Annotated in this window: 47 protein-coding genes and 1 pseudogene (2 of these 48 running past the window's edge); 23 read left to right on the top strand and 25 right to left on the bottom strand. The window is 57.6% G+C overall.

Annotated elements, in window-relative coordinates; all coding sequences use genetic code 11:
* A protein-coding gene (gene nrdD, locus FA92_RS00795; RefSeq protein ID WP_033781672.1) for an anaerobic ribonucleoside-triphosphate reductase crosses the window boundary here: on the bottom strand, positions 1-93 show its start. It extends 2,046 nt beyond the left edge of the window; 93 of the gene's 2,139 nt are visible here — the first part of the coding sequence; it begins with the start codon at positions 91-93; its stop codon lies beyond the left edge, outside the window.
* 187 nt (positions 94-280) lie between these two features.
* On the opposite strand from nrdD, the gene FA92_RS22385 reads away from it, so the two are divergent.
* On the top strand, positions 281-454 hold the full coding sequence (locus FA92_RS22385) for a hypothetical protein (RefSeq protein WP_156105654.1): 174 nt from the start codon (positions 281-283) through the stop codon (positions 452-454).
* A gap of 33 nt (positions 455-487) precedes the next feature.
* On the opposite strand, the gene galR is transcribed toward FA92_RS22385, so the two are convergent.
* The gene (galR, locus tag FA92_RS00800; RefSeq protein WP_033781673.1) at positions 488-1,489 is read right to left on the bottom strand and encodes an HTH-type transcriptional regulator GalR; all 1,002 of its coding nucleotides are present in this window, start codon (positions 1,487-1,489) and stop codon (positions 488-490) included.
* Positions 1,490-1,680: 191 nt separating this feature from the next.
* On the opposite strand from galR, the pseudogene FA92_RS00805 reads away from it, so the two are divergent.
* The 8 genes and pseudogenes from FA92_RS00805 (at position 1,681) to lplT (ending at position 18,745) form a co-directional block, all read left to right on the top strand.
* Positions 1,681-3,953, top strand: a pseudogene (locus FA92_RS00805) (molybdopterin guanine dinucleotide-containing S/N-oxide reductase).
* A gap of 278 nt (positions 3,954-4,231) precedes the next feature.
* A complete protein-coding gene (locus tag FA92_RS00810) occupies positions 4,232-5,971 on the top strand; it encodes a penicillin-binding transpeptidase domain-containing protein (protein WP_033781675.1) in 1,740 nt (579 codons plus the stop codon).
* A gap of 426 nt (positions 5,972-6,397) precedes the next feature.
* The gene (locus tag FA92_RS00815; RefSeq protein ID WP_033781677.1) at positions 6,398-7,606 is read left to right on the top strand and encodes an efflux RND transporter periplasmic adaptor subunit; all 1,209 of its coding nucleotides are present in this window, start codon (positions 6,398-6,400) and stop codon (positions 7,604-7,606) included.
* On the top strand, positions 7,603-10,830 hold the full coding sequence (locus tag FA92_RS00820) for an efflux RND transporter permease subunit (protein WP_033781678.1): 3,228 nt from the start codon (positions 7,603-7,605) through the stop codon (positions 10,828-10,830). The genes FA92_RS00815 and FA92_RS00820 overlap by 4 nt, the downstream gene beginning before the upstream one ends.
* The gene (locus FA92_RS00825) at positions 10,827-13,928 is read left to right on the top strand and encodes an efflux RND transporter permease subunit (RefSeq protein WP_033781680.1); all 3,102 of its coding nucleotides are present in this window, start codon (positions 10,827-10,829) and stop codon (positions 13,926-13,928) included. The genes FA92_RS00820 and FA92_RS00825 overlap by 4 nt, the downstream gene beginning before the upstream one ends.
* Before the next feature lie 3 nt (positions 13,929-13,931).
* Positions 13,932-15,317 (top strand): efflux transporter outer membrane subunit, encoded by a 1,386-nt coding sequence (locus FA92_RS00830; RefSeq protein WP_033781682.1) that lies wholly within the window; start codon positions 13,932-13,934, stop codon positions 15,315-15,317.
* Positions 15,318-15,407: 90 nt separating this feature from the next.
* Positions 15,408-17,558 (top strand): bifunctional acyl-ACP--phospholipid O-acyltransferase/long-chain-fatty-acid--ACP ligase, encoded by a 2,151-nt coding sequence (gene aas / locus FA92_RS00835; protein WP_033781684.1) that lies wholly within the window; start codon positions 15,408-15,410, stop codon positions 17,556-17,558.
* The gene (gene lplT, locus FA92_RS00840) at positions 17,555-18,745 is read left to right on the top strand and encodes a lysophospholipid transporter LplT (protein ID WP_033781685.1); all 1,191 of its coding nucleotides are present in this window, start codon (positions 17,555-17,557) and stop codon (positions 18,743-18,745) included. Before aas ends, lplT begins: the two co-directional genes overlap by 4 nt.
* Before the next feature lie 49 nt (positions 18,746-18,794).
* On the opposite strand, the gene ridA is transcribed toward lplT, so the two are convergent.
* The 4 genes from ridA to argF form a co-directional block, all read right to left on the bottom strand.
* Positions 18,795-19,181, bottom strand: coding sequence for a 2-iminobutanoate/2-iminopropanoate deaminase (gene ridA / locus FA92_RS00845; RefSeq protein WP_013359937.1), 387 nt, complete (start codon positions 19,179-19,181; stop codon positions 18,795-18,797).
* 72 nt (positions 19,182-19,253) lie between these two features.
* Positions 19,254-19,718, bottom strand: coding sequence for an aspartate carbamoyltransferase regulatory subunit (gene pyrI / locus FA92_RS00850; RefSeq protein WP_010251684.1), 465 nt, complete (start codon positions 19,716-19,718; stop codon positions 19,254-19,256).
* Positions 19,719-19,729: 11 nt separating this feature from the next.
* Complete coding sequence (gene pyrB, locus FA92_RS00855; protein WP_033781687.1) at positions 19,730-20,665, bottom strand: aspartate carbamoyltransferase; 936 nt, start codon at positions 20,663-20,665, stop codon at positions 19,730-19,732.
* A 317-nt stretch (positions 20,666-20,982) separates the two neighbouring features.
* The gene (gene argF / locus FA92_RS00860; RefSeq protein ID WP_033781689.1) at positions 20,983-21,990 is read right to left on the bottom strand and encodes an ornithine carbamoyltransferase; all 1,008 of its coding nucleotides are present in this window, start codon (positions 21,988-21,990) and stop codon (positions 20,983-20,985) included.
* A 160-nt stretch (positions 21,991-22,150) separates the two neighbouring features.
* Here argF and rraB point away from each other — a divergent pair, with 160 nt between their 5' ends.
* Together rraB and miaE are read left to right on the top strand one after the other, a co-directional pair.
* Complete coding sequence (gene rraB, locus FA92_RS00865; RefSeq protein WP_013359940.1) at positions 22,151-22,573, top strand: ribonuclease E inhibitor RraB; 423 nt, start codon at positions 22,151-22,153, stop codon at positions 22,571-22,573.
* A 54-nt stretch (positions 22,574-22,627) separates the two neighbouring features.
* The gene (gene miaE, locus FA92_RS00870) at positions 22,628-23,389 is read left to right on the top strand and encodes a tRNA isopentenyl-2-thiomethyl-A-37 hydroxylase MiaE (RefSeq protein WP_033781691.1); all 762 of its coding nucleotides are present in this window, start codon (positions 22,628-22,630) and stop codon (positions 23,387-23,389) included.
* A 304-nt stretch (positions 23,390-23,693) separates the two neighbouring features.
* Here miaE and FA92_RS23535 read toward each other — a convergent pair whose 3' ends face one another.
* The gene (locus FA92_RS23535) at positions 23,694-23,861 is read right to left on the bottom strand and encodes a hypothetical protein (RefSeq protein WP_239780508.1); all 168 of its coding nucleotides are present in this window, start codon (positions 23,859-23,861) and stop codon (positions 23,694-23,696) included.
* Between the two features lie 85 nt (positions 23,862-23,946).
* On the opposite strand from FA92_RS23535, the gene FA92_RS00875 reads away from it, so the two are divergent.
* Both FA92_RS00875 and FA92_RS00880 read left to right on the top strand, forming a co-directional pair.
* Complete coding sequence (locus FA92_RS00875; RefSeq protein WP_239780509.1) at positions 23,947-25,095, top strand: OprD family porin; 1,149 nt, start codon at positions 23,947-23,949, stop codon at positions 25,093-25,095.
* A gap of 13 nt (positions 25,096-25,108) precedes the next feature.
* A complete protein-coding gene (locus tag FA92_RS00880) occupies positions 25,109-25,897 on the top strand; it encodes a histidine phosphatase family protein (RefSeq protein ID WP_033781696.1) in 789 nt (262 codons plus the stop codon).
* Here the strand turns inward: FA92_RS00880 and FA92_RS00885 are convergent.
* The 4 genes from FA92_RS00885 to pepA all read right to left on the bottom strand — a co-directional run bounded on the left by FA92_RS00885 (position 25,892) and on the right by pepA (position 31,377).
* Positions 25,892-26,404 (bottom strand): GNAT family N-acetyltransferase, encoded by a 513-nt coding sequence (locus tag FA92_RS00885; RefSeq protein WP_156105656.1) that lies wholly within the window; start codon positions 26,402-26,404, stop codon positions 25,892-25,894. The genes FA92_RS00880 and FA92_RS00885 overlap by 6 nt on opposite strands.
* A 76-nt stretch (positions 26,405-26,480) precedes the next feature.
* Positions 26,481-29,336 (bottom strand): valine--tRNA ligase, encoded by a 2,856-nt coding sequence (locus tag FA92_RS00890; protein WP_033781700.1) that lies wholly within the window; start codon positions 29,334-29,336, stop codon positions 26,481-26,483.
* Positions 29,337-29,341: 5 nt separating this feature from the next.
* On the bottom strand, positions 29,342-29,800 hold the full coding sequence (locus FA92_RS00895) for a DNA polymerase III subunit chi (RefSeq protein WP_008925453.1): 459 nt from the start codon (positions 29,798-29,800) through the stop codon (positions 29,342-29,344).
* A gap of 65 nt (positions 29,801-29,865) precedes the next feature.
* Positions 29,866-31,377 (bottom strand): leucyl aminopeptidase, encoded by a 1,512-nt coding sequence (gene pepA / locus FA92_RS00900; protein WP_009092357.1) that lies wholly within the window; start codon positions 31,375-31,377, stop codon positions 29,866-29,868.
* 268 nt (positions 31,378-31,645) lie between these two features.
* Here pepA and lptF point away from each other — a divergent pair, with 268 nt between their 5' ends.
* Both lptF and lptG read left to right on the top strand, forming a co-directional pair.
* Positions 31,646-32,746: an LPS export ABC transporter permease LptF gene (gene lptF, locus FA92_RS00905; RefSeq protein WP_033731353.1), complete on the top strand. Its 1,101-nt coding sequence runs from the start codon at positions 31,646-31,648 to the stop codon at positions 32,744-32,746.
* A complete protein-coding gene (lptG, locus tag FA92_RS00910; protein ID WP_033781702.1) occupies positions 32,746-33,822 on the top strand; it encodes an LPS export ABC transporter permease LptG in 1,077 nt (358 codons plus the stop codon). Before lptF ends, lptG begins: the two co-directional genes overlap by 1 nt.
* A 92-nt stretch (positions 33,823-33,914) precedes the next feature.
* On the opposite strand, the gene FA92_RS00915 is transcribed toward lptG, so the two are convergent.
* The 6 genes from FA92_RS00915 to FA92_RS00940 form a co-directional block, all read right to left on the bottom strand.
* Entirely contained in the window at positions 33,915-35,024 is a 1,110-nt protein-coding gene (locus tag FA92_RS00915; protein ID WP_033784484.1) for a M20 family metallopeptidase, read from the bottom strand.
* Entirely contained in the window at positions 35,024-35,779 is a 756-nt protein-coding gene (locus FA92_RS00920) for a glutamine amidotransferase (RefSeq protein ID WP_033781704.1), read from the bottom strand. Before FA92_RS00920 ends, FA92_RS00915 begins: the two co-directional genes overlap by 1 nt.
* Positions 35,780-35,791: 12 nt before the next feature.
* Entirely contained in the window at positions 35,792-36,871 is a 1,080-nt protein-coding gene (locus FA92_RS00925) for a phosphotriesterase-related protein (protein WP_033781706.1), read from the bottom strand.
* Positions 36,872-36,874: 3 nt separating this feature from the next.
* Positions 36,875-37,876, bottom strand: coding sequence for an ABC transporter permease (locus tag FA92_RS00930; protein ID WP_197061477.1), 1,002 nt, complete (start codon positions 37,874-37,876; stop codon positions 36,875-36,877).
* 22 nt (positions 37,877-37,898) lie between these two features.
* A complete protein-coding gene (locus FA92_RS00935) occupies positions 37,899-38,645 on the bottom strand; it encodes an ATP-binding cassette domain-containing protein (protein ID WP_162470140.1) in 747 nt (248 codons plus the stop codon).
* Between the two features lie 376 nt (positions 38,646-39,021).
* Complete coding sequence (locus FA92_RS00940; RefSeq protein WP_033781712.1) at positions 39,022-40,044, bottom strand: LacI family DNA-binding transcriptional regulator; 1,023 nt, start codon at positions 40,042-40,044, stop codon at positions 39,022-39,024.
* 324 nt (positions 40,045-40,368) lie between these two features.
* On the opposite strand from FA92_RS00940, the gene FA92_RS00945 reads away from it, so the two are divergent.
* Positions 40,369-41,319, top strand: a complete 951-nt coding sequence (locus tag FA92_RS00945; protein WP_033781715.1) for a substrate-binding domain-containing protein — start codon at positions 40,369-40,371, stop codon at positions 41,317-41,319.
* Here FA92_RS00945 and FA92_RS00950 read toward each other — a convergent pair.
* On the bottom strand, positions 41,312-42,193 hold the full coding sequence (locus FA92_RS00950; protein ID WP_033781717.1) for a ribokinase: 882 nt from the start codon (positions 42,191-42,193) through the stop codon (positions 41,312-41,314). The genes FA92_RS00945 and FA92_RS00950 overlap by 8 nt on opposite strands.
* A gap of 28 nt (positions 42,194-42,221) precedes the next feature.
* Between FA92_RS00950 and FA92_RS00955 the strand changes: the two genes are divergently transcribed.
* A complete protein-coding gene (locus tag FA92_RS00955; protein WP_033781718.1) occupies positions 42,222-43,067 on the top strand; it encodes a BtpA/SgcQ family protein in 846 nt (281 codons plus the stop codon).
* A 315-nt stretch (positions 43,068-43,382) separates the two neighbouring features.
* Here the strand turns inward: FA92_RS00955 and FA92_RS00960 are convergent, their stop codons facing one another.
* Positions 43,383-44,012 carry an NAD(P)-binding domain-containing protein gene (locus FA92_RS00960; RefSeq protein ID WP_033781720.1) on the bottom strand — a complete coding sequence of 210 codons (630 nt, stop codon included), beginning with the start codon at positions 44,010-44,012 and terminating at the stop codon, positions 43,383-43,385.
* Positions 44,013-44,114: 102 nt separating this feature from the next.
* On the opposite strand from FA92_RS00960, the gene FA92_RS00965 reads away from it, so the two are divergent.
* Complete coding sequence (locus tag FA92_RS00965) at positions 44,115-45,023, top strand: LysR family transcriptional regulator (RefSeq protein ID WP_033781722.1); 909 nt, start codon at positions 44,115-44,117, stop codon at positions 45,021-45,023.
* A 9-nt stretch (positions 45,024-45,032) separates the two neighbouring features.
* On the opposite strand, the gene FA92_RS00970 is transcribed toward FA92_RS00965, so the two are convergent.
* The 3 genes from FA92_RS00970 to FA92_RS00980 all read right to left on the bottom strand — a co-directional run bounded on the left by FA92_RS00970 (position 45,033) and on the right by FA92_RS00980 (position 49,541).
* Positions 45,033-46,313, bottom strand: coding sequence for a DUF445 domain-containing protein (locus FA92_RS00970; protein WP_033781723.1), 1,281 nt, complete (start codon positions 46,311-46,313; stop codon positions 45,033-45,035).
* A gap of 26 nt (positions 46,314-46,339) precedes the next feature.
* Entirely contained in the window at positions 46,340-47,842 is a 1,503-nt protein-coding gene (locus FA92_RS00975) for a helicase HerA-like C-terminal domain-containing protein (RefSeq protein WP_033781724.1), read from the bottom strand.
* Between the two features lie 121 nt (positions 47,843-47,963).
* Positions 47,964-49,541 (bottom strand): ABC transporter substrate-binding protein, encoded by a 1,578-nt coding sequence (locus FA92_RS00980; RefSeq protein WP_033781725.1) that lies wholly within the window; start codon positions 49,539-49,541, stop codon positions 47,964-47,966.
* Between the two features lie 688 nt (positions 49,542-50,229).
* Here FA92_RS00980 and FA92_RS00985 point away from each other — a divergent pair.
* Genes FA92_RS00985 through FA92_RS00995 form a run of 3 tightly spaced genes read left to right on the top strand, consistent with a single transcriptional unit; the run spans position 50,230 to position 54,025 of the window.
* On the top strand, positions 50,230-50,958 hold the full coding sequence (locus FA92_RS00985) for a gluconate 2-dehydrogenase subunit 3 family protein (protein ID WP_033781726.1): 729 nt from the start codon (positions 50,230-50,232) through the stop codon (positions 50,956-50,958).
* Between the two features lie 30 nt (positions 50,959-50,988).
* Positions 50,989-52,758, top strand: a complete 1,770-nt coding sequence (locus FA92_RS00990; RefSeq protein ID WP_033781727.1) for a GMC family oxidoreductase — start codon at positions 50,989-50,991, stop codon at positions 52,756-52,758.
* A 4-nt stretch (positions 52,759-52,762) separates the two neighbouring features.
* Positions 52,763-54,025 carry a cytochrome c gene (locus FA92_RS00995; protein WP_033781728.1) on the top strand — a complete coding sequence of 421 codons (1,263 nt, stop codon included), beginning with the start codon at positions 52,763-52,765 and terminating at the stop codon, positions 54,023-54,025.
* Positions 54,026-54,068: 43 nt separating this feature from the next.
* On the opposite strand, the gene FA92_RS01000 is transcribed toward FA92_RS00995, so the two are convergent.
* The 3 genes from FA92_RS01000 to FA92_RS01010 form a co-directional block, all read right to left on the bottom strand.
* A complete protein-coding gene (locus FA92_RS01000; RefSeq protein WP_033781729.1) occupies positions 54,069-54,737 on the bottom strand; it encodes a MarC family NAAT transporter in 669 nt (222 codons plus the stop codon).
* A 15-nt stretch (positions 54,738-54,752) separates the two neighbouring features.
* Positions 54,753-55,388 (bottom strand): hypothetical protein, encoded by a 636-nt coding sequence (locus FA92_RS01005; RefSeq protein ID WP_013359965.1) that lies wholly within the window; start codon positions 55,386-55,388, stop codon positions 54,753-54,755.
* A 130-nt stretch (positions 55,389-55,518) separates the two neighbouring features.
* Positions 55,519-56,028 carry a DUF2501 domain-containing protein gene (locus tag FA92_RS01010; RefSeq protein ID WP_013359966.1) on the bottom strand — a complete coding sequence of 170 codons (510 nt, stop codon included), beginning with the start codon at positions 56,026-56,028 and terminating at the stop codon, positions 55,519-55,521.
* 520 nt (positions 56,029-56,548) lie between these two features.
* Between FA92_RS01010 and FA92_RS01015 the strand changes: the two genes are divergently transcribed.
* Both FA92_RS01015 and FA92_RS01020 read left to right on the top strand, forming a co-directional pair.
* Positions 56,549-56,950: a DUF2382 domain-containing protein gene (locus tag FA92_RS01015; RefSeq protein WP_033781730.1), complete on the top strand. Its 402-nt coding sequence runs from the start codon at positions 56,549-56,551 to the stop codon at positions 56,948-56,950.
* A 16-nt stretch (positions 56,951-56,966) separates the two neighbouring features.
* Positions 56,967-57,671, top strand: partial view of a YsnF/AvaK domain-containing protein gene (locus tag FA92_RS01020; RefSeq protein WP_033781732.1) — the 5' portion only. The gene runs 279 nt beyond the window's last position; 705 of the gene's 984 nt are visible here — the first part of the coding sequence; it begins with the start codon at positions 56,967-56,969; the stop codon falls past the right edge of the window.

Consider the following 57,671-nt stretch of genomic DNA (forward strand, 5'->3'; position numbering starts at 1 on the left):
TGCTGCCCGTGCCGCCGCCATGACAGCCTGCTCGATACGCTGCGCATCAAAGCCTGTCCGGCATCCATCGCGCTTGATTACCACCGTCGCCATTTCTCTCTCCGTAAACTACATATGGGGTTCGGGAGGATTCTATTCCCTACATGTAGTGATTGCTGAGAATTAATGCGCTCTGATTTGACCTGAAGCAAGGAAGCCTCAACCCGGCAGAAAATTCCGACCGACGTAAAAAATCGGGTTCGGGTTCAGGTTTCCTGCAGCGCTGGCAGGCCAACACGAAATGCTCAGCACCATGGGCCTCGCGCTGGTGAATGCTTACGTCCGTAATCAGGCATCTGGTGCCACTGAAGTGGCCGGGATGCAGGCGACACTGGATGCCGCCGCAGAGGTGCAGGATGAAACGGTGATAGCGCTGGTCAGGCCGCTGGAGACGCTGCTGCGTGCCTTTCAGTAAACGCGATGGCTGGATGAACCGGCCACCGCGGCGTCAGGCCGGGCCGCTGACCGAGTGACGGCGCACCAGCGTCGGGCTGAACATGTGAGTGACTTCCGGCAGCGGCAGATCGTTGGCCAGGGCCAGGGCCAGTTGGGCCGCCTGCTGCGCCATGGTGACAATCGGATAGCGGACTGTCGTGAGGCGTGGTCGCACATAGCGCGACACCAGCACATCATCGAAACCGATCAGCGACATCTCTTCCGGCACGCGGACGCCGTTATCGCTCAGCACCGCCAGCGCGCCCGCCGCCATGGAGTCGTTGTAGCAGGCGACGGCGGTGAAATTTCTGCCGCGTCCCAGCAGTTCTGTCATCGCCTGCTCACCGCCGACTTCGTCCGGTTCGCCCCAGGTCACCAGCCGATCGCTGCACGGCAGACCGTGCTCTTTCAGCGCATCGTAGTAACCCTGCAGGCGATCTTCGGCATCAGAGATGGTGTGGGTTGAGCAGATAAAGGCGATGTTCTGGTGGCCGAGCTGGATCAGATGGCGGGTCGCCAGCCAGGCACCGTAGCGATCGTCGAGTGCAATACAGCGCTTTTCAAAGCCTTTTATCAGCCGGTTAAGCAGTACCATTCCGGGCACCTGCTTCATCAGCACTTCCAGCTCTGCGTCGGGAATCTTCTTGGCGTGCACCACCAGCGCCGCGCAGCGGTGACGCATCAGCTGTTCAATCGCCTGACGCTCTTTTTGCTCATTGTGGTAACCGTTACCAATCAGCAAAAAGTTACCGGTGTTGCCTGCCACTTCATCCACGGCTTTCACCATGGCGCCAAAAAAGGGATCGGAGACGTCACCGACAATCAGGCCGAGCGTTTCGGTCGATTGCTGCGCCAGCGCGCGTGCGTTGGCATTCGGGTGATACTGAAGCTGCTCCATCGCCTGGCCTACGGCCTGTCGGGAGCTGTCGCTGGCTTTGGGAGAATTATTGATTACACGGGAGACTGTGGCGACAGAAACGCCAGCCAGTCGCGCAACATCCTTTATGGTAGCCATGCGTTGACCTGCTTTGGGGAAAACGTTTACACATCGCATCAGTGTTACGGAAAAGGGCGGACACATCAACCCGACAGAATGCCAGCGTCGTCGCAAAAAGGGGCAAAACCGGCCGCTGTTGCACATCTTCTGCTGAGACGTCGCCCCATGTTATGCTCAGTTCCCCACCTGGCTACCGTGAAAAAACAACGATGAAAATCAAAGTGCCACATCTGGCGCACTGGGGCGCGTTTACCGCCGTCACTGAAAACGATCGTCTGACTGGCTGCGAACCTTTCTTCGCCGATGCCGATCCGTCGCCGATGATCCACACTATTCCCGAGCTGGTCTACTCCGACAAACGCATTCGCCAGCCGATGGTGCGCCGTTCGTGGCTGAAGTCACGCGAGAAGAGCGACCGCACGCTGCGAGGCCGGGAAGATTTTGTCGCCGTGGACTGGGAAACCGCGCTGGATCTGGTGGCGGAAGAGAATCGCCGCGTCCGCGATCGCTACGGTGCATCGGGTATTTTCAACGGCTCCTACGGCTGGTCATCGGCCGGTCGCGTTAACCACGCCCGCACGCTGGTGCGTCGCTTCTACTTTCAGGGTGGCGGGGGCGTCGATCAGCAGGGTAACTACAGCTGGGCGCGGCGCAGTTCTTCCTGCCCTATGTGATCGGCACCTATATGCCGCTGACCGGACGCGTCACCGAATGGCCGCAGGTGGTGGAGTACGCCGAAATATTTGTCGCCTTTGGTGGGCTGGCGCTGAAAAACGCCCAGGTCGCCTCGGGAGGCGCAGGGCAGCACAGCCTGAAACCGGCGCTGATGCAGCTGGCGGCTAAAGGCACGCCGGTCATCAACATCAGCCCGATGCGCGATGACTGCCCGGAATTTGTGAACGCCGAATGGATCCCGATTCGCCCCAACACCGACGTGGCGCTGATGCTGGCGCTGGGTCATGAGATCACCCAGCGCGGCGCGGTTGACGAGGCGTTTCTCGCCAGCCACTGCACCGGCTGGCCGCAGCTGCGCGCCTATCTGCTGGGCGAAACCGACGGCGTGGCGAAAACCGCCGGCTGGGCCAGCCGTATCACCGGCATTCCGGCTGACCGCATCGTGCAACTGGCGCAGCAGCTGACCGGCAAACGCAGCTTTATTACCTGCTCCTATTCCGTGCAGCGCGCCCATCGCGGTGAGCAGCCTTACTGGATGATGATTGCGCTCTCCTCAATGCTCGGTCAGCCTGGCCTGCCGGGCGCAGGGTTCTCCTTTGGTCACGGGTCGATGAACAGCGTCGGCAACCCGCGTCAGGAAGGGCCAGCGCCGATGATGAGCACCGGCCCGAATCCTTCGGGACTGTCGATTCCGGTGGCGCGCATCAGCGATATGCTGCTCAATCCCGGCCAGCCCTATCGCTTCCAGGGCGAAACGCTGCACTATCCCGACATCCACATGGTGCACTGGGCGGGCGGCAATCCGTTCCACCATCACCAGCAGCTGAACCGGCTGGTGGAGGGCTGGCAACGGCCCGATACGGTGGTGGTGCAGGATATCGTCTGGACGCCAGCGGCGCAGATGGCGGACATCGTGCTGCCCGCGACGACCACACTGGAGCGCAACGACATCGGCGGCTCCTCACGTGACCGCTTTGTGCTGGCCATGCATCAGGCGATTAAGCCGCAGCATCAGGCACGCAACGACTTCGATATTTTTGCCGATTTAGCAGAGCGTCTCGGCTATCGCGACACCTTTACCGAAGGACGCAACGAGATGCAGTGGATCGTGCATCTCTATCAGCAGTGCGCCACCGCCCATCAGCGCAAAGGCATCGATTTCCCCGAATTTGATGAATTCTGGCAGCGCGGCTTTGTGGAAATTCCGGAAGGCGGCAAGCCTTATCAGTTTATGGAGGATTTCCGTGCCGATCCGCAGGCGAATCCGATCAAAACCGCCAGCGGCAAAATCGAGCTGTTCAGCCAGACCATTGCGGACTACCAGCTGGACGATTTCGCCGGTCATCCGGAGTGGCGTGAACCGCAGGAGTGGCTCGGTTCGCCCGTGAGCCGTGACTATCCGCTGCACATGATCTCCATTCAGCCGTCCGACCGGTTACACAGCCAGCTGGATGCCACCGACACGGTGCAGGGCAACAAAACGGCCGGACATGAAACGCTCTGCATGCATCCAGTGGATGCGGCCGCGCGCGGACTGGTGGAAGGCGATGAAATTGAGGTGAGCAACGCCCGTGGTGTGATGCTGGCGGGTGTGCGCATCACTGAGGGTGTAACGCAGGGCGTGGTGATTATCGCCACCGGTGCCTGGTTTGATCCGGGCTTCGGCAGGGCATGGCAGCCTTTCGATCGCGCGGGTAACCCCAACGTGCTGACGCTCGACATCGGCACCTCGTCGCTGACGCAGGGGCCAAACGCCATGAGTTGCCTGGTGGAAATCAAAAAACATCAGGATTGCACAATAGCGTAAGGATCTCATGGCTGGTTACATTTTGCGGGTAACTGTTGCGTTTAGGCGATGGCAGCCGATCAATCCCCTTTGCTACATTCAGGGTCCCAGAGGTATTGATGGGTGAACATCAATAGATTTTCTTGATTACACCAACCTGCGCAGATGCGCAGGTTTTTTTTGCCCGCAATCTGCCGTCGATAACGAACTGATACACAGTTTTCCTGTTATACGGCCAGCGCTTTCTTTATAACTGCTGGCACCAGCCCCTTTCTCTTTATTTTGCGCAGCGGAATGCCATGCCCCGGATTAAAAAACTACTGGGAAAAGACCAGATAAAAGCGCCCTTTAACCCTTTTCGTTTTCGGCTGATCTGCCTCGGTGTCACGACCTGCCTGGTGGTGCTGCTGGCGCGCGTCGCGGACCTGCAGTTCCTGAATCAGCCGATGCTGGAGCACGAAGCGGATCAGCGATCGCTGCGAACCGTCACGCTGCCCACCAGCCGCGGCACCCTGCTGGATCGTAACGGCGAAGCCCTGGCGCTCAGCGTGCCATCGCGCGACGTGATTGCCGATCCACTGCGCGTGCTGGAGAGCAACCCCGATTTTACCAGTGCCAAATGGGCCTATCTTGCGGCCGCACTCAACACCCGTCCCGAAGAGCTGGCGGCGCAGATCACCGCCAACCCGAAACGTCGCTTCCTCTATCTGGGGCGTAAAGTCGAACTGGGTATCGCCAAAGACATTAAAGAGCTGAAGCTGAAAGGCATCAGTGAAGTGTATGACGACAGCCGTTTCTATCCGATGAGTGAAGCTTCTGCGCCGCTGATCGGCATCGTTGGTGCGGATAACGTCGGCCTGAACGGGCTGGAAAAAGGCTTTGATAAGGTGTTGCAGGGCGAGCCAGGCAAAGAGGTCTATCGTCAGGATGCGGCAGGCAATATCATCGCGATGATCAACTACCAGCCGCCGACGCAGCCGCCAACGGTGCAGCTCAGCATCGACAAATATGACCAGTACACGCTCTACAGCAAACTGCGCGACGGCGTGCTGATCAACAAGGCGGACTCGGGTGCCGCCGTGCTGGTGAAGATTGACACCGGCGAGATTCTGGCGATGGCCTCTTATCCGTCGTTCAACCCCAACAACTATGAAGGGGCTACCCCGGCGCAGATGCGTAACTCGGCCATCAACGACAGCTACGAACCGGGATCGACCGTGAAGCCACTGGTGGTGATGGAAGCGCTGGAGCGCCATCTGGTTCGCCCGGACTCGGTGATCGACACCACGCCTTACAGCGTGAACGGCCACCTGATCCGCGACGTTGGCCACTGGCCGCGCCTGACCATGACCGGTATTCTGCAAAAATCGAGCGACATCGGGGTCTCTCACCTCGCGCTGGCGATGCCCGCGGAAGCACTGGTGAATACCTATCAAGCGTTTGGCCTGGGCAAACCGACCGGATTAGGGCTGACCGGCGAAAGCGTCGGTTACTTCCCGCTGCACCGTGCCCGCTGGGCTGACATTGAGCGGGCCACCTTCTCCTTTGGTTATGGCCTGCGCGTCACGCCGCTGCAGATTGCCCGCGAATACGCCACGCTCGGCTCTTATGGCGTTTACCGTCCGCTGTCGATCACCCGCGTCACGCCACCGGTTATGGGACGGCAGGTTGCCAACCCGGAAACGGTGAAAGAGGTGGTGCATATGCTGGAGAGCGACGTATTGCCAGGCGGAACCGGACTGAAAGCGGCGGTGCCGGGCTACCGTCTGGCAACCAAAACCGGTACGGCGGAAAAGATGGGCACCAGCGGCAAGTATGATGGCGGCTACGTCAACTACACCGCCGGTATCGCGCCCGCCAGCCATCCTGAAGTGGCGCTGGTGGTGATGATCAACCATCCGACGGCGGGCGATCACTTCGGTGGTTCGGTTGCTGCGCCGGTATTCGGCAACATCATGGGGCCGGTTCTGAAACATATGAACGTTGCGCCTGATGCCATCTACACCAGGCCTGCGGCCAGCCCTTCGGATAAATCTTAGTTAGATCTGAGTGTAAGCGAGGCGTGAAGGATAGTCACACCTCGTTGCACTTCCCCGAATTCGGTTGCGTTTTCCTGCTGTCTCCGCGCGGTCAATCAGTGCGAGGATAGCAGTCCCAGAGGTATTGATGGGTGTGAAAACAACACCGCTTCGGCAGTGAGACCCTGTTATTACACCGACCCACGCAGATGCGTGGGTTTTTTTTGCCTGCGCACCGGACCCTGCCTTTTCGGCTGTATCAACCGCCGTTAAATCATCATCGTTCTTAACGAAACCCTGACAGTTTGCCGGTAGAAACGCGCGTCGCCTTTCACCGATAATGGCCGCCGTGACGCCTGGCGTTTTTTTGCTCGCCACAGCCGGTTTTCACTGCCGCATTCCGCACGTTCCGGGATTTCTTTTTCTGCTTATCTGAAGAGTTCGACGATGACTCACCTTTCTCGCCCCGCGCGTTCCTTTGGGCTTAAATGGCTGCTCCTGTTGCTGGTTGTTGCGATTGTCGCGGGCGTTATCTGGCGTCTGCTCTCTTCGGGGCACGGGCCGGGTGAGGGAATGCCGCCGGGCAGACCGGGTGCGCCTGGCATGATGGGCGGCGGTGCAACGCTGGTTCACAGCGGCGTCGCCAGCACGGCGGATGTGCCGGTGTGGCTGAACGCGCTCGGCACGGTGATCCCCAACGCCAGCGTGACGGTGACCAGCCGCGTTGATGGTCAGCTGGAGCAGGTTTTCTTCACTGAAGGGCAGAAGGTCAGCGCCGGGCAACTGCTGGCGCAGATCGATCCGCGCAGCTATCAGGCGACGCTGAACCAGTATCAGGCTGAACTCAGCGAAAACCAGGCGCTGCTGAAAAGTGCCGAGCTGACGCTGGCGCGTTACCGCAAACTGGCGGCGCAGGATGCGCTGGCGCGTCAGGATCTGGACAGTCAGATTGCCACCGTCGGGCAGTATCGCGGCGCTGTCGCCGCCGATCAGGCGCAGATTGCCAGTGCGAAGCTGAGCATTGAGTATGCCCGGATTACCGCCCCGATCAGCGGGCGTGTCGGCCTGCGTCAGGTCGATCCCGGCAACATGGTACAGAGCTCCAGCAGTACCGGCCTGGTCACCATTACGCAGATGCAGCCCGCTGCCGTGACCTTCAGCGTGCCACAAAGCGACATCCCGGCGCTGGTCAGCGTGCTGCATCAGGGACAGAGCCTGCCCGCCACGCTGTTCGATCAGGACAATCAGCATCCGCTCGCCAGCGGCGAAGTGAAGTTCATCAGCAACCAGATCGACACCGCCACCGGCACCGTGGCGCTGAAGGCGATGTTTGCCAACCAGGATGAAGCGCTGTTTGCTAACCAGTTTGTGAATATCAGGCTGCAGACCCGGGTGCTGAAAGGCGTGACGGTGATCCCGGCGCAGGCGCTGCAGCTCAGCAGCGATGGCAGCTTCGTCTTTGTGATCAACAAAGATCACACCGTCACGCGCAAAGCGGTCACCACCGGCCCGGCGTTCGGCGACGATCAGCAGGCGATCCTCAGTGGCGTTTCGCCGGGCGATCGGCTGGTAACGGAAGGGATCGATCGTCTGACCAGCGGCAGCAAAGTCACGCTGGCAGATGAGATGCCCGCTGCCGGTGCTGTATCGAAATGAACCCGTCTCGCCTGTTTATTCTGCGTCCGGTCGCCACCATTCTGCTGATGGTCGGCGTGCTGATCGCGGGCATCTTCGCCTATAAATTCCTGTCGACCTCGGCGTTGCCGCAGGTCGACTATCCGACCATTCAGGTCACCACGCTCTATCCTGGCGCCAGCCCGGATGTCATGGCGTCGTCGGTCACCTCACCGCTGGAGCGCCAGCTAGGGCAGATGGCGGGGCTGAGCCAGATGAGCTCCACCAGCGCCAGCGGCTCGTCAATCATTACTCTGAAGTTCAGCCTGGATCTGTCGCTGGATGTCGCCGAGCAGGAGGTGCAGGCGGCCATTAACGCGGCAAATAACCTGCTGCCTGATGCTCTGCCTAATCCGCCGACCTACAAAAAGGTCAATCCGGCGGACAGCGCGGTGGTGACGCTGGCAGCCAGTTCAGACACGCTGCCGCTGACAGAGGTGCAGGATCTGGTGAATACCCGGGTGGCGCTGAAGCTGTCGCAGATTTCCGGCGTCGGTATGGTGACGCTGGCGGGCGGTCATCAGCCCGCGATTCGGGTGCAGATGAACCCGCAGGCGCTGGCGGCGCATCATCTGACGCTGGAGGCGGTGAATACGCTGATCGGCAACAGCAACGTCAATGGCTCCAAAGGCGGCTTTGACGGCAAATATCATTCGGTCACCATCGACGCCAACGATCAGCTGCGCACCGCCGAAGAGTACGGCAACCTGATCCTCACTTACGAGAACGGCGCGGCGCTGCGCCTGAAAGATATCGCCCATATTGAGCAGGGTCCGGAGAACAGCTTCCAGTCCGCATGGGCCAATAACCAGCCCGCGATTGTCATCAGCGTGCAGCGCCAGCCCGGCGCAAACGTTATTCAGGTGGTGGACAACATCAAGGCGCAGCTTCCCGCACTGCAGGCGGCGCTGCCGGACGGGGTAAAGATGACCATTCTCTCCGACCGCACCCAGACCATTCGCGCCTCAATCAGCGACGTGCAGTTTGAGCTGATGCTGTCGATTGCGCTGGTGGTGATGGTGACCTTCCTGTTCCTGCGCAACGTGGCCGCCACGCTGATCCCGAGCGTGGCGGTGCCGCTGTCGCTGGTTGGCACCTTTGGCGTGATGTATCTGGCGGGCTTCAGCCTGAATAATCTGTCGCTGATGGCGCTGACCATCGCCACCGGCTTTGTCATCGATGACGCGATCGTGGTGGTCGAGAACATCTCCCGGCGGCTGGAGCAGGGCGAGTCACCGATGGAGGCGGCGCTGAAAGGCTCACAGCAGATTGGCTTCACCATCATCTCGCTGACCTTTTCCCTGATTGCGGTGCTGATTCCGCTGCTGTTTATGGGCGATGTGGTCGGGCGGCTGTTCCGGGAGTTCGCGATTACGCTGGCGGTGGCGATCCTGGTGTCGATGCTGGTGTCACTGACGCTGACCCCGATGCTGTGCGCGTATCTGCTGCGGCACATTCCGCCAGAGCAGCAGTCAACCTTTGCCCGCAAGGGCGGCGCGCTGTTTGACCGGCTGGTGCGCGGCTATGACCGGCTGCTGACCATGGTGCTGAATCATCAGAAACTGACGCTGCTGGTGGCGCTGGCGACCTTCGGGCTGACGGCGCTGCTCTATCTGATGGTGCCGAAAGGCTTCTTCCCGACGCAGGATACCGGGCTGATTCAGGGCGTCACCGTTGCCTCTCAGGATGTCTCGTTTAACGCCATGGCCTCGCGCCAGCAGGCGCTCTCTAAACTTATCCTGACAAACCCGGCGGTGGAGAGCGTCTCATCGACCATCGGTATCGACGGCACCAACACCAGTCTCAACAGCGGACGGTTGCAGATCAACCTTAAGCCGTTTGGCTCGCGCGATCTCAGTGCCAGCCAGGTCATCAGCCAGCTGAACCAGGCGACCGCCAGCGTGCCGGGTATCCGGCTCTATCTGCAGCCAGCGCAGGATCTCACCGTCAACGATCAGGTATCGCCGAGTCAGTATCAGTTCACCCTCGACGACGCCGACAGTGAAAATCTGGTCCGCACGTCGCCGAAACTGGTGGCTGCCTTGCAGCAGCGGCCCGAGTTTAATGGCGTGGTGAGTAACCTGCAGGATCAGGGGCGTGTCTCTTACGTGGAGCTGAACCGCGACAAAGCGGCGCGCTTCGGCATTACCGCATCGGACGTGGACACTGCGCTCTATAACGCGTTTGGTCAGCGTCTGGTCTCGACCATTTTTACCCAGTCGAATCAGTATCGGGTGGTGCTGGAAGTAGCGCCGGCTTACCAGCAGGGGCCGGCGTCGTTTGATGATGTTTATCTGCAGCCGTCCACCAGCAGCAGTTCAACGTCGTCATCCACCAGCACGACGTCATCTGCCTCTTCGTCCACCTCTTCATCCACCTCTTCATCAACGTCGACGTCCACCTCAGGTTCGGACAGCACTACGGCCAGCAGCGGGATGGTGAAACTCACCTCTATCGCGACGATTCATCAGCGCACCGGCTCGCTGATGCACATGCGGCTGAATCAGTTCCCGGCGGTGATGATCTCATTCAACCTTAATCCAGGCTACTCGCTGGAGGATGGTCAGCGGGCAATTGCAGAGGTGCGCCAGCAGCTGCAGCTGCCGGAGAGCACCACGCTGCGCTATCAGGGGGAAACCTCGGCGTTCCAGAGCGCCACCGGCAACACGCTGTGGCTGATTCTGGCGGCGCTGATCACCATGTATGTGGTGCTCGGTATCCTCTACGAAAGCTTTATCCATCCGGTCACGATTCTCTCTACGCTGCCGTCGGCGGCGGTGGGCGCGCTGCTGACGCTGCTGCTGGCGGGCACGGAGTTCAGCCTGATTGCGCTGATTGGCGTCATCCTGCTGATCGGCATCGTGAAAAAGAACGCCATTATGATGATCGACTTTGCGCTGGAGGCGGAACATCAGCAGCACCTGAGCGCGCGTGAGGCGATTCATCAGGCCTGCCTGCTGCGCTTCCGCCCGATCCTGATGACGACGATGGCGGCGCTGCTCGGCGCGCTGCCGCTGATGCTCGCCTCCGGCTCGGGTGCCGAACTGCGTCAGCCGCTGGGGCTGGTGATTGTCGGCGGGCTGATTGTCAGTCAGGTGCTGACGCTCTTCTCCACGCCGGTCATCTACCTCTGGTTTGACGGGCTGGCGCAGCGCGGCAACGCCTGGGTGAAACGCCGTCAGCAGCAGGCGCGGAGCGGGCAATGAACCTGACCCGGCTATTTATCTTTCGTCCGGTGGCGACGCTGCTGCTGACGCTGGCGATCCTGCTGCTCGGCGCGCTGGGCTACCGGCTGCTGCCGGTGGCACCGCTGCCGCAGGTCGATTTTCCGACCATCATGGTCAGCGCCAGCCTGGCGGGAGCCAGCCCGGAAACGATGGCGGCGACGGTCGCCACCCCGCTGGAACGTTCGCTGGGGCAGATTGCCGGTATCAGCGAGATGACCTCCAGCAGTTCGCAGGGCTCCAGCAGCATCATCCTGCAGTTTGAGCTGGACCGCGATATCAACGGCGCGGCGCGCGACGTGCAGGCGGCGATCAACGCGTCGCGCAGCCTGCTGCCGAGCGCGATGGCCTCGCTGCCGACCTATCGCAAAGCCAATCCGTCAGACGCGCCGATTGTGATGCTGGCGCTGACCTCCGCCACCCGCACGCCCGGCGAGCTTTACGATCTGGCGGAGAGCAAGATCGAACAGGCGATGGGGCAAGTGCAGGGCGTGGGCGAAGTGTCGCTGATGGGCAGCGCCTTACCCGCGGTGCGGATTGATCTGCAGCCGCTGAAGCTGACCCATTACGGCATCTCGCTGGAGACGGTGCGTGCCGCCGTTGCCAACAGCACCACCAATCTGCCCAAGGGAATCCTGCAGGGCAGTGACCAGTCGTGGCTGGTGGACAGCAACGGCCAGCTGGAAAAGGCCGCCAGCTATCGCGATCTGATCGTCACGTATCAGCAGGGCAAGGCGGTGCGGCTGCGCGACGTCGCCACGGTCTATGATTCGGTGGAAGATCGCTACCAGGCGGGATTTCTGAATGCCACGCCTGCGGTGATGATCGGCATCAAACGTCAGGCGGGCGCTAATATGCTCGAAACCATCGACGCGATAAAAGCGCAGCTGCCGCTGCTAGAAAAGAGCCTGCCCGCGGACAGCCAGCTGAAAGTGGTGGTTGACCGCTCGCCCGGCGTGCGCGCCTCGCTGTATGACACCGAAGAGACGCTGCTGATCGCGGTGCTGCTGGTGATTGCGGTAGTGTTTATTTTCCTGCGCAATCTGCAGGCGGTGATCATTCCGGCACTGGCGCTGCCGGTATCGCTGATCGGCACCTGTGCGGTGATGTACCTGCTGGGGTACAGCCTGGATAACCTGTCGCTGATGGCGCTGATTATCTCCACCGGCTTCGTGGTGGATGATGCGATTGTGGTGCTGGAGAACATCACCCGTCACATTGAGCGCGGGCTGAGCCCGCTGCGGGCGGCGCTGCGCGGAGCGCAGGAGGTGTGTTTCACCGTGCTGTCGATGACCGTATCGCTGATCGCGGTGTTCATCCCGATCCTGCTGATGGGCAGCATTGTGGGGCGGCTGTTCCGCGAGTTTGCCGTGACGCTCACCGTATCGCTGCTGATCTCGCTGTTTGTCTCGCTCAGCCTGACGCCGATGCTCTGCGCACGCCTGCTTAAACCAAAGCCGCCCGTCAGCCAGCGGCCGCATCCGCTTTATCAGTTTATTGAAAATCAGCTGAACCGCCTGCTGACCGCCTACGGACGCGGGCTGGCCTGGGTGATGCGCCATCAGAAACTGACGCTGCTGAGTCTGCTGCTGACCGTGCTGCTGAATGTTTTTCTCTTTACCGTAGTGCAGAAGGGCTTTTTCCCGAATCAGGACACCGGGCTACTGATGGGCGCGCTGCGCGCCGATCAGAACATTTCATTTCAGGCGATGAAGCCGAAAATGCTGATGTTCACCAAAATCATTCAGGAAGATCCGGCGGTCGAGAGCGTGATGTCGTCGATGGGCAGCGGGATGTTTGGCTCCCGTAACAGCGCCAACTTCTTTGTGCGGCTTAAGGACTTTGACCAGCGCGATGCCACGGCCACCGAAGTGGCCAACCGGCTGACGCGTAAAACCAGCCACATCGCCGGGGCGCAGATGTTCCTGATGGCGGCGCAGGATCTGCACATTGGCGGACGCAGCGCTAACGCCACGTATCAGTACAGTCTGCAGGCAGACGATCTTGACCTGCTGCGGATCTGGACGCCGAAAGTGCAGGCGGCGCTGGCGGCGATCCCTCAGCTCAACAGCGTAGACTCCGACTCGCAGACCGGCGGTCAGGAGGTGGAACTGACCATCGACCGCGACCGAGCGACCCGGCTGGGCGTCAACGTGAAAATGCTCGATACGCTGCTGAATAATGCGTTCAGCCAGCGGCAGATCGCTACGCTCTATCACACCCTGAATCAGTATCACGTGGTGATGTCGCTGCAGGACAGCGACACCGCGAATCCGGAGACGCTGCAGCAGCTCTATGTGATTAACGACAGCGGTGACCGCGTGCCGCTCTCCGCCTTTGCCCGCTTCAGCGGCGGCAATGCGCCGCTGTCGGTGGCCCATCAGGGCCAGTCAGCGACCAGCACGGTGGCGTTCAATCTCAATGATGGCGTTTCACTGGAGCAGGCGCAGGGTCTGATTAAACAGGCGATGGCGAAGCTGGGCCTGCCATCGACCATTCATGCCGGTTTTGCCGGTACCGCCGCCGCCTTTTCCCAGCTGACCGCTACCATGCCGTGGCTGATTCTGGCGGCGCTGGCAGCGGTCTATATCGTGCTCGGCGTGCTCTACGAGAGCTACATCCATCCGCTGACCATTCTTTCGACGCTGCCGTCTGCGGGCGTCGGCGCGCTGTTACTGCTACTGCTGACCAACACGCAGCTCACGGTGATCGCGCTGATTGGCATCATCCTGCTGATTGGCATCGTGAAAAAGAACGCCATCATGATGATCGATTTTGCCATCGACGCGGAACGGCGGCAGGGCATGTCGCCGCAGCAGGCGATCACCCAGGCGTGTCTGATGCGCTTCCGGCCGATCATGATGACTACGCTGGCCGCCTTTTTCGGCGCGTTGCCGCTGGCGCTGGGCAGTGGCGGGGATGCCGATCTGCGCAGTCCGCTGGGGATTGCCATCGCAGGCGGTCTTGCGCTCAGCCAGCTGCTGACGCTGTTTACCACACCGGTTGTTTATCTGTGTCTCGACCGTCTGGGTCGTGCCACTCAACGTCAATGGCGTCGTCTGCGCCATGCGGAATCCTGATCCATGAAATCTCTTATCCCGTTTATTGTGCTGCTGCTGGCTGGCTGTAGCGTTGGTCCCGATTATCAGCGCCCGGCGGTGGCGATGCCGGTTCACTATAAAGAGGCGAAAGGCTGGCAGCAGGCGACGCCGCTGGATGCGCAAAGCAAAGGCGAATGGTGGGCGGTCTATCACGACGCCACGCTGGGCGGGCTGCTGAGCCAGGTCAGCGTGTCGAATCAGAATGTGGCGACCTATGCCGCGCAGTACCGGCAGGCGCAGGCGCTGGCGGCGGAGTCTCGCGCGGCGCTGTTTCCTTCGCTGGGCTATGACGGCAGTGTGACGCGCAGCGGCAGCCATGCAACCAACAGCAGCGTTCGCACCACCAGCAGCAGCCATCAGGCGGAGCTGAGTGCCAGCTGGGAGCTGGATCTGTGGGGCAAACTGCGGCGCACGCTGGAGGAGGACCGCGCTAGCGCCGCGGCCAGTGCGGCGGAACTGGCCAATATCACCCTGAGCGCCCAGTCTGAGCTGGCGCAGGACTATTTCCAGCTGCGCATCATGGATCAGAAAATCGCGCGCTATCAGCAGAGCGTTGACGCCTATCAGCGCTACCTGAACGTCATTACCAGCCAGTATCAGGCGGGCACCGCGTCGCGGGCGACTCTGGCTCAGGCGCAGCTGCAACTGGAGAATGCCAGCGCCTCGGCGCAGGATTACCAGTGGCAGCGCGCGCAGATGGAGCACGCCATTGCGCTGCTGATCGGCAAAGCACCCGCCGATTTTAGCCTGGCCGCCGCGCCGCTGACCGCCACGCTGCCCGCGATTCCGGCGGCTCTGCCGGGCGAGCTGCTGCAGCGCCGTCCCGACATTGCCTACGCCGAACGTAATATGGCCGCCGCCAATGCCGCCGTGGGTGTGGCGGTGGCTGGTTACTATCCCGACCTGACCCTGAGCGCCAGCGGTGGCGTCAGCGCTTCGGTGCTGCATTCGCTGTTCTCACTGCCGAACCGCGTCTGGTCGCTGGGGCCGGAGCTGAGCGGCACGCTGCTTGACGCGGGCGCGACCTCTGCCAAAGTCGATCAGGCGCGGGCGAGCTGGGATGCCAGCGTCGCGACCTATCGTCAGACGGTGCTGTCCGCGATGCAGGAAGTGGAAGATAAGCTGGTGGAGCTGAACACGCTGCAGGGCGAAATCGCCGCACAGCAGCGCGCCACCGATGCTGCACAGACCTCGGCGCGGGTGACGCGTCTGCAGTATGAGGCGGGTATGATTAACTACCTGGATGTAGCGACCACTGAGAACAGCAGCCTGAGTGCGCAGCAGAGTTTGCTGACGCTGCAGAGCACGCAGTGGGTCAGCAGCGTGGCGCTGATTGCCGCGCTCGGCGGTGGCTGGCAGGCCCCCTGAAGCCGCGTCAGACTGCCGATAATTCGGTTGTCGAACCGCGTCAAATCCTGCATCGTGAGGGGCTAATTTTCACGATGCTAAGGAACCGGCATGGCTTTCACACTTTTACGCCTGATATTTCGCCTGTTATGGCGGGTCGAACTGCGTGGCGACGTCGCCGAACTGCATAAGCAGAAGGTATTAATCACGCCGAACCATATGTCGTTTCTCGACGGCATGCTGCTGGCGCTCTTTTTACCGATTAAACCGGTATTCGCCGTCTACTCGACCATCAGCGAAAGCTGGTTTATGCGTCTGATTAAACCCTTTATCGACTTTGTGCCGCTGGATCCGACCCGGCCTATGGCGCTGAAGCAGCTGGTACGGCTGATTGATACGGGCCGTCCGGTGGTGATCTTCCCGGAAGGCCGGATAACCGTGACCGGATCGCTGATGAAGATCTACAGCGGGGCCGGCTTTGTCGCCGCGCGTTCAGGCGCGAATGTGGTGCCGATGCGCATCGAAGGCGCTGAATACACGCCGTTCGGTCGTCTGGCGGGCGTGTTCAAACGTCGCCTGTTCCCGCGCATCACCCTGACCATTCTGCCCGCGACCCGCATTCCGATGCCGGAGGCGAAACGGGCGCGCGACCGGCGCGTGCTGGCCGGGGAGCATCTGCATCACGTGATGATGGAAGCGCGCATGGCGGTGCGTCCGCGTGAAACCCTGTTTGAGGCGTTTCTGGCGGCGCGGACACGCTATGGCGCGTTTAAGCGCTGCATCGAAGATGTGAATTTTAAACCCGACAGCTACACCGGACTGCTGAAGAAGTCGCTGGGCGTGGGCCGTATTCTGGAGCGCTACAGCCAGCCGCGAGAAGTGGTGGGGCTGCTGCTGCCCAATACCACTGTGACAGCAGCAGCGATTTTCGGGGCTACGCTGCGCGGGCGCGTTCCGGCCATGCTCAACTACAGCGCGGGCGTTAACGGCATGCGGGCTGCACTGACCGCCGCGCAGATCAAAACCGTCTTCACATCACGGCAGTTCCTGGACAAAGGCTACCTGTGGCATCTGCCGCAGGGGCTGGACGATGTGCAGTGGATCTACCTGGAAGATCTGAAAGATACCGTCACCGGCAAGGACAAACTGTGGATCCTTGCGCATCTGCTGATGCCGCATCGCGCCCAGCTGCCTCAGCAGCCGGAAGACGCCGCGATGGTGCTGTTTACCTCCGGCTCTGAAGGCAATCCCAAAGGGGTGGTGCATTCACATAAAAGCCTGCTGGCAAACGTTGAGCAGATCCGCACCATCGCCGACTTCACCCCGCGCGACCGCTTTATGTCGGCGCTGCCGCTGTTCCATGCGTTTGGTCTGACCGTCGGGCTGTTTACGCCGCTGATGACCGGCGCACAGGTCTTCCTCTATCCCAGCCCGCTGCACTATCGCATCGTGCCGGAGCTGGTTTATGACCGTAACTGCACCGTGCTGTTTGGCACCTCAACCTTCCTGGGTAACTACGCGCGCTTTGCCGCGCCCTATGATTTTGCCCGTCTGCGCTATGTGGTCGCGGGTGCGGAGAAGCTGCAGGAGAACACCCGTCAGCTCTACATCGAGAAGTATGGCATTCGCATTCTCGAAGGCTACGGCGTAACCGAGTGCGCACCGGTCGTGGCGATTAACGTGCCGATGGCGGCGAAGACGCACACCGTGGGGCGCATTCTGCCGGGCATGGATTCACGACTGATGTCGGTGCCGGGCATTGAGCACGGCGGACGCCTGCAACTGCGTGGGCCGAACGTGATGAAGGGCTATCTGCGGGTCGAAAATCCTGGCGTGCTGGAAGCACCGGCCGCCGACGATGGTGAAGGCAATATGGAAGCGGGCTGGTATGACACCGGCGATATCGTCAGCTTCGATGAAGGCGGCTTCTGCCAGATTCAGGGCCGTGCCAAACGCTTTGCGAAGATTGCCGGTGAGATGGTGTCACTGGAGATCGTCGAGCAGATCGCCCTTAAAGCGTCACCGGACAAACAGCACGCCGCTTCACTGCGCCCGGATGGTCAGCGCGGTGAGGCACTGGTGCTGTTCACCACCGATGCTGAGCTGGCGCGCGACAGGCTGCAGAAAGCGGCCCGCGAGCTGGGTGCACCAGAGCTGGCACTGCCGCGTGATATCCGTGTCATGAAGCAGCTGCCACAGCTGGGCAGCGGTAAACCCGACTACGTCACGCTGAAAAAAATGGCGGAAGAGGAGCAGGCATGAGCCTTGATCGTAATGCGCCGCTGATGTCGCGCGGCATGATTGCCGTGATTATCGCCCAGTTCTTTTCGGCCTTCGGCGATAACGCGCTGCTGTTTGCCACGCTGGCGGTGCTGAAAAGTCAGTTCTATCCCGAGTGGAGCCAGCCGGTATTACAGATGCTGTTTGTTGCAGCCTACATTCTGCTGGCACCGTTTGTCGGGCAGGTGGCGGACAGCATGGCGAAAGGGCGGGTGATGATGCTCGCCAACAGCCTGAAGCTGCTGGGCGCGCTGGTGATCTGCTTCGGCTTCAATCCCTTCCTCGGCTACACGCTGGTGGGCGCGGGCGCAGCGGCCTACTCACCGGCCAAATATGGCATCCTCGGTGAGATCACTCACGGCGAGAAGCTGGTGAAAGCCAACGGGCTGATGGAGGCGTCGACCATCGCCGCCATTCTGCTTGGCTCGGTGGCAGGCGGTATGCTGGCTGACTGGCATATTCTGGCGGCACTGGGGATCTGTGCGCTGACCTACGGCATCGCCGTGATCGCGAACCTGTTTATCCCGAAACTTCAGGCGGCACGGCCGGGTCAGAGCTGGCAGTTTGGCGTGATGACGCGCAGTTTCTTCAGTGCCGCTGCGCTGCTGTGGCGTGACGCAGAGACGCGCTTCTCGCTGCTCGGCACCAGCCTGTTCTGGGGCGCAGGCGTGACGCTGCGTTTCCTGCTGGTGCTCTGGGTGCCGGTGGCGCTGGGCATCAATGACAACACCACGCCAACCACGCTGAATGCCATGGTGGCGATCGGCATTGTGATTGGCGCGGCGGCGGCGGCGAAGCTGGTCACGCTGGAGACCGTGCGTCGCTGTATGCCAGCCGGTGTGCTGATTGGCGCGATGGTGGTGGTCTTCGCGCTGCAGCATTCCCTGATGAATGCCTATTTAGTGCTGATGCTGATTGGTGCGCTGGGCGGTTTCTTTGTGGTGCCGCTGAATGCGCTGCTGCAGGCGCGCGGCAAAGAGAGCGTCGGGTCAGGCAATGCGATTGCGGTTCAGAACCTGGGCGAGAACAGCGCGATGCTGATCATGCTGGGTCTCTATACGCTGGCGATCAAGGCGGGAGCCCCTGCGGTGGCGACGGGCGTCGGTTTTGGCGTGCTGTTTGCGCTGGCGATTACGGTGCTGTGGCTGTGGCGACCGGCTAAGCGGTAACAAATTCGCCGCCTCTCTCCGGCTTACGCGGGAAGAGGCGGCGTGAGGCTTAGCGACGGACGGCAATCGCTTCGATTTCGATCTTCACATCTTTTGGCAGACGCGCCACTTCGACACAGGAACGCGCCGGGAAGTTAGCCTCATGCTCGGTGAAAAACGCTTCATACGTCGCGTTGACCGTGGCGAAATCATTCAGGTCCTTCACGAACACCGTGGTCTTCACGATGTCACCCACCTTCAGACCCGCGGCTTCAACAATCGCCTTCACATTTTCCAGTGACTGACGCGCTTGTGCGGCAATGTCATCTGCCACCTGGCCAGTCGCCGGATCGACCGGGATCTGACCTGATGTGATGATCATGCTGCCCAGATCGACACCCTGAACATAGGGACCGATAGCGGCAGGGGCTTTTTCAGTACTGATTTCACGAGACATCATGGCTCCTTTGATTATGTCGTCAGACGGCGATTCCGCCGGTGTTGCCCATTATAAGGTCGGGCAGGGCGATTACCAGTGACCCAGCACCACATGACGGGCGAACTCTTTCTCGCAATATTTGCACTTCAGATGCACATCGTCGGCACGCTGCTTCACGGCAAAGCTGGAGAAGACCGGCTCGCTGCGGCTGATGCAGTTGCTGTTGGGGCAGGTCAGCACCCGTTCAACGTGATCCGGCAGCGTCGGGGCGATCTTCGCTACCACTTCGTAGTCGTCGATGCGGTTAACCGTGGCGTGCGGCGCATAGACCGCCAGCTGATTTACCTGATCGTCGGTGAGAAAGGTGTTCTCAATTTTGATCAGATCTTTGCGGCCCATCTCGCCCGACGGCAGATTCAGACCGATGGTAATGCGCTGATCGGTTTCGGTCAGCCGGAACAGGGAGAGCAGTTTAAAACCGATCTGCGCCGGAATATGGTCGATGACCGTGCCGCGTTTGATCGCTTCGACCTGCAATTTGTTGTCCTGCGTCATGGGGGTTCTCCTTACAGGGCGAGTTCGCTGTTTAAAACCAGTGCCAGCAGAGCCTGGCGCGCATAGATGCCGTTACCCGCCTGCTGGAAATACCAGGCATACGGGGTTTTATCGACATCGGTGGTGATCTCGTCGATGCGTGGCAGCGGGTGCAGCACCTTCATGTTGTCGCGCGCTGTGCTGAGGTCGGCAGCGCGCAGAATGAACTGTGCTTTAACGTTGGCATATTCGGACGGGTCGAGCCGCTCTTTCTGCACCCGGGTCATGTAGAGGATATCGAGCTGCGGCATCACCTCTTCAAAACTGTCGTGCCGTGACCAGGCGATGTTCTTCTCATCCAGCATGTCGGTGATATAGGCCGGCATCGCCAGCGCATCGGGTGCGATGAAAAAGAAACGGTTGCCATCAAATTTCGCCAGCGCCTGTGTCAGGGAGTGCACGGTACGGCCATACTTCAGGTCGCCGACCATCGCCACATTCAGCTGATTAAGACGGCTCTGCGTCTCCTGAATGGTGAAGAGATCGAGCAGCGTCTGGGTCGGATGCTGGTTTGCGCCGTCACCGGCATTAAGAATCGGGATGCCGCCGGAGAACTCGGTCGCCAGTCGCGCCGCGCCCTCCTGCGGATGACGCATCACGATCGCATCAACGTAGGTGCCGATGACAGAAATGGTGTCGGCCAGGGTTTCGCCTTTTTTGCCCAGCGAGGTATTACTGCCGTCCGCAAAGCCCACCGCTGACGCGCCCAGGCGATGGATTGCAGTTTCAAACGACAGGCGGGTACGGGTCGAGGCCTCAAAGAAGCAGCTGGCGATCACCTTGTGCTTCAGCAGTTCCGGCTGCGGACGGGCTTTCAACTTTGCGGCGGTGTCCAGTGCCAGTTCCAGCTCTTCACGACTGAGGTCGTTGATTGAAATAATGTGCTTGCGATATAGCGGGTTAGGCATAGCTCTCTCCTCTGCGCGGCCGGATTGCGGACAAAAAAAAGCCCCTGCTTAAGGGGCTTTTTTAAGATCGGGTCGATGACCGAAAGAAACAGCAGCGCCGCCTGCGGTCAGGCGTGATTGAGCGTCAAATTGTCCGCTGTGCTGTCGCATATTTCCTCCGGCAAATTGGGCCGCATTATACCCGTTCGCGGTGGGGCGGCAAGAGGAAAACGTTTGCGCCTCGGTAGCAGCTAAGCGCGCATGGGCCGTCAGACGGGTGACGCGCTCTTCACCAGCGGACGTGACTTAGCGTCCTCAGCCCGTCTGAACCCCGCCGGTCAGCGCTGGCCCAGCGTGGCGACCATCACCGCTTTAATGGTGTGCATCCGGTTCTCGGCCTGGTCAAACACAATGCTGTGCGGCGACTCAAATACCTCGTTGCTCACTTCCATGCCGTTGGGCAGATCGTACTGCTCTGCCATCTGCTGGCCCAGTGTGGTCTGGTCATCGTGGAAAGCGGGCAGGCAATGCAGGAATTTCACCAGCGGATTACCGGTCAGATCAAGCATCGCCCGGTTGACCTGATAGTCACGCAGCAGGGCAATACGCTCGGCCCAGACTTCTTTGGCTTCGCCCATCGACACCCAGACGTCGGTGTAGATAAAGTCAGCGCCTTTTACGCCATCAGCAATATCTTCGGTGAGGGTAATTTTGCCACCGGTCTGCTGCGCAGCGTCGCGGCACTGCGCCACCAGTTCGTCCTCTGGCCAGCAGCTCTTCGGTGCCACCAGACGCAGATCCAGACCGACCTGAGCGGCGGCTTCCAGCATGGTGTTACCCATGTTGTTGCGTGCATCGCCCACATAAACCAGTGTCATCTCGCTGAGCTTTTTGCCCGGCAGATGCTCCTGCATGGTCAGCAGGTCAGCCAGCAACTGGGTTGGATGAAACTCGGTGGTCAGACCGTTCCACACCGGCACACCGGCGTGTTCTGCCAGCGTCTCCACCAGCTCCTGACCGTAACCGCGATACTGAATGCCATCGTACATGCGGCCCAGCACCCGCGCGGTGTCGCGCATTGACTCTTTATGGCCGATCTGACTGCCACTCGGGCCGAGATAAGTGACATTTGCACCCTGATCGTAAGCGGCAACTTCGAAAGAGCATCGGGTACGGGTCGAGTCTTTTTCGAAGATGAGCGCGATGTTTTTACCTTTCAGATACTGCACTTCGCTGGCGTTTTTTTTCGCCTGTTTTAATTCAGCAGACAGGGAGAGCAGGTGATCGATTTCGGCGGGGGTAAAATCCAGAAGCCTGAGGAAATGGCGCTGATACAGTTGACTCATACAACACTCCGGTAATCATTAAAATGAATTAAAATTCAATTTAACCGTATGAATATTCATTTTCAAGTCTGGAGCTAATAAACTTTTCGTTTTGTGTAGTGGCGCGACAGGCAGTGTGGGAAAATAATTGATTATTGCCGAACTCAGAGAGGACATTGTCATGGCATATGAAGCATTACTGGAAGAGCAGCAGGAAGAGACACGGCAGATTATCGAAGAGCTGCTGGAGGATGGCAGCGATCCTGATGCGCTCTATACCATCGAGCATCATCTCTCATGCAATAATTTTGATTCACTGGAAAAAGCCGCGGTTGATGCATTCAAGCTGGGTTATGAAGTGACCGAGCCGGAAGAGCTGGAGCTGGAAGATGGCACCACCGTGATGTGCGTCGACATCATCAGCGAATCTGCGCTGAAGCCTGAACTGATTGATGTGCAGGTTGAGCAGCTGGTGAACCTGATTGGTAAGTACAACGTCGACTACGACGGCTGGGGCACCTATTTCGAAGACCCTGATGCCGAAGATGAAGACGAAGATGACGACGCCATCGAAGATGAAGATGATGATGGTATTCGCCACTAAGTAGCCGGGGCGGAGCGTTCTCCGCCTGTCACTTCTGCCACCCCTTTTGACATCATGAATTACGCACCCTTACTTGAACCGATCTATCAGTTTCTGCACTGCCGCACGCCACAGGCCTGGATTGACGAGGCGCGCAAGCCGGAAAACCTGACCCTGCTGTTAACCGACCATCTGGTGTGCGAACTAAAAGCCGCCCAGACCGCGGTGTGGCTGATCCGCAAATATGTCGCCGACAAACCCAGCGGTGACGCCATTCTGGCGTGGCTGAAGCCCTATGAAGATTTTATCTTCCGCGAAGATGGCGACAGCGACTTTATCAACGCCCATAAGAACCTGACAAAAAGCGTTATTGTGCGCAATGCGCTGCCGTGGGCGGATGAGCTGGTGGAGAAGATGGTGCTGCTGATTAAAGAGGAGCTGCATCACTTCTATCAGGTGTGGGAAATTATGCAGTCGCGTGGGCTGGTCTATCAGAAGATTACGTCCAGCCGCTATGCCAAATCGCTGCTGCGCGAAGTGACCACCCATGAGCCGGAAACGCTGGTGGATAAGCTGATTTGTGGCGCTTACATTGAGGCGCGATCCTGCGAGCGTTTCGCCAGCCTGGCACCGTATCTTGATGATGAACTGGCGAAGTTCTATATTTCGCTGCTGCGCTCCGAAGCGCGGCATTATCAGGACTATTTAATGTTGGCGGCACAGATTGCCGGTAAAGATATCGCGCCGCGGGTTCAGGCGATTGGCGTGACAGAAGGGCGGTTAATCAGCGAACCCGACAACGAATTACGTTTTCACAGTGGCGTACCGGCATGGTAAGCCATGCCTGATGACACCCTCTCAGGGTGTCACCTTATTTTCTCCATTTTTCCCGTTGTTCTTTTTAATACTTTATTATTTTCACTTGCTCAGCCTTGCCTGAAATAAATGTTCGGGTAACGTATTAATTTAATAACTCCGGCTTTGTCGGGCGTTTTTCTGTGCCATGCCTCACATAAAGTATTTTTCCCGCTGACTTCCGCGCTATAAATAAATATATTCCAGATAGTGAATCGGGATTGTTATTCTTAAAAGCAAAACCCGGCGCGTGACCTTTTTACCAGAAGGTTATACGTCGGGTTTTTTATTGCACACTGAACGGTGTTTTTATCTTTTTTGTATCACTTTTAATAAATGTCGCAGGGAGGGCGTCAATCATGAAGGAGAAGGTCTTATTTCCGTTATTGACTTCGCTAATATTAATGGCGTTCCAGGCAAAGGCTGATTTCTGCGAAGCGTCTGCCTCTTTCATCCGGAATAGCCTCTGCCAGGAGGCTGAGCTTGATCTGAAACTACATAACCACTGGAAATACCTTAAGGAGAACGAAGCACAACCTGTGGCGGTTCATAATGCCTGGGGACAGGCACTGGCGCTGGACTTTCACTCTGGGTATTTATGGGACCGGATTGGGTTTGATACAACCTACACCCGGGCTGTCAGGCTGGGTGCCAGTGACTACTTTTCCACGCGCGGGCTGCTTTATGATAGCGGCGGCAACATGAAAAAAGAGGATGCCCACGGCTTCAGTAAATTTGGCCAGCGTTATCTGAAGCTGAAGCTGGGTGATCGCGCGCTGGCGCTGAAGGCAAAGGCCGGATGGCAGGAGCTAAAAAATATCGGCGTGCTGACTTCAACCGATCGGTTATCACGAAACAGCTACGCGGGCTACAGTGGGGCGCTGAACTGGCGAAATACGCAACTCGATGTGGGGGTTTTCCACAAAACCCTACGCCATGACTCGGCTAAAACGCTCAACCTGCAAACACAGTCCGGCCGCAAAGTTGATGCTATTTATACGGGTGCGCTGAGCTATAAAGATGAACAAAGCGCGCTGGTCTACGCTTTTGGGGAAGCCAAAGATTACCAGCGTCGCCATGTGATTGAGGCCGCTTATACCCTCTCACCACGCTGGCATTTTTCCTCGCAGATTTATGGCAGTCAGGGGCTGGAAAATTATAAGAATATGCCTGCCAGCAAACGAAGTTTTGATAAACACGCCTGGCACTACGTGGGTGAAGCGAAGTGGACACAGGATGCCTGGACCCAGAGGTTTGCTGTCGCCTGGACCTCAGCCCCTAAAAAAAATGCGGTAGGGTATTATGTCCGGCCTTTAACAAAAAACAGCCGTGGACGTTTCAGCTCACTGACCTCTGCCGGTAAAGACTATACGCGTGATAAAGAGCTGGCGCTGGTTTCATTAAGTCAGTATCAGATCTCACGCGGCATAAAAAGCGGAATACAGCTCAACTATGGTCAGTTTCATTATCGCAATAATCTGGTGCGAACCGGTGAGGTAGCATTAATTAATCGGTTCAGTAACTGGCATCCCTCTTTTAAAGATCTCACCCTCTCAACCCTGTTTGGCTATGGCTGGTCCTATAAAAACAGTAAAGAGACACCCCGACTAAATGCCCGCGGGCACTTTATGCGCTCTGATAACCTCTCAGCTGAGATTGTTATTGAATATAAGTTTAATATTTTTTAATCAGGAGGAAAATATGAATATTTTAATTAAAATTCTATTTGTGACCGTGGCGATAGCCTCCGGTTTTTCCGGCGGGGCCTGGGGAGCCGACGTTATGCTCTATGTCACCCGGCATGGCAAGACGATGTTTAATACAGTTCATCGTGCACAGGGGTGGGCTGATACACCGCTGACGGTCTCCGGTGCAGCGGTAGCAGAGCAACTGGGGCGAGGGCTGCAACCTTTAACGTTCGTCGCGGCCTGGTCAAGCGATTCGGGCAGGGCGAGAGAAACCGCCCAACTCGCGATGAAGGCCTGGAAGAAGGTGCCGGTGCTTAACGAGGATAAGCGGTTGCGGGAAGTCTGTTTTGGGCTTTATGAAGGCGACCTGGATAAGAACATGATTACTGCTGCGGCGCTTAAGGCGGGCTATGCATCGGATGCGGCGTTACTGGATGCGTTCAGCACAGGTAAGATTCATATGAATGGCATTATAGACGCGATCCACCAAGCGGAAGCATCAGGTACGCCATCGCTTGCAGGCATCAACTCTACCGGGCAGGCCGAAACCTATGAGCAGGTTGCTAAGCGCATGCTTGAGGGTATCACCGCGATCGCAAAACAGGCTCAGCAGCAGGGCGGCGGCAACGTTCTGGTCGTCAGTCATGGAATGGCAATCTCAACACTGCTGCAGGCGCTGGGTGATACCTCATTACATGCGCAACTCAGTAATGCCAGCGTTACGTTGCTGCGCTACACCGACAGCGGAAAGTTCGCCATTGAGGCCGTCAATGATATGCGTTACGTCGAACGTGGCCTATAGCGCTTTCAGCATCCGCACTTCGCAGTCGACATGGCCGGTGCAGCCCATCGCGCTATCGATATGCTCAAAGCCCAGCGACTCATAGAGTTTAATCGCCCGCGTCAGGCTGGCGGTGGTTTCCAGATAGCAGCGACGGAAGCCGTGGCTGCGTGCATATTCTATCGCCCTCAGCGCCAGCTCGCGCGCCAGGCCCTGACCGCGCATCTCTGGCAGAAAGTACATCTTTTGCAGTTCGCAGATATCGGGCGCGCTGCAGGCCAGAGGTGCAACCCCGCCGCCGCCGACCACTTTGCCCTGATACTCCACAATCCAGTAGGCACTCTGTTCGGCACTGTAGAGCTCAAACAGCTGGTCGAGCTGCGGATCGGAGACGGTGTAGCCCTTGTCAGCCGTCAGGCCGAACTCCGCAGAAACATCACGGATCACCTGGGCAATATGCGGATTATCGGCGGCCGTAATTGGCCGCACCTGGAGGTCAAAACGCGGGATGGTACTGGTCGTCATCATCTCTTCCGGATTTGTACGAGGTCAATAAAAAAGCCGGGCAAGCCCGGCTTTATGAATAAGCTGTCAGCTAAGACGCTTACAATGCCGCAATGACCGCCTGCTGTTCAATCAGTTTTGCTTTGGATTGTTGCAGGTCTGCCACGCGTTCGCGCTCTTTCGCAACGACCGCTTCCGGCGCGCGTGACACAAAGCCTTCGTTTGCCAGCTTGGTCTCAATCTTCTCGATCTCGACATCCAGCTTTACCAGCTCTTTCGCCAGACGCTCCAGCTCGGCGGTTTTATCCACCAGATCCGCCATCGGGATCAGCAGCTCTGCGCCTTCAACCAGTTTGGTCACCGACACCGGGCCTTTCTCGCCCGCAGGCAGAATGGTCAGGCTTTCCAGACGCGCCAGGCGCGACAGGAAGTTGCGGTTAGCCTCAACGCGACGCAGTGCCGCAGGTGAGCAGTCACGCAGCAGCACATCCAGCGGCTTGCTCAGCGCGATGTTCATCTCGGCACGGATATTACGCACCGCGACGATCGCCTGCTTCATCCATTCGATGTCCGCTTTCGCTTCGGCATCTTCTTTCGCCGCATCGTACTGCGGGAAAGGCTGCAGCATAATGGTGTCGTCGCTGATATTTTTCAGCCCCTTCACGCGCTGCCAGATGGTTTCAGTGATAAACGGAATGATCGGATGCGCCAGACGCAGCAGCGCTTCCAGCACGTGAACCAGCGTATGGCGGGTGCCACGCAGTTCAGCTTCACTGCCGCTGTTCATCACCGGCTTGGTCAGCTCCAGATACCAGTCGCAGAACTGGTTCCAGGTGAAGTCATACAGCAGGTTAGCCGCGATGTCGAAACGGTAGCTATCCAGCGCTTCACGGTATGCTTTCACCGTGTTGTTGAACTCGGTCAGGATCCAGCGATCCGCCAGCGACAGCGTCATCTCGCCGCCATTCTGTCCGCAATCCTGGTCTTCGGTGTTCATCAGTACGAAGCGGCTGGCGTTCCACAGCTTGTTACAGAAGTTGCGATACCCTTCCAGGCGCTTCATGTCCCAGTTGATGTCGCGACCGGTTGAGGCCAGCGCCGCCAGAGTGAAACGCAGCGCATCGGTGCCTGATGGCTCAATGCCGTCCGGGAACTGCTTCTCGGTACGTTTGCGGATCTTCTCCGCCAGCTGTGGCTGCATCATGTTGCCGGTGCGTTTTTCCAGCAGCGCTTCCAGCGAAATGCCGTCGACCATATCCAGCGGGTCAATCACGTTACCCTTGGATTTCGACATCTTCTGACCTTCTTCATCGCGGATAAGACCGGTCATGTAGACGGTTTTGAACGGCACCTGCGGTTTGCCGTTTTCATCTTTGATGAAGTGCATGGTCAGCATGATCATGCGGGCAATCCAGAAGAAGATGATGTCGAAGCCGCTGACCAGCACGCTGGTCGGATGGAAGGTGCGCAGCGCTTCGGTGTTTTCCGGCCAGCCCAGGGTGGAGAAGGTCCACAGACCTGAGGAGAACCAGGTATCCAGCACGTCATCATCCTGACGCAGCGCCACATCGGCGGCCAGGTTGTTCTCGGCGCGAACTTCATCTTCGGTACGGCCAACGTAGACGTTACCATTGTTGTCATACCACGCCGGGATGCGGTGACCCCACCAGAGCTGACGGGAAATACACCAGTCCTGAATATCACGCATCCAGGAGAAGTACATGTTTTCGTACTGCTTCGGCACGAACTGGATGTCGCCATTCTCAACGGCTTCAACGGCGACTTTTGCCAGCGGCGCGGTACGCACATACCACTGGTCGGTCAGCATCGGCTCGATCACCACGCCACCACGATCGCCGTAAGGAACGGTCAGATCGTGCGGCTTGATCTCTTCAAGCAGGCCCAGTTCATCGACAGCGGCAACGATGGCTTTACGCGCGGCAAAGCGTTCCATGTTCTGGAAAGCGGCCGGGATCTCATCGGAACAGGCATCGCTGGCTTCGCCGTTGGTGTCATACACCTGAGCGCGGTCGCGGATATCACCGTCGAAGGTCAGGATGTTGATCATCGGCAGCTTATGACGACGACCCACTTCGTAGTCGTTGAAGTCATGCGCCGGGGTGATCTTGACGCAGCCTGTGCCTTTTTCCATGTCAGCGTGTTCGTCGCCAACGATTGGGATCAGACGGCCAACCAGCGGTAGCAGCACAAATTTGCCGATCAGATCTTTGTAACGGGGATCTTCCGGGTTAACGGCCACGCCGGTATCGCCCAGCAGGGTTTCCGGACGGGTGGTGGCAACGACCAGGTAATCTTTACCGTCGGCGGTTTTTGCGCCATCAGCCAGCGGATAGCGGATATGCCACATCGAGCCTTTGCTCTCGCGGTTTTCCACTTCCAGATCGGAGATCGCGGTGCGCAGCTTAGGATCCCAGTTCACCAGGCGTTTGCCACGGTAGATCAGGTTCTCTTTGTAGAGGCGAACAAACACCTCTTTCACGGCGTTGGAAAGGCCATCGTCCATGGTGAAGCGCTCGCGCTCCCAGTCGACGGAGTTACCCAGGCGGCGCATCTGGCGGGTAATGGTGCCGCCGGATTCCGCTTTCCACTGCCAGATTTTCTCGATGAACGCATCGCGGCCATAGTCCTGGCGCGTCTTGCCCTCTTCAGCCGCAATTTTGCGCTCAACCACCATCTGCGTGGCGATGCCCGCGTGGTCAGTACCGGCCTGCCACAGGGTATTTTTCCCCTGCATGCGCTGGTAACGGATCATGGTGTCCATGATGGTTTGCTGGAAGGCGTGACCCATGTGCAAGCTACCGGTGACGTTCGGCGGCGGGATCATGATGCAAAAGCTTTCCTGGCTGGTATCGCCATTCGGTTTGAAGTAGCCCTGCTTTTCCCAATGCTCGTAAAGCGGCTGCTCGATATCTTGCGGGTTATATGTCTTTTCCATTTCTGCTATGTCGTTTGCGGCTGTGGTGGCGCTGCCGTATTCAATTGGAATCCAACGCTGCGATACGCTTTATAGCGGTCGCGCGCCAGTTGTTTGAGAGCGTCCTCGTAAGGAACGAAGTCTATCACTTCATGGAAAGCAGTAGCAAAATCTGCGAAGTGGGGCAGCAGGCTAATCAGCAGGTCGCGCTGTGAACTGCCGCGACGCTGTGGCCAGGCCAGCTCGACCGGCGCACCGTAGCGCGGGCCTTCACCCGCCAGGTTGTGCGGCACGAAGGCGTTTGCCGGTCGTTGCCACAGCGCTTCGTCGAGACGAATGGCTTGCTGTTCATCTTCGCAGGCGATCAACACCCGCTTTCCGGCCCGCCAGCGTGTTTCCGCCAGATTGCACACCAGCGCTTCAACGGCACTCAGGCCATCGCTCGTTGCATCGGTTTCCAGCACGTAGAAGGTTGCGTTTTTCATCGGTTAGCTCATCAGAAGATCAGGGGCGGATTCAGATCCGCCCCTGCTGTCAGAAAAGAGGGCGGTTAGTCGTCGCCGTTCAATCCTGCCCGATTCAACAGAAACTGCGACAGCATCGGCACCGGACGTCCGGTCGCGCCTTTGGCCTTGCCGGAACGCCAGGCGGTACCGGCGATATCCAGGTGCGCCCAGTTATATTTGCGGGCAAAGCGTGCCAGGAAGCAGGCGGCGGTAATCGCGCCACCTGGACGGCCACCGATGTTGCCCATATCGGCAAAGTTGGACTCCAGCTGCTCCTGGAACTCATCCGCCATCGGCAGACGCCAGGCGCGATCGCCCGACTGTTCCGAGGCGCTGATGAGCTCATGCGCCAGCGGATTGTGGTTCGACAGCAGGCCGCTGATGTGATGACCCAGCGCAATCACACAGGCTCCGGTCAGCGTTGCCACGTCAATCACCACTTCCGGGTCGAAGCGTTCCACGTAGGTCAGCGCATCGCACAGCACCAGACGGCCTTCGGCGTCGGTGTTCAGTACTTCAACCGTCTGGCCCGACATGGTGGTCAGCACGTCGCCCGGACGCATCGAGCGGCCATCCGGCATGTTTTCACAGCCCGCCAGCACGCCCACTACGTTCAGCGGCAGATTCAGCTCGGCCACCATCCGCATCACGCCATAGACGGCAGCCGCGCCGCACATGTCATATTTCATTTCGTCCATGCTGTCGGCAGGCTTGATAGAGATGCCGCCGGAGTCAAAGGTCAGTCCTTTGCCCACCAGCACAATCGGACGCGCTTCAGCATCCGGATTGCCTTTGTATTCAATCACCGACATCAGCGATTCGTTCTGCGAACCGGCACCGACGGCGAGATAGGCGTTCATGCCCAGCTCTTTCATCTGCTGTTCGCCGATCACGCGGGTTGTCACGTTTTTGCTGAAGGCATCGGCCAGCTGGCGCGCCTGCGACGCCAGATAGGCAGCGTTACAGATGTTTGGCGGCATGTTGCCGAGATCTTTAGCGGCTTTCATGCCGGCAGCGACCGCTAATCCATGCTGGATAGCGCGTTCGCCGCTGGTGAGTTCACGGCGGGTCGGCACGTTAAACACCAGCTTGCGCAGCGGACGACGCGGCTCTGCTTTGTTACTTTTCAGCTGGTCGAAGTTATAGAGCGCCTCTTTTGAGGTCTCCACCGCCTGACGCACTTTCCAGTAAGTATTGCGGCCTTTGACATGCAGCTCGGTCAGGAAGCAGACCGCTTCCATGGAGCCGGTGTCGTTCAGCGTATTAATGGTTTTCTGAATGACCTGCTTGTACTGGCGTTCATCCAGCTCACGCTCTTTACCGCAGCCAATCAGCAGAATACGCTCGGACAGGATATTTGGCACATGATGCAGCAGCAGTGTCTGGCCCACTTTTCCTTCCAGCTCGCCGCGGCGCAGCAGGGCGCTGATGTAGCCGTCGCTGATTTTATCCAGCTGCTCGGCAATCGGTGACAGACGACGCGGTTCGAAAACGCCAACGACAATGCAGGCACTGCGCTGTTTTTCCGGGCTTCCGCTTTTTACACTGAACTCCATGCACTCTCCTGAATCTTAAAGACAACGGCCGCTGCTGCCGCTAGAATGTAGCGCGCTCATGACCCATTTATTCATCGTCGCAGCATGACATTCTGCCGCTGGAGGTCATAATGAATCAGGGTGACAAGATGTTGTTTTTTCACCACCCGGACGCGTTTTTCATACAAATTTAGCTACGGCGACGGCCATTGATGAAGAAAAATGGCTGATAAGCGTTGAAACTAGCGATTTTCCTGCAAAAAGACAAGTTTTCACAGGCGTACTAAGCGTGATCATCATTAGATATCTGGTTCGGGAAACGCTCAAAAGCCAGCTGGCTATCCTGTTTATCCTGCTACTCATCTTCTTTTGCCAGAAGTTAGTCAGGATCCTGGGAGCCGCGGTGGATGGCGAAGTGCCGACAAACCTCGTTCTGACCTTGTTAGGACTCGGTGTGCCTCAAATGGCACAACTTATACTGCCCTTAAGTCTGTTTCTGGCGATCCTGATGACGCTGGGGCGTCTCTACACGGAAAGTGAAATTACCGTGATGCACGCCTGCGGCCTGAGTAAGGCCGTGCTGGTAAAAGCGGCGATGGTACTGATGCTGTTTACCTCGGTGGTGGCAGCGGTGAACGTCATCTGGCTGGGGCCATGGTCATCCCGCTATCAGGATGAGGTGACGCAGAACGCCAAAGCAAACCCAGGTGCTGCGGCGATGGCTGCCGGACAGTTCCAGACCTCCAGCGACGGCAGCGCCGTGCTGTTTGTCGAGGATGTGAAGGGCAACAACTTTGGCAACGTATTCCTGGCGCAGTTACGGCCAAAAGGCAACGCGCGTCCTTCGGTGGTGCTGGCTGACAGCGGTCACATGGAGCAGCATAAAGATGGCTCGCAGGTGGTAACGCTGGATAAAGGCACCCGCTTTGAGGGCACCGCACTGCTGCGTGATTTCCGTATCACCGACTTCACTAACTATCAGGCCATCGTGGGCTATAAAGCGGCAACGCTCGATCCTAACGATGCCGAGCAGGCCAGCATGACCGACCTGTTCGCGAATAAGACACCGGATTTCCAGGCCGAGCTGCACTGGCGTCTGACGCTGGTGTTTGCGGTGCTGGTGATGGCACTGATGGTGGTGCCGCTCAGCGTGGTGAACCCGCGTCAGGGTCGCGTGCTGTCGATGCTGCCCGCCATGCTGCTCTATCTGATCTTCTTCCTGTTGCAGAGCTCGCTGAAGTCGAGCGGAGCGAAAGGGCGGCTCGATCCGGCGCTCTGGATGTGGGTGGTCAATATCAGCTATCTGGTGCTGGCGGTGTTGCTTAACCTGTGGGATACGGTGCCGATGCGTCGGATTCGCGCCCGCTTTACCCGCGGAGGGTCGGTCTGATGTTTCGCGTACTTGACCGCTATATCGGTAAAACCATCTTCAATACCATCATGCTGACGCTGTTCATGCTGGTGTCGCTTTCCGGCATCATCAAGTTCGTCGACCAGCTGCGTAAAACCGGCCAGGGCAGCTATAGCGCGCTGAGTGCCGGTTATTACACCCTGCTCAGCGTGCCGAAAGATATTGAGATTTTCTTCCCGATGGCGGCCTTGCTGGGTGCGCTACTGGGACTGGGCGCGCTGGCGCAGCGCAGTGAGCTGGTGGTAATGCAGGCGGCGGGCTTTACCCGCATGCAGGTGGCACTGTCCGTGATGAAAACGGCGATTCCGCTGGTGCTGCTGACCATGGCGATTGGTGAGTTTGTTGCGCCTTCGGGCGAGCAGATGGCGCGTAACTATCGGGCGCAGCAGCTTTATGGCGGCGCACTGGTCTCGACGCAGAATGGTCTGTGGGCGAAAGATGGTAATAACTTCATCTATATTGAGCGCATTAAAGGCGACAACGAAATTGATGGTGTGAGCATCTACAACTTTAACGATCAGCGTCGCCTGCAGAGCGTGCGTTACGCGGCCACGGCGACCTGGGATGCGGCTAAGAAGCGCTGGATGCTGTCACAGGTCGATGAGTCAAACCTGACCGATCCGAAGCAGATTACCGGTTCACAGAGTCTGAGTGGCGAATGGAAAACCAATCTGACGCCGGACAAACTGGGTGTGGTGGCGCTGGATCCGGACGCGTTGTCGATTCGCGGTCTGCATAGCTACAGCAAGTATCTGAAGCAGAGTGGCCAGGAAGCGGGACGTTATCAGCTGAATATGTGGAGCAAGATTTTCCAGCCGCTGTCGGTGGCGGTAATGATGCTGATGGCGCTGTCGTTTATCTTCGGTCCGCTGCGTAGCGTGTCGATGGGTGTGCGGGTCGTGACCGGTATCAGTTTTGGCTTCCTGTTCTACGTGCTGGACCAGATTTTTGGTCCGCTGAGCCTAGTCTACGGCTTGCCGCCGATTCTGGGGGCGATTCTGCCGAGCTTTGCGTTCTTCGCGATCAGCATGTTTATGTTGATTAAGCGGCGCTGACCGTCACCACGAAAAAGGCCGCCTCTCAGGGCGGCCTTTTTTATGGCACCGTGCGCCAGTGTATTCGTCCAGCGGTCTGATGCCTCCCTCCTTTACTTCATCCAGTCGTTAATCAACGCACCATATAACACCTCGGCTTCCGCCAGCCGGCTCAGCAGGCAGTATTCATTAGTCTGGTGTGCCATAGATGGCTCGCCGGGTCCGAGGATAATGCAGGGCGGTGTACCCAGTGCGGGCAACAACAGTGACGCATCAGTAAAGTAGGGCACAATGCGCGGTGTCAGCGGGGCGTCATGTAACGCCTGACAATGCTGATAAACAGAATCAATCCAGGCCTGATTCTCGTCGCTCAGCACCGCCGGCAGATCCACCAGCGTCGTCACCGTTACGCTGTCTCCCAGTAAGGTTGTCAGTTGCTGACGAATGGTGGCGTGCTGCAGATTGGGTGCGCTGCGGATATCCACGTCAAAATGTGTGCGATCGGGCACCGAGTTAATGTTCAGGCCGCCTGCAATGCGTCCGACGTTAATGGTCGGCTGCTTCATCAGCGGATGGGGTGCGCCAGGTGAGAAGTGCTGAATCTTTCCCAGTGCCTCCGCCGCCAGATAAATGGCATTGATGCCCAGTTCCGGCATTGCGCCATGGGCTGTTTTCCCGCGGGTTTCACAGCGTAGCCATAGTGCTCCTTTGTGGCCGATAACCGGATAGTTGGCGGTAGGCTCGCCGACAATCAATGCGCCAATATCGGGCAGGTCAGCGGTATCAATCAGCGCCCGCGCGCCGTCACAGCCCGTTTCCTCCCCACCGGTGATCAACAGCACTACGCCGGAACCCTGCAGAATCGCCTGCTGATTCGTCACGCAGGCAACAGCAAACGCCGCGACAGCGGCCTTCATGTCACTCGACCCGCGCCCGTAAAGTCTGTCACCCACGATTTCACCGAAAGGATCGTACTGCCAGTCAGCATTGCCGAGCGGGACGGTATCCAGATGGCCGGTAAACGCCAGCTGCGGTCCGGGCTGACTGCCAGGCAGACTGGCCATCAGGTTCAGGCGGTTTTCACCGAAGGAGGACAAGGTGACGTCAAAGCCCTGTTCCATCAGCCAGTTCGCCAGAAAGTGCATGCAGGCCGCTTCATTGCCCGGTGGATTAATGGTGTCAAAGCGCAGCAGCTGCTGCGCCAGCGTCTGGCTTTGGCTCATCATCCGCGCACCGTTAACCAGTCCAGACAGTTGATCCACAGCTGGCGATAACCCTGCCACCGGGCAAATTCCTGCGGCAGCCAGTGCGCAGACATATCGCTGGTCCAGACCAGTGAGCGGCCCTGCTGATACTCGCGCACCGCCAGTAGCGGATGTGACGTACCATTAATGGTTGCCAGCAATGTGCCTTCAGGGTGCATTTCTACTTCGTTATAACCCAGCAACCACGGCCATTCGTCTGGCATATCGGTGAACAGCGCGTGGGATTCCGTCACGCTGGGGTAAACGCCTTCGGGCGTTTCGATACGGTCATCCCAGGCCAGGCAGCGCACCGGCAGGACTTTCTCAACTGCCGTGTTGCGATAGCGCGCGCCGCCATTAATACCCTGAAAACTAAAGTAGCCGCCCACCATCATCAGCGCGCCGCCCGCGGCCACATAGTCGTGAATCAGCGTCAGACGGTTCGCCGTGCGCTGGCTCTTCAGCCAGGTATCCGGGTGCAGCAGCAATGTATTCGCGCCGATGTCGGAGAGAATGATCGCGTCCCACTGCTGAAGCCCGTCCGGTGTTAAAGGAAACTCGGTGGCAGCAGCATGGGCGGGCATGTAGGTAATGGCATAATCACTGTCGGCCAGCGCCGCCATAAAGTCGGTTGCGCCATTATGCCAGGTAGCGGTGGCAAACTGATCGAAGCCTTTGACGTGAACAGACGTGCTGGTCCAGGACTCGCCGACCAGTAAAATTTTCTTCTGCATTACGGTTCTCCCTTACCCACCAAAAACGCGCTGTGGGTTAGCAATCAGTAAGGTTTCAAGTTGTTCGCCGCTCACGCCGTGGCGTTTCAGACGCGGAACAAAATGTTTAAGGATGTAGCCATAGCCATGACCGCCGTAGCGGGTCAGCATGGTTTTCAGGAACACGTCCTGCGACAATAAAATCTGTTCAATAAAGCCGTCATCGATCAGCTCGCGAATAGCACGGGCATTCTCCTCATCGGACGGTGACTGTGCGGACTCGTCGGCATAGTAATAGCTCATGCCGATCATGTCGTACTCCAGAAAGGCTCCGCGCTGCGCGAGTTCGCGCTGGTAACGTTTGTCGGCGAAGCTGGGGTTCATGTGACACAGCACCACATGGCGCAGGTCTGCCCCTTCATCTTCAAGGATATCCAGCACCTGATGGCCTAATCGTGCCCAGCCGGGCAGGTGCACCTCAACCGGCACACGTGTCGCGGCACTGGCACGGCCCGCCGCCCGCAGGGATTTCTCCTCGTCGGGCGTAAAGCGGCTGGACACGCCAATCTCGCCAATCAGGCCAGCCAGCACCTCGGGTTTTTCCTCCCTGCCGCCGAGGTCGTAAATCAGCTTCTCAGTCAGGGCTTCGATGCTGATCGTTTTCACCCAATCCGGATGCGACGGTTCCAGATATAACCCGGTGCTCATGATGATATTCAGCCCGGTCAGGCGTGCGATGCGTTGCAGTGCTTTGGGATCGCGGCCAATGCCAATATTAGTGGGGTCCACCACGGTATCGCCGCCCAGCGCCCGGAACTTCATTAGCTCCTCAACCGCTAAATCGACATCAAACAGCTGGCAGTTATCGCGGCTGATGAGGGGATTAAGCGACAGCTCGCCCAGGTTTTCGATGCTGACGGGCAATTCCGCCAGATGACGATCGCTACAGCAGCAGGGCGGCACCCATTTGCCGGAGGCATCCAGCAAAATATGTTCGTGCATCAGCGTCACACCCATCTCACAGACAGGTAGCGGGCCGAGTACGGTCATCACATAGCCACTGTTAATGCCCAGCGGCAGGGGGTCAGGATGACGAAAAATCGAATGTTTCATCAGCTATCCTTTCGCCGCTGATCGCGTCGGGTTGAGAATGCGGGTGTTCAGCCAGATCGCCAGCAGAATAATCGTACCGGTGGCGATCTGCGTGTAAAACGGGGAGATATGCGACAAAATCAGGCCGTTCTGGATGATGGCAATCGACAGCGCGCCTAACAGCGTGCCAATAACGGTGCCGAAGCCGCCGAACAGACTGGTACTGCCCAGCACCACCGCAGCGATCACCTGCAACTCAAAGCCTTCGCCCTGATTAGAGGATCCGCTGCCGAGACGGGCGGTGATGATCATGCCCGCCAGCGCTGCCGCCATGCCGCTGAGGATGTAGACCTTCATGGTCACGGCTTTGGTGTTAATCCCGCTACGGCGTGCGCCTTCCGCATTCGCGCCAATCGCCGTGACATAGCGACCAAAGCGCATATGGTTCAGCACGATATGGCCGACCACCAGCACCACGATGCCAATCAGCGCGGGCATCGGAATGCCCAGCACCCAGGCGCGTCCCATCAGGGCAAACAGGCTGTCGGCAGGGATAGGAATGGAGTAACCCTGGGTGACCAGCAGCGCCACGCCGCGCACCACCGCCAGCGTCGCCAGCGTGACGATAAAGGCCGGGATGCCTTCGTAAGCAATAAAGAAGCCGTTGATGGCACCGACCAGCGCGCCCAGCAGCAGACCGCCCAGCAACACCACCGGCCAGGGCAGGCCCCAGTTATTCAGGGCGATAGCGGACAGCGCGCCGACCAGCGCCAGTGTCGATCCCACCGAAAGATCAATCCCACCGGTGGTGATCACCAGCGTCATCGCTGTGGCGACGATCAGCAGCGGCGCACTCTGACGAATGATATTCAGCCAGTTCGCGCTGCTGAGAAAGTTGCCGGTGATCAGGGAAAACACCACGCAGCAGAAAACGAAAAACAGCGCGATGCTGACCACGCCAGAGTGGTTGTGCAGAAGGCGACGCGGCAGCGAGTGCTGTGCCATACGGGAACTGCTCAGATTCATAATAGTCATCCTGTTACCTCGCTCAGTGCGCTGCGGCCGAGCGGGCGACAAATTTCTCACCCACGATCAAATTGACGATCTCGGTCAGATCCGTTTCGGCCACCCGGCGCTCCGCCACGTTGGTGCCCTCGTACATCACCATGATGCGATCGCAGACCAGGAAGAGATCCTGCAGGCGATGCGTGATCAGGATGACACTCACGCCACGTGCCGACACCCGCCGGATCAGCTCCAGCACCGCCTCTACTTCGGCGACGGCCAGCGCGGCGGTGGGTTCATCCATGATCAGCACTTTGGGATCGAAGGCGGCGGCGCGCGCAATGGCAATCGCCTGGCGCTGCCCGCCGGATAAATTGCGCACCAGCAGTCGTGTGTCCGGAATAGAAATCCCCAGTCCCTTCAGCATCTCCCGTGCGTCAGCGTGCATTTTCTCTTCATCCAGAAACGGAATGCCGAGAATCGATTTCATCGGCTCACGTCCCATAAACAGATTGCCTGCCACATCGACGGTGTCGCATAGCGACAAATCCTGATAAACCATCTCGATATGGCAGCGGCGTGAATCCGCCGGGTTGCTGAAATGCTGAGCCTCACCATCAATACGAATCGTGCCGCTGGTCGGTACGACCGCACCTGACAGCACCTTGGTCAGGGTGGATTTCCCCGCACCGTTGTCGCCCACCAGGCCCAGTACTTCACCCGGCGCCAGTTGCAGATTGACGCCGCGCAGAGACCGTATCGCGCCATAGGTCTTGGTAATATTCACCATCTCTACCCGTGTCAGGGCAGTTTGTGCTTGCTGCATGTGATTACTCCCATCACCATTAACGGGACCGTTACTCTGTATGCAAAAAAGGGTTATCCGGCACGGTTTACGCCCATGTAAACCGGTTTACCCGCAGAATAAAACCTTTGTCACAACACACAGAACAACACGCTACAACGATATTTGTTTGCCGGGTAAGACATTGCAGCTTCCGTGCCAGCCTGGGAACAGGCGCTACACTCGCGGTCTAACCTTTTGTAATGAAGAACATTTAAATGTTAACTTCAGGTAAACCGGTTTACTTACTATAATGCTGAGAAATTAAAAAGCGCGTTATTTGCGCTAAAACTGTGCGCTTTTGCGCCATTTCGGGACGTTGTTAACACATTTGTATTGAATCGCGCGCTACCCATTCCACTGGCAGACGGGTTTCGGCGGGGACGGGGAGGTCGTCATTCAGAATGCGCAGCATGATCTCTACCGCCGTGCGGCCCAGTTCACGGGCGGGCTGGCGGATGGTTGAAATACGGGGTTGGGTAAAGTCAGCATAGGTCGCGTCATCAAAGCCGACCAGCGACAGCGCGTCGGGCGCGTTGAGTCCACGCGCGCGCAGGCCATCCATCAATCCCAGCACGAGAAAATCGCTCGCGGCAAAGACGGCAGTAGGGCGTTTAGCGCGGCTAAACAGCTGTTCCAGCGCCTGTTTACCGAACTCACGCTGGTATTCGCCGTACATCACCCATTCGGGCGGGATACACAGGCCAGCCTGCTCCATAGCGGTGCAAAACCCCTGGAAGCGTTCGCGCACACTCATCAGTTCGTCCGGACCGCCGACAAAGGCGATATGCCGGTGACCCGCAGCGATCAGCTTTTCGGTAGCAATCCGGCCACCCTGAACGTTATCGACAAACACCTTGGGCACTTCGCTGCCAGGAATGTCCTCATCCAGCAGCACGATGCGCTGGTGGCGGTTAATTTCTTTGCACAACAGGCCGTTATCAGGATGGTTGGTGGTAAACAGCAGGCCGTCTACCTGGCAGGTATCCAGCCAGCGGATAAACTGGCTCTCTTTGTCTGGATGGTTGCGGGTAATACACAGCACCAGGCTGTAGCCATGGGCAGAGGCGGCTTCTTCGGCGGCATCTGCCAGTTCGGCAAAGAAGGGATTGGTAATATCAGGCAGCACCAGCCCCAGGGTTTCACTACCGCCCTTACTCAGGCGGCGTGCCAGGCTGTTACCGCGATAATCCAGTTGACGAATCGCCGCTTCGATACGGTTAATCGTCTCCTGCGGCAGCATAATGCTTTGATTCATATAGCGGGATACGGTCGCTTTAGACAGTCCAGCCAGCGCTGCGACATCGGATAACAGCACCCGTTTTTTACTCATATCACCTGCCATCTTGCCCGGAATCGGCTCTCAGTTAACACCGTTGCGCGCAGCGAATACAGTTTTTCCCTGCCCGCTGACGATAAAATAATCGCTTGACAAAATTTAGCCAAAAGCGAATGTTAAAGGCAGTTTACCGCATTACCCGGGAGTCACTCCCAAACCCGATTAATCCCTTTCACACGTGCACCATAATGGACGGTGTGCAGAAAGTCGATTATTCAGGTTCTGGCTCAAGCAGCCATTCAGACGATATTTGCCCGCCAACACTATTCCCTCTGCATTTCGATGCGGAGATCAACTGGTTATCGCTCATTCCCGACGAGGAATTTTAAGATGATGGCATTTAACACCAGAAAACTGCGTGCTGTTGTGCTGGCAACCGGCTTACTGTCTGCGGGTTCTTTATTTTCACTGGCGCAGGCCGCTCCCACTTATGCGCTGGTTCAGATTAATCAGCAGGCCCTGTTTTTTAATCAGATGAATAAGGGCGCCCAGGACGCAGCAAACGCCAGCGGTAAAAAGTTAGTGATCTTTAACGCCAACGATAATCCTGTGTCGCAAAACGATGCGATCGAAAATTATATTCAACAGGGCGTGAAGGGTATTTTGGTGGATGCGATTGACGTCAACGGCATTATGCCAGCCATAAAAGAAGCGGCCGCCGCTAAAATACCGGTGATTGCGATTGATGCGGTATTACCGGCGGGCCCTCAGGCGGCGCAGGTGGGCGTGGATAATCTGGAAGGCGGCAAAATTATCGGTAAATATTTTGTCGACTACGTGGCGAAAAGTATGGGCGGCAAAGCGCGACTGGGCATTGTGGGCGCGTTGAATTCAGCCGTGCAGAACCAGCGTCAGAAAGGGTTTGAAGACACCATTAAGAGCAATCCGGGCATCACCGTGGCAGATGTGGTTGATGGCCAGAACGTGCAGGATACCGCAATGACGGCGGCAGAAAACCTGATGACCGGTAACCCGGATTTAACCGCTATCTATGCGACCGGTGAACCGGCACTCCTGGGGGCGATTGCTGCCGTTGAAAACCAGGGCCGTCAGAAGGAGATCAAAGTCTTTGGCTGGGATCTGACGTCAAAAGCCATTAGCGGCATTGATGGCGGTTATGTCGAGGCCGTGCTGCAGCAGGATCCGAAAAAGATGGGTGAAGAGGCGGTTAAGGCCCTGAACGCGCTTACGTCGGGCAAAACCGTGTCAAAAACCATTCTGGTGCCGGCCGCGGTGGTCACCAAAGCCAATGTGGACAGCTACCGCGCGATATTTAAGTAATCGCTGACTCGCCGCCTGTCTGGAGCAGCGCGGCGAGTTCCTCTGTGGTGGGGAAGGCCTGTAGTGTGCCATGACGGCTGACGGTCAGCGCAGCAGCCTGACTGGCATGAGTCAGTGCTAATGCATCAATTTCACCCCCACGCAGGATCGCGGACGCCAGCATCACGGCCAGAAAGGTATCGCCTGCGCCGGTGGTATCGACGGCATTGGCGGGTTGTGCCGGGTAAAACGTTCGCTGGTCGCCTTGTGTCAGCCAGGCACCCGCGCTACCGAAGGTGGTCACTAACGTTGTCACTGCGCGGGGCTGCAACTGTTGCGCTTCGTGCTGATTGACCACGGCGATATCCACCAGCGGCCAGCAGGAGACAAAACCGGCGTGCACGGGTGAGGGATTAAATACAGTGATCAGGCCGTGGGATTTGGCCAGGCTGAACAGCGCATAGGTTTTATCGGGCGAGAAATTGCCCTGCTGCACCAGCAGATCGCCCGGACGCGCGCTGGCAAGATGGTGCTTAAGCGTATCGATGTCCAGCGCATCTGCCGCCGTTGTACTGGTAATAATGGCATTATCGCCATCGGCGCTGTGCAGAATAAGCGAGGTATCGCTCAACGCAGTCATGGGCTGCGTGGGCAATAACGTCACGGGCTCGTTCATGAGCTGCTGACGGATCCATTTTCCATTACTGTCATAACCGGTCGCGGCAATTAAATAGGTTTCAATGCCGCAACGGGATAAAAGTATCGCCTGATTCGCGCCTTTACCGCCGATATCCTGCGAACGTTGATAACCGTGAACAGAGGCGCCCTTAGCCGGAATATCTGTGACAGACCAGGTTTCATCGACAGTAATATTACCAGCCACATAAACACGCATAGTGTTTTCCTGAACAGGATAAGAAGCGATGGTTGCTATATCAGCAGAAAAAATTGATGCAATACAAGCGATATTTTCACGCCCTAAAGCAGTTATTGGCGTCATTCACTGTGACCCTTTTCCGGGGTCACCAAAATATCGCGGCAAACCCGTCAGCGCGATAATTGATCGTGCATTACGTGATGCGGAAAACTATATTCTTGGCGGCGTTCACGGCCTGATTGTGGAAAATCATGGCGATATTCCTTTTTCAAAACCTGAGGATATTGGCCCGGAAACGCCGGCGCTGATGGCGGTAATTACGGAAAAAGTGCGGGAGCGTTTCGGCGTGCCGCTGGGCATTAACGTGCTGGCGAACGCCGCACTACCCGCTTTCGCTACCGCGCTGGCGGGTGGGGCAGATTTTATCCGCGTCAATCAATGGGCCAATGCGTATATCGCCAACGAAGGCTTTATTGAAGGGGCTGCCGCAAAAGCGCTGCGCTACCGTAGTCAGCTGCGCGCCGAACATATCCGGGTGTTCGCCGACAGCCACGTTAAGCACGGCAGCCATGCGATAGTGGCCGATCGCTCCATTCAGGAGCTGACCCGCGATGTCGATTTCTTCGAAGCGGATGCGGTTATCGCCACCGGACAACGTACCGGTGACAGCGCCACGCTGGAGGAAATCGACGAGATCCGCGCCGCCACCACTTTGCCGCTGCTGGTGGGATCGGGCGTGACGCCTGCCAACGTCTGCCAGATTCTGGAACGCACGCAGGCTGTCATTGTGGCCAGCGCGCTCAAAGTCGATGGCGTCTGGTGGAACGATGTGGATCGGGACAGGGTAAAACATTTTATGGCGGTGGCGCAGGCTGCGCTGGATCAGGCGTAGCCGCCGTTTATCACCTGGCGCAGACCACAAAAAACCCTGCTGTTGAGGCGTAATGCTTGTCAGTTAAGCTTTTAAGAACGCCGCAGCGGGTAACGCTGCGGTTTCTTTTTTACCGCCCGCGGATAATGCTTCTTTAAGGATTTTCACTCAGCCACTGGATCGTTCAACCGATCATTTCTGTCTTAACTGATCGGCATTACGCGAAAGCGGCCTTTTTAGTTGGCTAACCGTGCCAGCTCAGGGAGCATACGTTTATTAGCCGTCTTCGACTGACGGTTTCAGCCGCTTTTCTCTATACCCACAGGCTGTTTATGCTTAGCGCCGGGTGGTCTCCAAAAGTGTCCTGATAAGTTGTTCTCTGTTGAGTGCGACACAATAGGCGGGTGTCGCACGCTCGAAACGCCAGCCTTCCGCTAACGCGCCCGCATCCACCGCATCAAACCCAAAGGCATCATAAAGCGCCGTGACGATAGCCTTTCCTTCGCTGTCATCTCCCGCCAGAGGTAGCGCCTGACGGTTCCCATCGCCCGGGGGCAGGCCCTGGGTTTCCAGATCGGTCATGCGGATGGCATTAAATGCCTTGGTGATCCGGCTGCCGGGAAGCTGGCGGGCAAGCCGTTCACTGGTGCTGATGCCACCACTAAGTAGCTCTTCGATGTCGCCATCGCGGTCGGGATAGTAATTGACCGCATCAAGCACGATTTTTCCCCGTAACTCCGCTGCCGGAAGTTGCTCAGTTGCCGTGAGCGGCACAGCGATCACGACCACTTCGCCGAAGTTTGCAGCCTCGGTGGCAGTACCGGTTTCGCAACCAATCATCGGTTTCAGACTGAACAGCGTTCGTGGATCACGCGAGTTGCTGAGCATCACCTCATGTCCCGCTTTAATTGCCAGTTTTGCTATCGCCCGGCCAACAAAACCTGCGCCAATAATGCCTATTTTCATGGGTTTTTCCTCGATGAGTTTTCACGTCCTGACCTTAATTAAAAACAGGAGGTGAATAAACCGACAAACGGACGCAATATAAACAACCAAAAGGAGGGAATGATGGATCGACTTACCAGCATGAAGGTATTTGTTACCGTTGCGGAATCAGGTTCGTTTGCCGCCGCCGCCGGGCAATTGCTCATCTCACCGCAAATGGTGGCGAAGCATATCGCGGCGCTGGAGAGGCATCTCGGCACGCTACTTCTGCATCGCACCACGCGACGACAAAGCCTGACGGATGTGGGCCGCAACTATTACGAACGCTGCAAAATCGTGCTGGCAGAAGTGCAGGAAGCGGATGCGATCGCGCTGGATATGCAGCAGCGGCCATCCGGTACGCTGAAGGTCAGCGCCCCGGTCACCTTTGGTTCTTTCAGCCTGGCGCCGTTTGTGACCCGCTATCTTGATCGGTTTCCTGAAACGCAGGTCGATCTTGAACTCAGCGATCGGCTGGTTGATCCCTTTGAAGAGGGTTATGAGGTGGTGATCCGGATTGGTGCGCTGGCGGACAGTTCGATTATCGCCCATCCGTTGCAGCCCTATGAGCTGATAGCCTGCGCGTCACCCGCCTATCTGGCGCGGCGCGGCGTTCCTGCCACGCCAGCAGATCTGGAGAACCACGCCTGTCTCGTTTATGGCATCTGGTCACCTTCAAAACCCTGCCGCTGGGTGTTTACCCGGGCGGGTAAGGTCGAAGAAGTACATCCGCAGGGGAGAATGCGATCAAATGACTGGAAAGCGCTCCTTCATGCGGCGCTGGAAGGCTATGGCATTACCCTGGGACCGGCCACCATTCTGGCTGAAGAGATAAGACAGGGACGACTGGTCCAGGTGCTACCCGATTATGCCGGGCCAGCACGTCCCATGCATGTGCTAATCCCGGCGGGCCGTCGCCAGACGGTGAAAATCCGCAGCTTTGTTAAGGCCATCATCACCGAGTTTGGCCTCTATCCACCTGCATCCGGCTAAACCAGGCGGTTATCGGCTCAGCAGCGGGAGTAACTGGGGCAGCTGCGACAGCAGATAGAGAATGAGCCCGATGGTGCCGCCGACCAGCGTACCGTTGATGCGGATAAACTGCAGGTCCTTGCCGATATTGAGTTCGATCTGCTGCGACATGTCGCGCGCATCCCAGCTCTTCACGGTGTCGCTGATGTGACGCGTCAGGAAGCTGGCAAACTCCGGCGCAACGCTGCGCGCCGCCTGTTCCAGATGCTGGTTCATGGAGTCACGCAGCGCCGGATCGGCCGCCAGGGTTTCGCCCAGCCACAGGGCCGCACCGCGCACTTTCTCCTGCACCCGCGAATCCTCACTGCTCAGATCCGCCTTGAGCCAGTTACGCATATCATTCCACAGCTCGCCAATGTAGCGATTGAACGAGGCATCCTCTTTCAGCCAGCCCTTAATTTCTTCGGCGCGCTCCGCCATTTCCGGGTCGGTCTGCAGCTTAACGATCAGTTTATCAACCGCCCGGTTGAAGCCGAGGCGCAGCTCATGGCCCTGATCCAGCGCCACATCATCCAGCAGGGAATCGACCGCATTGGCCACCAGCTCGGCGCTGTGTTCGCCCAGCCATTCGGTCGGCAACATTTTGGCTTTGATCGGATGCTCGCGTTTGAGCCAGCGCACCAGCTGCATCGCAATAAACTCGCGGGTGCTGGGTTTATGCAGCAGCTTCAGCAGCTGTTCAATGGCCGCATCCAGCAGCGCCTGATGACGGTTATTTTTGGTGAGGCTCTCCAGCACCATGGCGCTGGTCTGGATGAGATCGACCTTGTCGATGGCGCGATGCACGGCGCGGCGCATAAAGGTCTGGATCCGCGCGTCATCGGTCAGATCAAGGAAGCCGCGCATCACCTGCAGCAAATGGCGGCCAACGCGGTCGGCATTGCCCGGCGCATTCAGCCATTGTGCCAGCAGGTTTGAAGGATCGTGACGGCGAATCAGATTCAGCAGAGAGTCGGTATCAAGAAACTTCTCCTGCACAAAGCGCCCGAGGTTTTCACCGATACGATCTTTGTTGCGCGGAATGATGGCGGTATGGCGCGAGATAAAAGGCACCGGCACGCGCCGGAACAGCGCCACCACCGCAAACCAGTCCGCCAGTGCGCCGACCATTGCGGCTTCTGCAATCGCTTTGACGCCGCTGACCCAGAAGCCGGGCGGCAGGAAAAGGGTGACGATGAAGGTCGCGGCGGCGAGCAGCAACAGCAGCAGCGCCAGACGTTTCATCCGTTTGAGTTCGTAGTGTTTATCCATAACCTGATCTTAGCAGAGAGCGCGGTTCATCGGCGACGGCCACCCAGCAGGCTGCCGAGCACCCCACGGATGATCTGACTGGTGATCTGACGGGTGGCACTTTTCGCCATGGTCTGGACCACGCCATCGTGTTTGCCGCCGCGCGGGCCGGTATGACCAAACAGGATCTCTTTCAGACCACCGAGAATGCCATTATCGACCGCGACAGCATCGCCTTCGGCCGGGGGTGCACTCGCCTCATCGCTGGCGGCCTGAAAGCCTTTTTGCAGCTTTTCAAACGCCGATTCGCGATCGATTTCGGTGTCATATTTGCCATAAAGCGGCGAATGGTTGATCAGGCCGTTACGCTCATCGCCGGTGACCGGACCCATGCGCGAGCCTGGCGCAATGACCATGGCGCGTTCTACTACCGACGGGCTGCCTTTGGCATCCAGGAAAGAGATAAGTGCTTCGCCGGTGCCCAGCGCCTGAATCGCTTCCACGCTGTCAAACGCCGGATTGGCGCGCAGCGTATCGGCGGCCGTTTTCACCGCTTTCTGATCTTTAGGGGTGAACGCACGCAGGGCGTGCTGGACGCGGTTGCCAAGCTGTCCCAGCACCCGGTCGGGAATATCTGCCGGGTTCTGGGTGACGAACCAGACGCCGACGCCTTTGGAACGGATCAGCCGCATCACCTGCTCGATTTTCTCCAGCAGCACGGCTGGCGCGTCGGTAAACAGCAGGTGCGCCTCATCAAAGAAGAAGACCAGCTTTGGCTGATCGAGATCGCCCGCTTCCGGCAGATGTTCGTAAAGCTCCGACAGCAGCCACAGCAGACTGGTGGCGTAGAGTTTTGGCATCTGGTAGAGCTTTTCTGCGGAGAGGATGTTGATGACGCCTTTGCCGTTGCTGTCGACGCGCATCCAGTCGGCGATATCCAGCATCGGCTCACCAAAGAAGTGTTCCGCACCCTGTTGCTCCAGCGTCAGTAATCCGCGCTGAATCGCGCCGACCGAGGCGCTGTTGATATTGCCGTAGTGGGTCTGGAAGTTTTTGGCGTTGTCACCGATGTATTGCGTCATGGCGCGCAGATCTTTGAAGTCCAGCAGCAGCAGGCCCTGGTCATCGGCGATGCGGAAAATAATCTGCAGCACGCCGCTCTGGACTTCATTGAGGTTCAGCAGCCGCGCCAGCAGTAATGGACCTAGATCGGAGACGGTGGCGCGCACCGGATGGCCTTTCTCGCCAAAGATATCCCACAGCACCACCGGATTGCTCTGCGGCTGCCAGTCGGTGACGCCGATTTTCGCCAGCCTCTCCTGCAGCTTTTCGCTGGATTGGCCCGCCATCGCCACACCGGTTAAATCACCTTTGACGTCAGCCATAAAGACCGGTACGCCACTCGCAGAGAACGATTCGGCCAGCTTCTGCAGCGTGACGGTTTTACCGGTGCCGGTCGCGCCGGTGATGAGGCCGTGGCGGTTAGCCATTTGCGGTAACAGATGAAGTTCGACGTCTGGCGTACGGGCAATCAGTAGCGGGGAAGTCATAGTTTTCCACTCTCAGTCAAAGGATTATGCCTGAAGGATAGCAAGCGGAGCATAGACAGGAGGAGAACAATTCGTCAAAAACGCGGCCGCTGCCCATAGAGCAGCGGCCTGAAACGCGGGATTACTTCTGCACCTCTTCGAAATTGAGCAGGCTGACGCCGATGCCCTGTTGCAGGTGACTGAGGTTGCTGCGCACTGCCACCTGGGTCGCGCCCTGTAACAGTACGATAAATGGCGAATCCTGCTGGATGCGGGTTTGCAGCCCGGTATAAAGACTACGGCGTTTAGCCGCATCGCTCTCTCCGGCGGCGGTGCGGGTCTGCGCACTCAGCTCCGGAATGGTCCAGCCGACACGCCATGCCAGGGTTTTGCCGCCGCCTGGCACGTTAGAAGCAAAGGTGCTGGCATTGGTGTTAGGGTCGATATAGTCCGCGCCCCAGTAAGTGAAGATTGCCTGGAAGTCGCGGCTACGCATTTTGCTCCACAGCTCCGATTCTGCCACCGGCTGGATATCGAGTTGCACATCCGCTTTGGCAAAACTCGCCTGTAGCGCCTGCGCCACATCAATGTAAGGCGGCTGGTTCACCACCGTCAGCGCGATGTGGGTGCCCGGTTTGATGCCGCCTTTCTGCAGGATTTCCTGTGCCTTTTTCAGATCGTAATGGAACGGCGTGGTGTTCAGTGCACCATCGAAGCCATCCGGCAGGAAGCTCTGATGGATGCGGTACTGAGCTTTCAGCAGCTGATTTGCCAGGCTGTCATAGTCCACCAGCCAGCGAGCCGCCTGCCACAGCGCCGGATTCTTCAGCGCCGGTTGCTGCGGGTTTTGGGTGTTCAGGCCGATGTAATAAATCAGGCTGGACGGGAAGGCGTCGACCCGCACATTCGCCACATTTTTCAGCGCGGCAATCTGATCCGGACCGAGCTGATAGGCGACGTCCACATCACCCTGCTGAATCAGCAGTCGGCGGCTGCCGGCATCGGCTACGCCCTTGAGCAATACCCGCTTCAGATGCGGCTTCTGCGTGCTGTAAGGGTTAGCTTCCAGCACCAGCGCCTGCAGCGGGACAAACTGTTTGATGGCATATGCTGCGCTGCCAGCCGAATGCGTTTTCAGCCAGGCATTGCCGTAATCATTGTTGCTGACGTGTTCCTGCGCCAGTTTACTGTCAACGATGGAGGCGACCGGTGCGGTCAGCAGGCGCAGCGCCAGATCGTTGCCGATCTCAGCGGGCCAGCGCAGCTCAAGCTGGTGGTCGTTGATCACGGTGAACTGCTGATCGATATTTTCGGGCTTCCAGCCAAACTCCCCCAGGATAAAAGAGGGCGCTTTGTTGAGTTTTACCGCACGGGTTAAGGAGAAGACCACATCCTGGGCGGTCAGTGGATGACCGCTGGCGAAATGGGCCTGCGGATTGAGGTCAAACACCAGGCTGTGCGGCGTTTTTCCGGCCTGCCAGCGTGTGGCGGCGAGTGGCGAGAGCTGCTGCGGGTTCTGATGATTCGGCTCCAGCAGCGTCTGGTAGATATTGCGCAGGCTGCTGTTGCTGACGGTTTCAAAACTCTCCGCCGGATCGAAACTGATGATGCCATCGAGTGGCACGGCGACCACCAGCGTGTCGGCAGGCGTCGCGGCCTGTGCCGGATGAATCAGTGCCAGAGTAGTCAATAAAGAGAGTGAGAGTAGCGTTTTGCGCATCGAGAGTTATCCTGAGTCGTTGATCGCTCTACTCTATCGGGCACTGGATAATCTCAAAATGCCGGTTTGTTATGAGCTTTGCACAATTACATGCTTAGTTATTCAGGCAAAAAGACAAATTAAGATAATGTCCGTCAGTAATTATTTCAGCGTCATTTTAAAGCAGGCGGAATAAAACAGGATTTATTCGGGCGATCACAATTTGCGCACTGTCTGATTGTATGACCATCAAAGTCACTATAGTGTTAACGATGAGAATGATTCTCTGGTATGGAAGTATGATATTTTTTTATCGGTTATTCTGCGTGATGATGACAGGGAGAAAATAATATCCGTCGCTCCTGCGTTAAAAAGGCTAAATACCCGATGTTTATGCGGTTTTAGACGCAATTTCCGCGCTGTAAATCTTTTACCTATCCGCAACCCTTCCGCAACACCATGATAAACTTTCACTGCGACACATTTTAAATTCAATTTTTACATTCAGACATAGTTATATCCCTAATATTGCCAGGTTATTAACCGATATGTTCCGTTAGTCACCGAACCATAATTCTACCTGCCTTCGCTGTTCTGCCGTTGTCTGTGCTGTGTGCGTTCATCCCTGCGGGGAGTTTCCTGCCTGCACCAGGCCTTTCAGCGTCATAACACCGTAAGCGGGTATTTAGCAGATGAGAGTCGTGCGGATATGCTTTTAGAAAAACCCACCACCAGGCGTAAATTTTTGCTCGGTTCACTGCTGGCGTTGCCATTAAGTGAGCTGGTCCTGAAAGGCATGACTGCGGCACAGGCTGCAGAGATGGCCGCCCCCGAGTTAGCCGATTACAAACCGATCTTTTTTAGTGCCGATGAGTGGCAGTTTATTCTGGCTGCCACCGACCGCCTGATTCCGGCGGGCGGCAAAGGCAAAGCGCCAGGCGCGCTGGAAACTAACGTGCCGATCTTTATCGATCAGCAGCTGCACAGCGAAGCGTTTGGCAGCGAAATCTATATGCAGGGACCTTTCAACACGAAAGCACCCGCCACGATGGGTTATCAGATCCCGTTCCGTCCCCAGCAGATGTATCAGACCGGTATCCGGCTGATCAATCAGTGGTCGCAGACTACGCATCAGAAAGCGTTTCATGCGCTGACGCTGGAAGAGAAAGATGCGGTGCTGACCCAGGTCAACAAAAACGAGATCGACTTTGCCGCGCTGGGCGAAGCCGATCTGAAGCCTTCCCAGTTCTTCAGCCAGCTGCTTTCCGATACCAAGCATGGCTACCTGGCCGACCCGATGTACGGCGGTAATAAAGGCATGAAAGCCTGGATCGCCATCGGCTTCCCGGGCGCGCGTGCCAGCTTCACCGAATGGGTGAAACAGCATAACGTTCCTTATCCACTCGGCCCGGTCAGCATCAAAGGTGAACGCGCATAAGCGCTTCCACATCAGGTAAACAGGATTATCATGGCACAGGTTACTAAAAAAGAAGTCGACGTCGTGGTCTGCGGCCTCGGCTGGGCAGGCTCGCTGATGAGCATCGAGCTGGCACTGGCAGGTCTGGACGTGCGCGCCCTGGAGCGCGGCGGCGATCGCGATTATGACGAATTCGCCTACCCGAAACCGGCGGATGAATATGCCTACGCGGTGCGCAACAAAGTGTTTGCGACACCCGCCGAAGTGGCGGTCACCGTGCGCTACAACAGCAGCCAGACGGCATTGCCAACCCGTAAATGGGGCGCGTTCGCACCGGGTACCGGCGTGGGCGGTTCCGGCCTGCACTGGACGGCAGTACTGATTCGTCCGACGCCGACCGATATCAAACTCAAGAGCTATGTCGACGAGGCTTACAAGCCCGGCATTCTGCAGGACGATATGCGGGTGATGGACTTCCCGTTCAGCTGGGAAGAGATCGAGCCCTATTACTACAAATTCGAACTGATTTGCGGCCAGTCGGGCAACACCGGCAACCTGCGCGGCAAAATCCTGGAAGGCGGCGATCCGTTTGAAGGCCCGCGCTCTGAGCCTTATCCGCTGCCCGCGCTGGATGACACGCTGAACAACGTGATGTTCAAAGAGGTAGCGACGAAGCTCGGTTACCACCCGTTCCCGAACCCGTCAGCCTGTGTGTCGCGTGCGTGGAAAAACCCGTACGGCAACCAGATCGCACCGTGTAACTATTGCGGCTACTGCAGTAAATATCCGTGCCTGAACTACTCCAAAGCGTCGCCGCAGACCGCGGTGATGGATTCGCTGAAGCGGATGCCGAACTTCTCCTATGAAGTGAACGCGGAAGTGATCAAAGTCGTGCTGAACGATGATAAGAAAACCGCCAAAGGCGTGATCTATATCGATGCACAGGGCAACGAGTGCTTCCAGCCAGCGAAAATCGTGGTGCTGAGCAGCTTCCAGCTCTACAACGTGCGTCTGATGCTGCTTTCCGGCATCGGCAAGCCTTACAACCCGATTACCGAAGAGGGCGTGGTCGGCCGTAACTACGCGTTCCTGTCGAACGGCGGCGCAACGCTGTTCTTCAAAGATAAAAACTTCAATCCGTATGCGACTGCGGGCGCGACCGGCCAGATGTTTAACGATATCTCGCCAGGCAACTTCGACGGTCCTTCACTCGGCTTCCTGGGCGGCGCGAAGATCCACAGCTCGCAGGCAACCGGCACGCCGATCAGCACCGCGCTGCCAAAAGGCACGCCGACCTGGGGCATGGGCTACAAGGAAGGTCTGGAAGAGTGGTACGGCCATTCGATGAAGATCAGCATCACCACCACCTGCCAGTCTTATCGCGACATCTATCTGGATCTCGATCCGAACTACAACGATCACCGTGGCCTGCCACTGCTGCGTATGACGTTTAACTGGAAAGAGAATGAGCTGAAGCTTCAGCAGCATCTGAAAGGCATCGTCGGCAACATCGCCAAAGAGCTGAACCCCGACAGCATGAGCATGAGCTTCCTGCCGATGGGCGCGGACTTCGATATCACCAAGTATGTCTCTACCCATAACGTGGGCGGTGCAGTGATGGGCGATAACCCGAAAACCTCGGCGCTGAATAAGTATCTGCAGAGCTGGGATGTGCATAACGTCTTTGTGCCCGGCGGCAACGCTTTCCCGCAGAACTTCCAGGCGAACCCGACCGATACCATCGGTGCGATTACCCTGATGGCGGCGCAGGCGATTAAAGATCACTACCTGAAAAATCCCGGCCCACTGGTACAGGCATAAGCGCATGAATAAGCTAAAACTGAAGTCTTTTATTTTTGCCAACGCGGTGCTGCTGGCCAGCGGATTTGCGCTGCCGGTTCACGCCGAAGATGAAGCGCAACTGATTAAGCAGGGCGAGTATCTCTCGCGGCTGGGCGACTGTATGGCGTGCCACTCGCTGCCCGGCAAACCGGCCTATTCGGGTGGTCTGGCGATTGAGTCGAACCTCGGCACCATCTTCTCGACCAACATCACGCCGGATAAGCAGCACGGTATCGGCAACTACAGCGAGCAGCAGTTCTCTGACGCGGTGCGCAAGGGCGTTTTACCGGACGGATCGCATCTCTATCCGGCGATGCCATATCCTGACTACGCCAAAATCAGCGATGCCGATATGCACGCGCTCTACGTCTACTTTATGAAAGGCGTGCAGCCGAGTGCCGAACAGCCACCCGAAACCGATCTGAGCTTCCCGTTCAGCCAGCGCTGGGGCATGCGGTTCTGGAACTGGGCGTTCACGTCCGATAAGCCGTTCCAGCCGATTGGTGGTGCATCAGCCGAAGTTAACCGCGGTGCCTATATCGTGGAGAGTCTGGGTCACTGCGGCAGCTGCCATACGCCGCGCGGTCTGGGCATGAACGAGAAAGCGCTGGATAGCGGTGACGATAAATTCCTGGCGGGCGGCAGCCTGAACAACTGGGATGTGCCGTCACTGCGTGGCCTGCCACACTGGAGCGAGCAGGAAATCATCGATTACCTGCAGACCGGCCGTAACGATAAAGCGGCAGTCGGCGGCGAGATGACCTCGGTGGTTGAGCACAGTAGCTCACACATGACCGATGCCGATCTCAAAGCTATCGCGGCCTACCTGAAGTTCCTGGGCGGCAATCCGCCATTGCAGGCCTTCAACGTGCAGGCGCAGCAGGCAACGGAAGCGAAACTCACCGCCGCGAAGAACCTCAGCGAAGGCGAGCGTCTCTATCTGGATAACTGCGGTGCCTGTCACTTCGTGACCGGCAAAGGCGCACCCGGGATCTTCCCGGAGCTGGATGGCGCAACTATCGTCAATGCGAAGGATCCAACCGGCCTGATCCACACCATTCTGGCCGGCGCGCAGCAGCCTTCTACCGAGAAAGCGCCGTCTAAACTGGCGATGCCGGGCTTTGCCCAGCGGCTGAATGATGATGAAGTCGCGCAGCTGGCGACCTTTATTCGTCAGGGCTGGAGCAACACCGCGCCTGCGGTGAGCAAAGATGAGGTTGCTGAAGTACGTAAAACGCTGAAGTAATCGCGCTTTCCCCTCTGCCTGTCCGGAGAGGGGAAAACCCGGATTAATGGAAGGTGCGTACCACTTCCAGCACGCCGTTAATGATGAACTGCACGCCCATACAGACCAGCAAAAATCCCATCAGGCGCGATATCGCCTCAATACCGCTTTTGCCCACCAGCTTCATGATGGCCCCCGAACTGCGCAGCGAGATCCACAGGATCAGGCTCACCAGCAGGAAAGTCAGTACCGGTGCCACGCTGATCACCCAGGCGGGAAAATCGACGCCGCTTCTTACCGTTGAGGCGGAAGAGATGATCATCGCAATGGTTCCCGGTCCCGCCGTGCTTGGCATCGCCAGCGGCACAAAGGCGATGTTCACCGGCTCTTTGGTTGCCTCCTGCTCATCCAGTTTTTGCTTCGCTTCTACCGAATGTCCCGCCGGCTTCGCCGGAAACAGCATCCGGAAGCCGATAAAGGCGACGATCAGACCGCCCGCCATGCGCAGACCTGGTATAGAGATACCGAAGGTGTTCAGCACCGCGCTGCCCGCGTACCACGCCACCATCATGATGGCGAAAACGTAGATGGAAGCCTGGCGCGCCTGGCGGTTGCGCTCCTGGAAGTTCATCTCACCTGCCAGACCTAAAAACAGCGCCACGGTGGTGAGCGGATTGGCGAGCGGCAGGATCACTACCAGCCCCAGGCCAATCGCTTTAATCAGCTCCAGCATGTCCGAACTCCCTGATTAGTGTTTCGGGCGCTCCAGCGCCTCTAACAGCTCCGGGAAGAAGTCCTGCAGGATTTCCGGCGTCATCAGTTCGGGATATTGCATCAGATGTTCGCGGATACGCTCATTGACGTCCGGCAGCAGGCGCTGGGCCGCAGCACTGGCGGTGATTTTGTGCTTCTTCATGGCGCGCAGCAGATCGCCTGGCAGCGTGTCTTCGTCATCGCCGTCATCGACCATCTCCAGCGCATCCAGCTCGTCGAACATCTCCATCAGCGCTTCGGTCTGCGGCGTGCGCGACTCATATTCACGCGGATGTTCATCTTCCAGGAAGCGCAGCATCGCGCGCATCGGCGTACCGTCTGGCGTGGATGGTGGCTCGGTAGCAAACCAGCTCAGCAGCTGATGCATAGTGACCTGATGGACGCGATAGCCGCTGTCGACCAGCTCATCGGCCAGCAACTCGGCGGTTTCGTTTTCAATCAGGCAGATGTGGGTGCGTTTAGGTTCGTACTGCTCCAGCCACTGGTAGATCTCTTCAATCACGCCATCGTCATACTCGAATTTTTTGCTGAGATAGCTGTCGTCCTGTTCATGAACGCAGGCCTGAATCTGATCGGGGTCGAAGTAAAGTGCGATGTTGATGCCTTTCATGCGTGCTGTCCTGTAGAAACCAAAACAACACTATAGCGCTCAACCCCAGGTTAAGGGAATGTCAGGCATCACAGCAAAGCGGGGTTTAACGCTCCCCTCTGAGAAGAGAGGGGAGAGAAGAGGAGAGGGATCAGGAGATAAAGTTTTTGCCCTGCTTCAGGACCACGTCACAGGCTTTGGTTTTCAGCTTCTCACCCATTGGCGAGTTGCTCAGGCTTTGCAGATTCAGCTGCTGGCCGTTCCCGGTATTCAGCAGGCCTGCCACGCCCTGGGTGTAGTCGGTTTTCTGCTCCTGCGCGGTAGTGGTGTTCAGACCGAGCTTGCTCAGCACCTGATCTTTCACCGACTGCACATTATTTTTCACCACGTTGTGTTCGACGCAATACTGCATTACACCGGCCGCATTGGTCATACTGTTGGCGCTGACCGCTTTGTCGCCGCCGCCCAGCATGCTGGTAATAGTAGAAAGCGACATGCCGCCATTCTGCTGCGTGGTGCTGGTGGTGCTGCCGTTGTTCTGCTGGCTGAGCTGCGATGCTGCACTGCTCAGCTGATCCTGCCAGCTTGCCGCTGATGCACTGCCTGCCACCAGAAGTGCCGCCATGCCCAACATCCATGCACTGCGTTGTGCCTGTTTCATCTTAACCTCAGTATCTGCGTATTCAGTTTTGCTAAGAGAGTCTGACGAGCAGAAAGTTCCTGAACTTCCTTCATAAATAACGCTTTGGGAATCTTCTGTAATAAAGGCGATTAAATATTCGGATGAGCACGGGTGTTATTATTTCGTGAGGTGATTCACCCTGGTGCGTTAATTAGCTATCCCACTGAAACATTCTTTAATATTCTCGCCACTTTTATCAGGAATTGTCCTGGTCTGAATTAAAATTTTCGCTTTTCTATAAGCAGTTTTATAAGTCTTTATGTCTGCAGTATTAATATTTACCTTCGCAATTACTTCTTCGCAAGTTTCAGTTTTATATGGGGTTTTTATTTTTAGCGTAGCGGTGATGAAAGAGATTTGGCGGGATTTTTCGTACCGTAATTAAATCGGGCCCGCAAAAAATTTTATTATCCCGCCTTGCGAAAATCGCGAGGGTGTTCATGATTAATCACTGTGTCAGGCAGTCGTGGCCGATATTTAAATTAACGGGAGAGTTATTATGGCTGGACAGCCAGAGCACAATAATAATGCAGAGGTCACGCTTAAACTCGCTGAAGAGCAAATAGCCCTGACGAAGCAAAAGATTGTGGATGGACATGTCCGCGTTACCCGTTCCACAACTGAGCATGACGAGGTCATCAGTACGCTGCTTAACCGGGAGAAGGTTGAGATTGAGCATGTAGCAAAAGCGCAGCCCGTTGAAACGATGCCCGAAATCAGGGAAGAGAACGGTGTACTGATTGTCCCGGTAGTAGAGGAAGAAATCCAAATCGTCAGAAAGCTGGTGCTTAAAGAGGAAATCCACATCCGAAAAGTGCAGGAGAATGTTCCTTTTCAGGAAGTGGTGACCCGACGTGAGCAGCAGGTGAACGTTGAGAGAGATGACGATCAAATCAGCTAACAGAGAGGAACCTATCATGGCACAGGAAAAAATCGTAACACTGTTCGATTCTGCAATTCAGGCAGAGGCCGCGAAAAGAAATCTCGTGAAAGCAGGCTTTTCTGATCGGGACATCAGTCTTATCAGTGGAGAACGTTTGCAGCAGGAAGGGCAGTCGATTCGCCATCCGAGCCTGTGGCAGCGTCTGTTTGGGCATGACGTCGATAAAGATGAGGCGGATGTATACACCCGGGCAATGGACAAGGGCGGCGTCGTGCTGACCATCCGCACCGAGGAAGAGAAGCTGGCCCGCGCCATGACGATTCTCCATTCTCATGACTCAGTGGATGTGCCGTCACGTATGCAAAGTTCAGTCGGGAACGGCACCACCGCGCCGGGCATCAACCCGACCGCAGGCAAGCAGTTTGCCGGTGAGACCAATGACCGCCCGGCTGAGCCATTACGCACCTCACTGACCGGTGATGAGAGCGAAGCAGATATTCTGCGTCTGGCCGAAGAGCAGGTGGAAGTGGGTAAACGCCTGGTCAGCGAAGGTTCGACTCGCGTACGACGCTATACCGTGACCGATACCGTCTCTGAAGATATCTCGCTGCATGAGCAGCACGCTGACATCTTCCGCCGCTCGGTGAGCGAACCCGCGCTGGCTGGTGAAGTGGACTGGTCCGAGAAAACCGTCGAAGTTGCCGAGACTCACGAACAGCCGGTGATTAACAAAACGACC

This window comes from Pantoea sp. 9140, from assembly GCF_000745295.1.
Classification (GTDB): domain Bacteria; phylum Pseudomonadota; class Gammaproteobacteria; order Enterobacterales; family Enterobacteriaceae; genus Pantoea; species Pantoea vagans.

What these genes read in the sequence shown, in the direction of transcription:
- lplT (WP_033781685.1), top strand. Translation starts at nt 17,555, where the DNA reads ATGAGCCTTGATCGTAATGCGCCGCTGATGTCGCGCGGCATGATTGCC.
- ridA (WP_013359937.1), bottom strand. Translation starts at nt 19,181, where the DNA reads ATGTCTCGTGAAATCAGTACTGAAAAAGCCCCTGCCGCTATCGGTCCC.
- FA92_RS00810 (WP_033781675.1), top strand. Translation starts at nt 4,232, where the DNA reads ATGCCCCGGATTAAAAAACTACTGGGAAAAGACCAGATAAAAGCGCCC.
- pyrB (WP_033781687.1), bottom strand. Translation starts at nt 20,665, where the DNA reads ATGCCTAACCCGCTATATCGCAAGCACATTATTTCAATCAACGACCTC.
- rraB (WP_013359940.1), top strand. Translation starts at nt 22,151, where the DNA reads ATGGCATATGAAGCATTACTGGAAGAGCAGCAGGAAGAGACACGGCAG.
- FA92_RS00930 (WP_197061477.1), bottom strand. Translation starts at nt 37,876, where the DNA reads ATGAATCTGAGCAGTTCCCGTATGGCACAGCACTCGCTGCCGCGTCGC.
- FA92_RS00995 (WP_033781728.1), top strand. Translation starts at nt 52,763, where the DNA reads ATGAATAAGCTAAAACTGAAGTCTTTTATTTTTGCCAACGCGGTGCTG.
- FA92_RS01005 (WP_013359965.1), bottom strand. Translation starts at nt 55,388, where the DNA reads ATGAAAGGCATCAACATCGCACTTTACTTCGACCCCGATCAGATTCAG.
- lptG (WP_033781702.1), top strand. Translation starts at nt 32,746, where the DNA reads ATGTTTCGCGTACTTGACCGCTATATCGGTAAAACCATCTTCAATACC.
- FA92_RS00950 (WP_033781717.1), bottom strand. Translation starts at nt 42,193, where the DNA reads ATGCGTGTTTATGTGGCTGGTAATATTACTGTCGATGAAACCTGGTCT.
- FA92_RS00990 (WP_033781727.1), top strand. Translation starts at nt 50,989, where the DNA reads ATGGCACAGGTTACTAAAAAAGAAGTCGACGTCGTGGTCTGCGGCCTC.
- FA92_RS00940 (WP_033781712.1), bottom strand. Translation starts at nt 40,044, where the DNA reads ATGGCAGGTGATATGAGTAAAAAACGGGTGCTGTTATCCGATGTCGCA.
- argF (WP_033781689.1), bottom strand. Translation starts at nt 21,990, where the DNA reads ATGAGTCAACTGTATCAGCGCCATTTCCTCAGGCTTCTGGATTTTACC.
- FA92_RS00975 (WP_033781724.1), bottom strand. Translation starts at nt 47,842, where the DNA reads ATGACTTCCCCGCTACTGATTGCCCGTACGCCAGACGTCGAACTTCAT.
- galR (WP_033781673.1), bottom strand. Translation starts at nt 1,489, where the DNA reads ATGGCTACCATAAAGGATGTTGCGCGACTGGCTGGCGTTTCTGTCGCC.
- FA92_RS00985 (WP_033781726.1), top strand. Translation starts at nt 50,230, where the DNA reads ATGCTTTTAGAAAAACCCACCACCAGGCGTAAATTTTTGCTCGGTTCA.
- pepA (WP_009092357.1), bottom strand. Translation starts at nt 31,377, where the DNA reads ATGGAGTTCAGTGTAAAAAGCGGAAGCCCGGAAAAACAGCGCAGTGCC.
- FA92_RS00945 (WP_033781715.1), top strand. Translation starts at nt 40,369, where the DNA reads ATGATGGCATTTAACACCAGAAAACTGCGTGCTGTTGTGCTGGCAACC.
- FA92_RS00915 (WP_033784484.1), bottom strand. Translation starts at nt 35,024, where the DNA reads ATGAGCCAAAGCCAGACGCTGGCGCAGCAGCTGCTGCGCTTTGACACC.
- FA92_RS01015 (WP_033781730.1), top strand. Translation starts at nt 56,549, where the DNA reads ATGGCTGGACAGCCAGAGCACAATAATAATGCAGAGGTCACGCTTAAA.
- FA92_RS00825 (WP_033781680.1), top strand. Translation starts at nt 10,827, where the DNA reads ATGAACCTGACCCGGCTATTTATCTTTCGTCCGGTGGCGACGCTGCTG.
- FA92_RS00890 (WP_033781700.1), bottom strand. Translation starts at nt 29,336, where the DNA reads ATGGAAAAGACATATAACCCGCAAGATATCGAGCAGCCGCTTTACGAG.
- FA92_RS00815 (WP_033781677.1), top strand. Translation starts at nt 6,398, where the DNA reads ATGACTCACCTTTCTCGCCCCGCGCGTTCCTTTGGGCTTAAATGGCTG.
- FA92_RS00955 (WP_033781718.1), top strand. Translation starts at nt 42,222, where the DNA reads ATGGTTGCTATATCAGCAGAAAAAATTGATGCAATACAAGCGATATTT.
- FA92_RS01000 (WP_033781729.1), bottom strand. Translation starts at nt 54,737, where the DNA reads ATGCTGGAGCTGATTAAAGCGATTGGCCTGGGGCTGGTAGTGATCCTG.
- FA92_RS00895 (WP_008925453.1), bottom strand. Translation starts at nt 29,800, where the DNA reads ATGAAAAACGCAACCTTCTACGTGCTGGAAACCGATGCAACGAGCGAT.
- miaE (WP_033781691.1), top strand. Translation starts at nt 22,628, where the DNA reads ATGAATTACGCACCCTTACTTGAACCGATCTATCAGTTTCTGCACTGC.
- FA92_RS00820 (WP_033781678.1), top strand. Translation starts at nt 7,603, where the DNA reads ATGAACCCGTCTCGCCTGTTTATTCTGCGTCCGGTCGCCACCATTCTG.
- FA92_RS00925 (WP_033781706.1), bottom strand. Translation starts at nt 36,871, where the DNA reads ATGAAACATTCGATTTTTCGTCATCCTGACCCCCTGCCGCTGGGCATT.
- FA92_RS23535 (WP_239780508.1), bottom strand. Translation starts at nt 23,861, where the DNA reads ATGAAAGAGGCAGACGCTTCGCAGAAATCAGCCTTTGCCTGGAACGCC.
- FA92_RS00965 (WP_033781722.1), top strand. Translation starts at nt 44,115, where the DNA reads ATGGATCGACTTACCAGCATGAAGGTATTTGTTACCGTTGCGGAATCA.
- FA92_RS00830 (WP_033781682.1), top strand. Translation starts at nt 13,932, where the DNA reads ATGAAATCTCTTATCCCGTTTATTGTGCTGCTGCTGGCTGGCTGTAGC.
- FA92_RS01010 (WP_013359966.1), bottom strand. Translation starts at nt 56,028, where the DNA reads ATGAAACAGGCACAACGCAGTGCATGGATGTTGGGCATGGCGGCACTT.
- aas (WP_033781684.1), top strand. Translation starts at nt 15,408, where the DNA reads ATGGCTTTCACACTTTTACGCCTGATATTTCGCCTGTTATGGCGGGTC.
- FA92_RS00960 (WP_033781720.1), bottom strand. Translation starts at nt 44,012, where the DNA reads ATGAAAATAGGCATTATTGGCGCAGGTTTTGTTGGCCGGGCGATAGCA.
- FA92_RS00885 (WP_156105656.1), bottom strand. Translation starts at nt 26,404, where the DNA reads ATGATGACGACCAGTACCATCCCGCGTTTTGACCTCCAGGTGCGGCCA.
- FA92_RS00880 (WP_033781696.1), top strand. Translation starts at nt 25,109, where the DNA reads ATGAATATTTTAATTAAAATTCTATTTGTGACCGTGGCGATAGCCTCC.
- pyrI (WP_010251684.1), bottom strand. Translation starts at nt 19,718, where the DNA reads ATGACGCAGGACAACAAATTGCAGGTCGAAGCGATCAAACGCGGCACG.
- FA92_RS00980 (WP_033781725.1), bottom strand. Translation starts at nt 49,541, where the DNA reads ATGCGCAAAACGCTACTCTCACTCTCTTTATTGACTACTCTGGCACTG.
- FA92_RS00920 (WP_033781704.1), bottom strand. Translation starts at nt 35,779, where the DNA reads ATGCAGAAGAAAATTTTACTGGTCGGCGAGTCCTGGACCAGCACGTCT.
- FA92_RS00935 (WP_162470140.1), bottom strand. Translation starts at nt 38,645, where the DNA reads ATGGTGAATATTACCAAGACCTATGGCGCGATACGGTCTCTGCGCGGC.
- FA92_RS00970 (WP_033781723.1), bottom strand. Translation starts at nt 46,313, where the DNA reads ATGGATAAACACTACGAACTCAAACGGATGAAACGTCTGGCGCTGCTG.
- FA92_RS22385 (WP_156105654.1), top strand. Translation starts at nt 281, where the DNA reads ATGCTCAGCACCATGGGCCTCGCGCTGGTGAATGCTTACGTCCGTAAT.